The organism is Pseudomonas sp. GW821-FHT07G06, assembly GCF_058986625.1.
The window spans coordinates 1-44957 of record NZ_JBYSVW010000027.1 but is presented as its reverse complement, the minus strand read 5'-3'; the positions used below and the strand labels follow the sequence as shown (position 1 = coordinate 44957).

The 44957-nt window shown below is 61.2% G+C and carries 35 protein-coding genes and 1 pseudogene; 21 read left to right on the top strand and 15 right to left on the bottom strand.

Going from position 1 to position 44957, the window contains the following annotated elements; genetic code table 11:
* The first annotated feature begins 112 nt into the window (after nucleotides 1-112).
* The 3 genes from AC3WJW_RS28735 to AC3WJW_RS28725 all read left to right on the top strand — a co-directional run bounded on the left by AC3WJW_RS28735 (nucleotide 113) and on the right by AC3WJW_RS28725 (nucleotide 5986).
* Nucleotides 113-2626 (top strand): spermidine synthase, encoded by a 2514-nt coding sequence (locus tag AC3WJW_RS28735; RefSeq protein WP_493728365.1) that lies wholly within the window; start codon nucleotides 113-115, stop codon nucleotides 2624-2626.
* Between the two features lie 187 nt (nucleotides 2627-2813).
* Nucleotides 2814-5174 carry a tetratricopeptide repeat protein gene (locus AC3WJW_RS28730; RefSeq protein ID WP_493728364.1) on the top strand — a complete coding sequence of 787 codons (2361 nt, stop codon included), beginning with the start codon at nucleotides 2814-2816 and terminating at the stop codon, nucleotides 5172-5174.
* Nucleotides 5175-5485: 311 nt separating this feature from the next.
* Entirely contained in the window at nucleotides 5486-5986 is a 501-nt protein-coding gene (locus AC3WJW_RS28725; protein ID WP_493728363.1) for a peptidase associated/transthyretin-like domain-containing protein, read from the top strand.
* A gap of 167 nt (nucleotides 5987-6153) precedes the next feature.
* Here AC3WJW_RS28725 and AC3WJW_RS28720 read toward each other — a convergent pair.
* Together AC3WJW_RS28720 and AC3WJW_RS28715 are read right to left on the bottom strand one after the other, a co-directional pair.
* Nucleotides 6154-6630, bottom strand: a pseudogene (locus AC3WJW_RS28720) (DUF934 domain-containing protein); the annotation flags it as partial.
* On the bottom strand, nucleotides 6627-8300 hold the full coding sequence (locus tag AC3WJW_RS28715) for a nitrite/sulfite reductase (RefSeq protein ID WP_493728362.1): 1674 nt from the start codon (nucleotides 8298-8300) through the stop codon (nucleotides 6627-6629). The pseudogene AC3WJW_RS28720 and the gene AC3WJW_RS28715, both read right to left, overlap by 4 nt.
* Nucleotides 8301-8632: 332 nt before the next feature.
* Here AC3WJW_RS28715 and ccoN point away from each other — a divergent pair, with 332 nt between their 5' ends.
* Together ccoN and AC3WJW_RS28705 are read left to right on the top strand one after the other, a co-directional pair.
* Complete coding sequence (gene ccoN, locus AC3WJW_RS28710; protein ID WP_493728361.1) at nucleotides 8633-10060, top strand: cytochrome-c oxidase, cbb3-type subunit I; 1428 nt, start codon at nucleotides 8633-8635, stop codon at nucleotides 10058-10060.
* Nucleotides 10060-10281 carry a cbb3-type cytochrome c oxidase subunit 3 gene (locus AC3WJW_RS28705; protein WP_493728360.1) on the top strand — a complete coding sequence of 74 codons (222 nt, stop codon included), beginning with the start codon at nucleotides 10060-10062 and terminating at the stop codon, nucleotides 10279-10281. The genes ccoN and AC3WJW_RS28705 overlap by 1 nt, the downstream gene beginning before the upstream one ends.
* A gap of 138 nt (nucleotides 10282-10419) precedes the next feature.
* Here the strand turns inward: AC3WJW_RS28705 and AC3WJW_RS28700 are convergent, their stop codons facing one another.
* The 4 genes from AC3WJW_RS28700 to AC3WJW_RS28685 all read right to left on the bottom strand — a co-directional run bounded on the left by AC3WJW_RS28700 (nucleotide 10420) and on the right by AC3WJW_RS28685 (nucleotide 13399).
* On the bottom strand, nucleotides 10420-10914 hold the full coding sequence (locus tag AC3WJW_RS28700; RefSeq protein WP_493728359.1) for a hypothetical protein: 495 nt from the start codon (nucleotides 10912-10914) through the stop codon (nucleotides 10420-10422).
* A 188-nt stretch (nucleotides 10915-11102) separates the two neighbouring features.
* Nucleotides 11103-11624, bottom strand: a complete 522-nt coding sequence (locus tag AC3WJW_RS28695) for a GNAT family N-acetyltransferase (protein ID WP_493728358.1) — start codon at nucleotides 11622-11624, stop codon at nucleotides 11103-11105.
* A gap of 280 nt (nucleotides 11625-11904) precedes the next feature.
* Entirely contained in the window at nucleotides 11905-12885 is a 981-nt protein-coding gene (locus AC3WJW_RS28690) for a LysR substrate-binding domain-containing protein (protein WP_493728357.1), read from the bottom strand.
* A 73-nt stretch (nucleotides 12886-12958) separates the two neighbouring features.
* Nucleotides 12959-13399, bottom strand: a complete 441-nt coding sequence (locus AC3WJW_RS28685; protein WP_493728356.1) for a carboxymuconolactone decarboxylase family protein — start codon at nucleotides 13397-13399, stop codon at nucleotides 12959-12961.
* Nucleotides 13400-13603: 204 nt separating this feature from the next.
* Here AC3WJW_RS28685 and pdxR point away from each other — a divergent pair, with 204 nt between their 5' ends.
* From pdxR to AC3WJW_RS28660, 5 genes are all read left to right on the top strand, one after another.
* Nucleotides 13604-15037 carry a MocR-like pyridoxine biosynthesis transcription factor PdxR gene (pdxR, locus tag AC3WJW_RS28680; RefSeq protein ID WP_493728355.1) on the top strand — a complete coding sequence of 478 codons (1434 nt, stop codon included), beginning with the start codon at nucleotides 13604-13606 and terminating at the stop codon, nucleotides 15035-15037.
* 123 nt (nucleotides 15038-15160) lie between these two features.
* Complete coding sequence (locus tag AC3WJW_RS28675) at nucleotides 15161-15454, top strand: antibiotic biosynthesis monooxygenase family protein (RefSeq protein ID WP_102698827.1); 294 nt, start codon at nucleotides 15161-15163, stop codon at nucleotides 15452-15454.
* Nucleotides 15455-15607: 153 nt separating this feature from the next.
* A complete protein-coding gene (locus tag AC3WJW_RS28670) occupies nucleotides 15608-16018 on the top strand; it encodes a cupin domain-containing protein (protein WP_493728354.1) in 411 nt (136 codons plus the stop codon).
* Nucleotides 16019-16246: 228 nt separating this feature from the next.
* Nucleotides 16247-16957 (top strand): ATPase, encoded by a 711-nt coding sequence (locus tag AC3WJW_RS28665; protein ID WP_493728353.1) that lies wholly within the window; start codon nucleotides 16247-16249, stop codon nucleotides 16955-16957.
* A 240-nt stretch (nucleotides 16958-17197) separates the two neighbouring features.
* Nucleotides 17198-17782, top strand: coding sequence for a hypothetical protein (locus tag AC3WJW_RS28660; RefSeq protein WP_493728352.1), 585 nt, complete (start codon nucleotides 17198-17200; stop codon nucleotides 17780-17782).
* Nucleotides 17783-17866: 84 nt separating this feature from the next.
* Here AC3WJW_RS28660 and AC3WJW_RS28655 read toward each other — a convergent pair whose 3' ends face one another.
* A complete protein-coding gene (locus AC3WJW_RS28655) occupies nucleotides 17867-22762 on the bottom strand; it encodes an NAD-glutamate dehydrogenase (protein WP_493728351.1) in 4896 nt (1631 codons plus the stop codon).
* A 514-nt stretch (nucleotides 22763-23276) separates the two neighbouring features.
* Here AC3WJW_RS28655 and AC3WJW_RS28650 point away from each other — a divergent pair.
* From AC3WJW_RS28650 to AC3WJW_RS28605, 10 genes are all read left to right on the top strand, one after another.
* Complete coding sequence (locus tag AC3WJW_RS28650) at nucleotides 23277-23630, top strand: hypothetical protein (protein WP_493728350.1); 354 nt, start codon at nucleotides 23277-23279, stop codon at nucleotides 23628-23630.
* A gap of 284 nt (nucleotides 23631-23914) precedes the next feature.
* On the top strand, nucleotides 23915-24874 hold the full coding sequence (locus AC3WJW_RS28645; protein WP_007979923.1) for an AAA family ATPase: 960 nt from the start codon (nucleotides 23915-23917) through the stop codon (nucleotides 24872-24874).
* A gap of 5 nt (nucleotides 24875-24879) precedes the next feature.
* The gene (locus tag AC3WJW_RS28640) at nucleotides 24880-25824 is read left to right on the top strand and encodes a DUF58 domain-containing protein (RefSeq protein ID WP_493728349.1); all 945 of its coding nucleotides are present in this window, start codon (nucleotides 24880-24882) and stop codon (nucleotides 25822-25824) included.
* A complete protein-coding gene (locus tag AC3WJW_RS28635) occupies nucleotides 25821-26315 on the top strand; it encodes a DUF4381 domain-containing protein (protein WP_007979927.1) in 495 nt (164 codons plus the stop codon). Before AC3WJW_RS28640 ends, AC3WJW_RS28635 begins: the two co-directional genes overlap by 4 nt.
* Nucleotides 26308-27390 (top strand): vWA domain-containing protein, encoded by a 1083-nt coding sequence (locus tag AC3WJW_RS28630; RefSeq protein WP_104448341.1) that lies wholly within the window; start codon nucleotides 26308-26310, stop codon nucleotides 27388-27390. The genes AC3WJW_RS28635 and AC3WJW_RS28630 overlap by 8 nt, the downstream gene beginning before the upstream one ends.
* The gene (locus tag AC3WJW_RS28625; protein WP_493728348.1) at nucleotides 27387-29126 is read left to right on the top strand and encodes a tetratricopeptide repeat protein; all 1740 of its coding nucleotides are present in this window, start codon (nucleotides 27387-27389) and stop codon (nucleotides 29124-29126) included. Before AC3WJW_RS28630 ends, AC3WJW_RS28625 begins: the two co-directional genes overlap by 4 nt.
* Nucleotides 29123-30775: a BatD family protein gene (locus AC3WJW_RS28620; protein ID WP_493728347.1), complete on the top strand. Its 1653-nt coding sequence runs from the start codon at nucleotides 29123-29125 to the stop codon at nucleotides 30773-30775. The genes AC3WJW_RS28625 and AC3WJW_RS28620 overlap by 4 nt, the downstream gene beginning before the upstream one ends.
* Before the next feature lie 260 nt (nucleotides 30776-31035).
* The gene (locus AC3WJW_RS28615; RefSeq protein ID WP_493728346.1) at nucleotides 31036-32280 is read left to right on the top strand and encodes an exonuclease SbcCD subunit D C-terminal domain-containing protein; all 1245 of its coding nucleotides are present in this window, start codon (nucleotides 31036-31038) and stop codon (nucleotides 32278-32280) included.
* Nucleotides 32277-35918, top strand: a complete 3642-nt coding sequence (locus AC3WJW_RS28610; protein WP_493728345.1) for an AAA family ATPase — start codon at nucleotides 32277-32279, stop codon at nucleotides 35916-35918. The genes AC3WJW_RS28615 and AC3WJW_RS28610 overlap by 4 nt, the downstream gene beginning before the upstream one ends.
* Complete coding sequence (locus AC3WJW_RS28605; protein ID WP_493728344.1) at nucleotides 35915-36511, top strand: glutathione S-transferase; 597 nt, start codon at nucleotides 35915-35917, stop codon at nucleotides 36509-36511. Before AC3WJW_RS28610 ends, AC3WJW_RS28605 begins: the two co-directional genes overlap by 4 nt.
* Nucleotides 36512-36687: 176 nt before the next feature.
* Here the strand turns inward: AC3WJW_RS28605 and AC3WJW_RS28600 are convergent, their stop codons facing one another.
* From AC3WJW_RS28600 to AC3WJW_RS28575, 6 genes are all read right to left on the bottom strand, one after another.
* Nucleotides 36688-36945 (bottom strand): hypothetical protein, encoded by a 258-nt coding sequence (locus tag AC3WJW_RS28600; RefSeq protein ID WP_493728343.1) that lies wholly within the window; start codon nucleotides 36943-36945, stop codon nucleotides 36688-36690.
* On the bottom strand, nucleotides 36942-37154 hold the full coding sequence (locus AC3WJW_RS28595; RefSeq protein ID WP_102700680.1) for a hypothetical protein: 213 nt from the start codon (nucleotides 37152-37154) through the stop codon (nucleotides 36942-36944). The genes AC3WJW_RS28600 and AC3WJW_RS28595 overlap by 4 nt, the downstream gene beginning before the upstream one ends.
* Before the next feature lie 115 nt (nucleotides 37155-37269).
* Nucleotides 37270-37395: a hypothetical protein gene (locus tag AC3WJW_RS28590; RefSeq protein ID WP_493728342.1), complete on the bottom strand. Its 126-nt coding sequence runs from the start codon at nucleotides 37393-37395 to the stop codon at nucleotides 37270-37272.
* Nucleotides 37396-37616: 221 nt separating this feature from the next.
* Nucleotides 37617-37796 carry a hypothetical protein gene (locus tag AC3WJW_RS28585; RefSeq protein WP_007979950.1) on the bottom strand — a complete coding sequence of 60 codons (180 nt, stop codon included), beginning with the start codon at nucleotides 37794-37796 and terminating at the stop codon, nucleotides 37617-37619.
* A gap of 156 nt (nucleotides 37797-37952) precedes the next feature.
* A complete protein-coding gene (locus AC3WJW_RS28580; RefSeq protein WP_493728341.1) occupies nucleotides 37953-39122 on the bottom strand; it encodes a lactonase family protein in 1170 nt (389 codons plus the stop codon).
* A complete protein-coding gene (locus AC3WJW_RS28575; protein WP_493728340.1) occupies nucleotides 39115-39453 on the bottom strand; it encodes a DUF5629 family protein in 339 nt (112 codons plus the stop codon). The genes AC3WJW_RS28580 and AC3WJW_RS28575 overlap by 8 nt, the downstream gene beginning before the upstream one ends.
* A gap of 207 nt (nucleotides 39454-39660) precedes the next feature.
* Here AC3WJW_RS28575 and AC3WJW_RS28570 point away from each other — a divergent pair, with 207 nt between their 5' ends.
* The gene (locus AC3WJW_RS28570; protein WP_493728366.1) at nucleotides 39661-40380 is read left to right on the top strand and encodes a FadR/GntR family transcriptional regulator; all 720 of its coding nucleotides are present in this window, start codon (nucleotides 39661-39663) and stop codon (nucleotides 40378-40380) included.
* A 145-nt stretch (nucleotides 40381-40525) separates the two neighbouring features.
* On the opposite strand, the gene AC3WJW_RS28565 is transcribed toward AC3WJW_RS28570, so the two are convergent.
* Both AC3WJW_RS28565 and AC3WJW_RS28560 read right to left on the bottom strand, forming a co-directional pair.
* A complete protein-coding gene (locus AC3WJW_RS28565) occupies nucleotides 40526-42910 on the bottom strand; it encodes an efflux RND transporter permease subunit (protein ID WP_493728339.1) in 2385 nt (794 codons plus the stop codon).
* Between the two features lie 28 nt (nucleotides 42911-42938).
* Nucleotides 42939-43991, bottom strand: coding sequence for a WD40/YVTN/BNR-like repeat-containing protein (locus AC3WJW_RS28560; protein WP_007979965.1), 1053 nt, complete (start codon nucleotides 43989-43991; stop codon nucleotides 42939-42941).
* Between the last annotated feature and the right edge of the window lie 966 nt (nucleotides 43992-44957).

Here is a 44957-nt window from a genome sequence, read left to right as displayed (position 1 = left end):
GGCTGCGATCTTTTGATCTTGATTTTGAAGAGCAAGATCAAAAGATCGCAGCCTGCGGCAGCTCCTACGCGGTTTGTAATCGATTCAAAAATTCGCACAAGGCAACAGATCCATGACCTCACGTGTCGCCAGCAAGTCGTCGGCCATACCTGCCCCGCAAGTCGCCTCCCCGGCGCTGTTGATCCCTGCCCTACTGCTGTTTGTCTCCGGCGCAGCGGCGCTGGTGTATCAGGTGCTGTGGATCAAGCAGCTGTCGTTGGTCGTAGGCGTCGAGGTCTATGCCATCACCACCGGGATCAGCGCATTTTTTGCCGGGCTGGCCTTGGGCGGCTTGCTGTTCGGCCGTTGGGCGGACCGGATGCAGCAACCGGTTGTGCTCTACGCGGTGCTGGAAGTGCTGGTGGCCGTGCTCGGTGTCGCTGCGACCTTTGCCATGAGCCTGGCGGCCAGCCCGTTTGCCTGGCTGGAAGCGCACGTGGGTTTGCTGGCCTGGGTGCTGCCGTTCGCGCTGGTGGGTATTCCCGCGCTGTTGATGGGCGGCACCCTGCCGGTGCTGGTTCGCTCCCTGGCCACTGACCCGCAACACCTGGGCAAGGCCGGCGGGCAACTGTATGCGGCGAACACCGCCGGTGCCATCGCCGGCACCCTGCTCGCCGCGTTCGTGCTGATTGCCACCCTCGGCGTGCGCGGCAGCGCGCTGGCCGCCGCCATGCTTAACCTGCTGGCCGCCGCAGGGGCCCTGTGGTTCCAGCGCCGGCGCGTGGCCCACGTCGATGCTGCGGCCAGACATCACGTTGAAAAAGCCCCCGATCGCCTGGCCCTGTGGCTGTACTCCATTGCCGGTGGCGTAGCGCTGGGCTACGAAGTGGTGTGGTCGCAATCGATCGTGCAATTCATGAGCACCCGTACCTACGCCTTTGCCGTGGTGCTGGCGACTTATCTCACCGGATTGTTCCTGGGCAGCATGCTGCTGGCCCGTCGGGTCGATCGCCTGCGCGATCCCTGGGGAGTGTTCGGTTTGCTGATTGCCGCAGCCGGGGCGATTGCCTTGCTGGAAGTGGCGTTGCTCGGACGCTGGCTGGTGCTCGCCCAGACCCTGGCCGAATCCTGGGTATTGTCATGGGGCGGCAGTGAACTGGCGGGCATGAGCACGCGGTTTGCGGTGGCTGCCTTGAGCATTGTATTTGTACCGACCCTGTTGCTGGGCGCGGCGTTCCCGTTGGCCCTGCGCTTGAGCGTCGGCGGCGCACAGGTGGGGCGCAACGTCGGCGAAGTCGTCGCGTTCAATACCCTTGGCGGGATCATCGGCGTGATGCTCTGCGGCTTTGTCCTGATCCCGATGCTGGGCCTGGTACGGACCCTGGGGCTGCTGGCAATGATCGCCGCCGGTATCGCGTACCTCGCCGTGCGCAAGGGCCATGGCGTGAAGAAAGGCCGGCGCCAGGCGGTGGTTGCCATTGGCCTGGTGTCCCTGGCACTGGCTGTGTTCACGCCGGTCAACAAGCTTGCCAGCCTGCTGCCGGGCGCACGCAATGGCACGCTGACGTTCTACGAAGAAGGCCGTGGCGGGACCGTCGCCGTGGTCACCCAGGGCAAGGGCGAACGGGCGTTCCAGCGCTTGTACATCCAGGGCGTGTCCAATACCGGCGACGCCATGCCGTCGTTGCGCTACATGCGGATTCAGGCGCTGCTGCCCTTGCTGATCCACAACGCTGAACCGCGTTCGGCGCTGGTGATCGGCTTCGGCACCGGCATCACCGCCGGCGCCCTGACCCGCTACCCCGCCCTGGAACATCGCGTGGTCGCCGAACTGCTGCCCTCGGTGGTCAAGGCGGCCCCCTTGTTCAAGGGCAATTTCAATGCCGCGACCGATCCGGGTGTCGACGTGCGCTTGCGCGACGGTCGCCAGGAACTGTTGCGCAATCCGCAACGCTACGACCTGATCACCCTTGAACCGCCACCGCCCTCCGCTGCCGGCGTGGTCAACCTGTATTCCCGGGACTTCTACCAACTGGCCGCCAGCCGTTTGCAGAAACAGGGCCTGGTCGCCCAATGGCTGCCGCTGCCGACGCAGAACATCGACGACTCGCGCTCACTGGTACGCAGCTTCCTCGACGTATTCCCCTACGCGACCCTGTGGACCAGCGAGTTCCACGAGATGCTGCTGGTGGGTTCCATGGAACCGATTGAGCTGGATGCGGCGAAGATCAACGCACGCTTCCAGCAGGACAGCGTTCGCAGCACTTTGCAGGATGTCGGCATCGGTTCGGCCGCGGCATTGCTCGCCACCTGGGTGACTGACCGTGCGGGGCTGGAACGCTTCGCTGGTCAAGCGCAACCGGTGACGGACGATCAGCCGCGCATCGAATACGCGCCATGGGTGCGCGCCAGGGAGATCACACGCGTACTGCCGGCCCTGCTCGACTTGCACCAGCCGCCCGCACTGCTGAACGCCGATGGCGGGTTCATCGAGCGCATGAACACCCAGCAACAACGCCTGATGCAGTTCTACCGGGCCAGCCTGCATGCCTATGAGGGTGACCGTGAGGGCTGGGCCAGGGATATGCGCGAGGTGATGCGCGGGGATTCCGGGAATCCGTATTACCGGTGGTTTGTCGGGGAGTGATTGGCCGCCTTCGCGAGCAGGCTCGCTCCCACATGGGGATGCGTTCTCCTGTGGGAGCGAGCCTGCTCGCGAAGGGGCCATCAGCTTCACCGCATCCGTTATTTGACAGACGCCGACCATCCGGCAAAGCTGCATCAAGCTTCAACGCGCGCCTGACGGCAATCGCACCTGGACCATGGAAGTCGTAATGCCGACATATAAAAACAAAGCTGCACAGCCAAACCCTGATTCGCAACCGACCCTGATCAACCGTTATCTGTTCCCCGTCACCATCGGCATCCTGTTGCTGACGGTGGCGGGTATTGGCTGGTTTTTGCTGAGCAGCACACCGACGCTGCCCAAGCCGGTCACCGTCAGCCCCCCTGCTGTTCAACCGACCCAACCGCAACCCGTCGCCATCGCGCCCGCAAAAATGGTCGACGAGCAGCAATGCCAGGGCTGCCACGGCGAGCAGGTCAAGGACTGGCAAGGCTCCCACCACCAGTTGGCGATGCAGCAAGCCAACGCCGACACGATGCTCGGCGACTTCAACAACGTCACCTTCAAGGCCGAAAAGGAGACCACGGTGTTCTCGCGCAAAGGCGACGAATTCTGGGTCAACACGCCGGGCATCGATGGCAGGAATACCGATTTCAAGGTGGCCTACGCCTTTGGCATCGCTCCCTTGCAGCAGTACCTGATCGAAGTCGGCGAAGGCCGGTTGCAGGCCCTTGGCATTGCCTGGGATACCGAAAAGCACCGCTGGTTTCACCTCTACCCGGGCCAGGGGGTGAACTTCAAGAACCCGCTGCACTGGAGCAAACCGAGCCAGAACGCCAACTTCATGTGCGTCGAATGCCACACCACCGGTTTCAAGCGCAATTTCGATGCGGCAAAAAACACCTTCGACAGCCACTGGAACAGCCTGGGTGTCGGCTGTCAGGCCTGTCATGGCCCCGCATCCAATCACCTGGAATGGACGGCGAAGAAGACCGACCTGATCCATGCCGGCTTTGCCGTCGACCTCAAGGACAAGAACGCCACCGTCGAACTCGAAACCTGCGCCCGCTGCCACTCGCGTCGCGCGCCTCTGGATGACGGCTACACGGTCGGCAAGCGGCTGATGGACGACTACCTGCCGAGCGTCCTGACCCGCGAGCTGTACGCGCTGGACGGCAAGATCAAGGACGAAGTGTTCGAACACGGCTCCTTTGCCCAGAGCAAAATGTTCGACAAGGGCGTGCGCTGCAGCAACTGCCACAACCCGCACAGCACTCAATTGAAAGCGCCAGGCAACGGTGTCTGCCTGCAATGCCACAACACCGCCGGCAAAACCACCGTGGAAGGTGTCGACGGCAAGGGCCTGCAAGCGAAAAACTACGACTCCGTCGAACACACCCGCCACACCATGGGCCAACCGGGTTCGCAGTGCGTGGATTGCCACATGCCCGGCAAGTTCTACATGGGCAATGATTTCCGGCATGACCACAGCTTCAGCATCCCCAACCCTGAGCGGGCAAAGAAACTCGGTACGCCTGATGCCTGCCTGACCTGCCACCAGGGCAAGGCCGGCGACAAGGTCACCGAGCAGTTCAAGCTGTGGAACACCGCCAACGCCAGCGCGGTACAAGCCCCTCGCTACGACGAAAGCCTGTGGCTGATTCGCAACGGTCAGGCCGGTGCCGCGCAGGCCTTGATCGAGCAACTGCAACGCAGCAACCTGCCGGCGATCCAGCGCGCGACGCTGCTTGGCGAATTGGCGCAGTATCCGAGCGAACAAGCGTTGAAACTGGCCACCAGGGACCTCAACAACCCGGCACCGCAAGTCCGTGAAAGCGCCATCCGCGCACTCAGCGCATTCCTGTCGCCAGCGGAACGCGCGCCACTGCTGACACCCTTGTTGAGTGACCCTGTGAGAGCCGTGCGCATCGCCGCCGCCCGTGATCTGCTCAGTGTCGCGCACACCGGCCTGGGCACGGCTCAGGACAGCTGGAATGCCGCCATCGCCGAATACGAGGCGGTGCAGAAAAACCTGCTCGAACGCGCCGAAGCGAACCTCAACCTGGCGATGCTCTATCAGGCCAGCGGTCGCAACGCAGAAGTCGAAGGATTCCTGCGCACGGCCCTGCAGCGCGATCCGGACTTCTATCCGGCGCTGGTCACCCTGGTGCAATGGCTGGAGGCCAACGGTCGCAGCCAGGAAGGTCATGCCCTGCTGGCGCAAAGCCTCAAGGACCATCCTGACTCGGGCCTGCTGCAATACACCCAGGGCCTGGCGCTGATTCGTGCCGGCCAGGCAGCTCAAGCCATGCCGTACCTGCGCCAGGCGGCGAAACTGGAACCGCAGAGTGGGCAATTCGGCTACGTACTGGCAGTGGCCCTGCATGACAGCGGCAAAATTGACGAAGCCTGCGCCGAACTGGAACGGCTGTTGAAAGAGCAGCCGGCCAACCGCAATGCCCGCTTGTCGCTGATCCAGTACTACCTGGCCAACGGCCAGGAGCCCAAGGCCCAGGTGCTGTTGCAGGGCTGGAAGAAGATGAACATGGGGGACCCGGCGTTGAAATGATCCGGGCTGAACCGGACGCCCGTTTACGGGCAATCCTGCTCCTACGGGGTTAACGTCGTCGACAGAATCCGTGTACGACACTAACCCTGGGGGAGCGACCGTGCGAGTTACGCCCATCCCGGGTATGTCCCTTCCCCGTTTGCCCTGTATCGGTCAGCAAACAACGCGAATCCCTTAGATTTTTGATGATATCACTAGGCCACTAGTGATAAGGTTCGCGGCGCTTGAAAAACCTCTCCCCCATTACATTTCGAGGCGACATGAAGCAAGCCTCGGCCAATGACGGCAATGACCGGTCGCAAGGATCAACCATGGAAGCTCTCCGCAAGCTGTTCACCGTTACAGCCCTGACTACAGCACTCCTGACTTCAGGCTGTGCAAGCATCGTCGGTGACAGCAAATACCCGGTGAACGTATCGAGCACGCCTAGCGGCGCCAACTTCACCATTACCAACAAAGCCGGTGTCGTCGTACATAACGGCTCCACGCCCAACACCGTGACACTGCCTTCCGGTCGTGGCTACTTCAAGGGTGAGGCCTACACCATCACCTTCAAGAAAGACGGCTATGCCGATGCCAGTACCACTCTGGATACCAGCATGAGCGGCTGGTACTGGGGCAACATCCTGATTGGCGGGTTGATCGGCATGCTGGTAGTCGATCCACTGACCGGCGCAATGTACAAACTTCCCGAAGACGCCGCGGGTAACCTCGGCAGTCCGTTGGCCAGCGAAGCAGCAAAAAACCTGACACTGCTGGAAATCGACCAGCTGTCGCCAGGCGAGCGCGCTTCGCTGGTTCGCATCAACTGACATCACCCGGGAGCATTCCGCCGTTCGGGATGCGCCCTTTTGCACGGCAAAGCCGTCGAAACCGTATTTGCAGGAGCGAGCTTGCTCGCGATGGTGTGACAGGCGACGCGTTTATCCAGAATATTCGCGTTTTCGTTGACGTCCATCGCGAGCAAGCTCGCTCCTACACGGCGCCTGAACAACGGCCGCGGCTCAATCACGGAGCGCCCGTACAACACGCTCATCCCCGCCAATCCCTTCAACGCATCTTCCGCGGATTTGTCTTCACGCACGGCAAAGCTGTCAAAACCGCATTGGCGCATGTGGCTGAGTTGATCGCGCAAGACATCGCCGATGGCGCGCAACTCGCCGGCCCAGCCCAATCGCGTGCGCAGCAGATACGCCTGGCTGTACCCGCGGCCATCACGAAAGCTCGGAAAATCCAGGGCGATCAAGGGCAGTTGGGCAAACCATGGCTGCAGGCGTTCCACTTCATCGTCCGGCCCCAGCCACACGCCGTTTTGCGACGGGTTTTCCAGCCACTGGCTCAGCGGCAGAATCGCGGCACCCACGGGCAGCGGTGCTTGCGGGTCGCGCACGAGCGTCCACGGATCATCCGCGGCAATCCGCGCCACACCCTCTTCCAGCCGCAACAGATTATTCATGCCGACACCTCCAGCACTTTCCCGTAGACAGACTCCTTGAACGGCTCCAGCCCGATCCGCTGGAAGGCGTCGACGAACAGTTCTTCGCTCTCGCGATAGCGCACGAAGGTGTCGACAATGCGCTCGATCACCCCGGGCACTTGCGCGGCGCTGAAGGACGGGCCCATGACCTTGCCTAGCGCACTGTTCTTGCCCTGGGCGCCACCCAGGGTGATCTGGTACCACTCGGCGCCGTTCTTATCGACTCCCAGAATGCCGATGTTGCCGATGTGGTGATGACCGCAGGCATTCATGCAGCCGGAGATATTGAGGCTGATGTCGCCCAGGTCGTGCAGGTAGTCGAGGTCTTCGAAGCGGGCGGCAATGGCCTTGGCGATGGGGATCGACTTGGCGTTGGCCAGCGCGCAGAAGTCGCCACCGGGGCAGGCGATGATGTCGGTGAGCAATCCGGCGTTGGCGCTGCCCAGACTGTGTCCGCAGGCCAGGCGCCACAGGGTGAACAGATCGGCCTTGGACACGTCCGGAAGGACGATATTCTGCTCATGGGCAATGCGGATTTCACCGAAGCCGAAGCGTTCGGACCACTCGGCCACCGCCTCCATCTGTTCGGCAGTGACATCGCCCGGTGGCGCAGCGCTCCCGGGCTTGGTCGACAACACCACGCTGGCATAGCCCGATACTTTGTGCGGCTGCACGTTACGCTGCACCCAACGGGCGAACGTCGGGTTTTCGGCCAGGTGCGTGCCGAAATCGAGATGGGTGTCGGACAGTTTACGATAAGGCGGTGCGACGAACGCACTGGCCACACGCTCGAACTCGTCGAGGGTCAGTTGCGCCGGGCCGTCCTTGAGGTACTGCCACTCTTGTTCCACTTCCCGGGCGAAGGCCTCGATGCCCAGGGCCTTGACCAGAATCTTGATTCGCGCCTTGTACTTGTTGTCCCGCCGGCCATGGCGGTTATACACCCGCAGCACCGCCTCTACGTAAGACAGCAGGTGCTGCCACGGCAGGCCTTCGCGGATCTGCAAGCCGAGGATCGGCGTGCGCCCCAGGCCGCCGCCGACCATGACTCGCAGGAGCATGTGCCCGTCGGAGCCTGGGTAAAGATAAAGGCCGATGTCATGCATCATGATCGCCGCGCGGTCCTGCTCGGCCGAGCAGATGGCGATCTTGAACTTGCGCGGCAGGAACAGGAACTCCGGGTTGATGGTCGACCACTGCCGCAGAATTTCCGCCAGCGGTCGCGGGTCGATCATTTCGTCGGCCGCCACCCCGGCAAAGGCTTCGGTGGTGATGTTGCGCACGCAATTGCCGGAGGTCTGGATCGCATGCATTTCCACCTCGGCCAGGCGTTCTAGGATGTCCGGCACCTGGGCCAGTTCGATCCAGTTGAACTGCATGTTCTGCCGGGTGGTGAAATGGCCGTAGCCGCGATCGTAATCCCGGGCGATGCTCGCCAACGTACGCATCTGCCGGGCGCTCAGGGTGCCGTAGGGAATCGCCACCCGCAGCATGTAGGCGTGCTTTTGCAGGTACAGCCCGTTCTGCAGGCGCAATGGCAGGAACTCTTCTTCGCTCAGTTCCCCGGCCATGAAACGCTCGACCTGATCGCGAAACTGCGCAACCCGTTCGAACACCAGCGCCCGGTCGTAATCATCGTACTGATACATGTGGCTACCTCATCAGGATTCACCGCATTCCCCTGTGTAGGAGCTGCCGAAGGCTGCGATCTTTTGATCTTAAAAAATCAAAGTCAAAAGATCGCAGCCTTCGGCAGCTCCTACAGGTCGGTGGGTATGCGGTTGTTGTGTGGGGTTGACTATGGACTTGCGGCTCAGCGCATTACAGATTCACCTGAGTGCATAAAAACCGTATCAGAGCGCGGCAGATGGCCGCAGGCGGCACTCAGATCTGATCCGCACAAATGAAATATTCCTGAGTCTGTTTTGTTTCCATCGGGGTTTCTACAGTGCACGGCATTGCAACCGTGGAAGCATTGAGCATGAGCACAACTACTATCAGTCAGGCCTATAACTACAAGGTCGTGCGCCAGTTCGTGGTGGCAACCGTCTTCTGGGGCGTCGTGGGGATGGCGATGGGCGTGTGGATCGCCTCGCAACTGGTGTGGCCGCAGATGAACCTGGACCTGCCCTGGACCACCTTCGGCCGCTTGCGCCCGTTGCACACCAGCCTGGTGATTTTCGGTTTTGCCGGCAGCGCGCAATTTGCCGCCAGTTACTACGCGGTACAGCGCACCTGTCAGGTGCGGCTATTTTCCGACAAGCTTGCCGCATTTACCTTCTGGGGCTGGCAATCGGTGATCGTGGTGATGCTGATCAGCCTGCCGCTGGGCTACACCACCACCAAGGAATACGCCGAAATCGAATTCACCGGCGCGGTGTGGATGACCGTGGTCTGGATTGCATACGCCGTGGTGTTCTTCACTACCCTGGTGCAACGCAAGACCAGGCACATCTACGTCGGTAACTGGTTCTTCGGTGCGTTCATCGTGGTCATCGCCATGCTGCACGTGGTCAATCACTTGTCGATTCCAGTCGACTGGTTCAAGTCCTACCCGGTGTACTCCGGGGCCACCGACGCCATGGTCCAGTGGTGGTACGGACACAATGCCGTGGGTTTTTTCCTCACCACCGGTTTCCTGGGGATGATGTACTACTTCGTGCCGAAACAGGTAGGCCGGCCGGTGTATTCCTATCGCCTGTCGATCGTGCACTTCTGGGCGCTGATTACCCTGTACATCTGGGCCGGCCCGCACCACTTGCACTACACCGCGCTACCGGACTGGGCGCAGTCGCTGGGCATGGCCATGTCGCTGATCCTGCTGGCGCCGAGCTGGGGCGGGATGATCAACGGCATGATGACCCTGTCGGGCGCCTGGCATAAGCTGCGCACCGATCCGATCCTGCGCTTTCTCGTGCTGTCCCTGGCGTTCTACGGCATGTCGACCTTCGAAGGGCCAATGATGGCGATCAAGACGGTCAACGCCCTCTCCCACTACACCGACTGGACCATCGGCCACGTGCACGCCGGGGCGCTCGGCTGGGTGGCGATGATTACCTTCGGCGCGACCTATCACATGGTGCCGAAGGTATTCGGACGCGATCGGATGCACAGCACGCCGCTGATCAACCTGCACTTCTGGCTGGCGACCATCGGCACCGTGCTGTACATCGCCTCGATGTGGGTCAACGGCATCACCCAGGGCCTGATGTGGCGTGCGATCAACGATGACGGCACGCTGACCTACTCCTTCGTCGAAGCCTTGCAGGCCAGCCATCCGGGATTCGTTGTGCGCTTTGCCGGCGGGGTGTTCTTCCTCAGCGGCATGCTGCTGATGGCCTACAACGTGTGGCGCACGGTGCGGGTTGCGGACGTGGCGATGGCCGAACGCGAGGCGCAGTTGGCCTGATGATTGAAGTCATGTTGAACATGGCGGGGGTGGCATTTTTGTGGTTCGCCATCGAGTATTGTCTGCGCCACCAGACCGCCGAGAGCCTGGACGATGCGAGCCTGATCCCGTTTGCCGACGACCCTGAGGTGGCTCGGCGGGTAGAGGCGGCTACCGGGAAGACCATCAATGCAGTGGCGCCCGAAGAGGCGAAGCCAGGCTGGGGAAACACCGATATCTGATGCGACACCGATCACTGTGGGAGCGGGCTTGCTCGCGAAGGGGGCCTGTCAGTCGACATTGATGTGAATGTCGATCCGCCTTCGCGAGCAAGCCCGCTCCCACATGAGATTTTTCTTGTTCACAAAACCGGAACCCCCTCAGCCACGATCCCGGGGGATCAAAACCTGTAGCTGCTGCGCCAGGAAGTTTGCATCGAACTCAAAGGTGTCCGGGTCTTTCAAGCCATTGGTCTTGCGCCACTGCCAGCCAGTGGATGGCGGCAGACACACCAGTGACACGCTGCCATAACGTGCTGCCGTAAAGCCCATCACCGCCACGGAAATCTGCCCGCCGACGCCCATCACCTCCGGCACGAACTCCACCGGTTTGCCCGCGATCAGGATGCTCAGCTTTTCAGTCTTGAAGGGAGAGGTTTCCACCGGAACACTCGGCCCCGACGCGACATACACGTCGCGGTTCACTTCAAGCAGGTCAGGTGCCTTGACCGGTTCGAGCCACTGCTGGATCTCATCGAACAGCGCACCAATGCGCTTCGCCCACTCGGCCGATTGCGACTCGAACACTTGTTTTTTGTGCGCTTCGCTTTCGGCGTAGTGGCGAAGCATTTCGCCCAGTTGCTGTACATCGTCCATAGCGGTGTTCCCTGAATAGACCGGTGTTGCGGACCTGGAGCATGGCAGATGCCCGCACGCTGCGTACGACTAAACCTGACGACAGTTTGCACCGTCGCGCAAACGCGGGCACTGCAGGTGCGCACTTCACCTGACAAACGGAGCACAGCATGCGCAAGCTGCGGTGGCGTGCGCCCTGGGCGAATGACTCAGCCGGCCCTGGACGGGCGACGCAGGCGCGCCATGCTCAAGGTGTCCACCAGGACGCCGTCGCGAACGGCGTAATCACGAAACAGGCCCTCGGTTTCGAAGCCGAACTTGCGGTACAGGGCAATGGCCGCTTCGTTATCGGCAAACACCGAAAGCTCGACGCGCTGCAGGTTCATCCAGTTGTCGGCGATATCCAGCGCCGTCGCGAGCAGCTTCGAACCCACGCCCTTGCCCTGCCACTCGACCGCAACGCCCATGCCGAAACTGCCGGCATGACTGCGACGAATGCGCGAGAACTGTTCCAGGCCAATGTTGCCAATGACCGTGCCTTGATGCAGGGCCACGACCTTCACCAGGCGTTCGTTATCCGGCGCCAGACGACTGCGCCAGAGCTCGGTGGACTGAAACGGCATTTGCAGGGTCTGCCGGGCGATGGCGGGATCGTTGTACAGCGCCGTAATCCCTTCGATATGGGATTCGTTGAAGCGCTCGAACGTGATAACGGGTTCGGTGGTCGGCATGGGTGAATCATCCTTGAAGCAGACATGGCCGTTCACTCTATAACGCTACCGCCCAGTGTGGCGAGAACCAATGTGGGAGCGGGCTTGCCCGCGATGGCGGATTGTCAGGCGACATTGAAATTGAATGTGCCGGCCTCATCGCGGGCAAGCCCGCTCCCACAGTTTTGTTGGTTGCTCGGGGATTTTGCGGATAGCCACGAACCCTGTGGGAGCAACTGTCTTCCCCCTGCCGCTCGTCACCGCTTTCGCGAGCAAGCCCGCTCCCACATTTTGATCGCACTCAGCTTTCGAACCACTCCCGACGCTCGCTGAAGGTGTTCTCGATCAACTCGACGACCGTCCGCACCTGTGCTTCACCCTGTGACTCGGCGTTGACCGCCATCCACACCTGACGCCGCATCGGCCGCTCGAACAGGCCCGGCAAGGCCACCAGGCCGCGGTCGAAGTGGCTCATGTAGTGCGGCAGCAGGCCGACGCAGGCGCTGCAACGAATCATCTCCAGCATCAGTTCGTAGGATTGCAACTGCACCGCTCCGGCCAGGCGCTGGTCCACCAGTGCATTCCATGGCCGGAAGCTTTCAACCTGGCAGTCCTGCTGCCATTGCACCAGGAGGAAATCAGCCAGTTCCTCCAGACATTCCGGCCTGGAAGCCACCCGTGAGTAACGCTTGGCAATGTGCGGCAGGTACTCCAGTTGTGCCAGAGACCGGGGTTCGGTGGTGGCAAAGCTCGGCCCCGGCAACGGCGATCCGGTTTCGCCCAGCCACACCACCACGTCGGCGCTGACAGCTCGCAGGGACAATTCGCTGTCGAGTGTCTTGATGTCCAGGCGCACGCTGGCATTGCGCCGCAGCAGCGCCACCAGGTCACGCCCGAGAATGTCATGCAGGATCGAATCGGCCACGGCCAGCCGAATCAACGGCTGCTCGATCACCGGCAAATCGCGCTCATGGGCCAGGGCGATCAATTGTGCGTGCAAGCGCAAACCATCGCGGCTAAGGCTCAAACCATTGTCTGACGGGTTGAACAGCGAGCAGCGCAGTTGTGTTTCCAGCAGCGCCAGTTGCCTGCGCAGGCGGGTGGCCTTGATGTTCAGGCTGCGGGCGGCTTGCATGAAACAACCGCAACGGGCACTGACGGTGAAACACAGCGCCAGTTCGGGGTCGATACCCGCGGCCAACTGGCGCCAGGACGCATTTTTATCGATGGCTACACGATACTCGGCAGCACCCCGGTGGGCGCTGGTTTCCATGATTGACATCGAGGACTCCCTGTCGACATGACACTGACAGTTCCATCCTGCGGATCAATGATGAACCTGCTGTGACAATGACTCAGGCGCTGGGAGTCTGGCGAAAGCTCACGGCCAGGCGATTCCAGCTGTTGATGGTGGTGACGGCGATGGTCAGGTCGACCATTTCGCTTTCACTGAACTGCTCCCTGGCCTGCGCGTAAACATCGTCCGGGACGTGGCTTTGCGAGAGCAAGGTGACGGCTTCGGTCCAGGCCAGCGCGGCTCTTTCCCGCGGATTGAAAAAGTTGCTGTCGCGCCAGACCACGATGGAATACAGGCGGCGGTCGCTTTCGCCGAGGCGCCTTGCATCCACCGAGTGCATGTCGGTGCAGAAGGCACAGCCGTTAAGTTGCGAGGCGCGAATCTTGACCAGGTGCAGCAGGTCCTGCTCGATGCTCAGGCTGCTGGTCAGGGCCTCCATGGCGATCATGGCCTTCATCGCTTTGGGGGACGCGCTGTAGTAATCCAGGCGGGGCTTCATGGAGCGTTCTCGTGCGGCCTTGAGTTGATTTCACGGTAATCGCTGGCGCGGGAGCATGACAGATCCAATTTCGCGATTTCCCCATGGACCAAGGCCTGCAGACCAATTGATGGTTTTTCCACTGCGCAACTTCTGCCAACCGAGCGGATAAGGGTAATCTTGCGCGACGCACACGCGCCTCAACAGCCCCGGAGTCTCGCCGGCATGGAACTACATGTTGTCATCAATGGCCGCAAGGACCTGGCCGGCCAGTTGTATAACCAACTGCGTAGCGCCATCGAGTCCGGACGCCTGGCCGCCGGGACGCAACTGCCGCCCAGCCGTTTGCTGGCCGAACAATTGGGTATTTCGCGCAAGACCATTTCCGATACCTACGCCCAGTTGACCTACGAAAACTTCCTCACCGGGGTGGTCGGCAAAGGCACTTACGTCAATGCGCGCTCGTCGAAGGTGCAGCGTAAACAGAACTACACCGAGCTTGGCGGCTTCGAGGTGATCGAGTCCTGGCGCAACCTGCCGGTGTTTCTGCGTCATCCGACCCTGGAAGGCTCGCTGCGCTACGACTTCATTGGTGGCGCCACCAGCAAGGGCCAGTTTCCCCAGGATGACTGGCGACGCTGCACCTCCCACGCCCTGCGCCAGATTGCCGGCTCCAAGGGCTTGTACAGCTTGCCTGAGGGTTTGCCTGCACTGCGCAACGCCATTGCACGGCACATCGCGTTCTCCCGCGGGGTCAATTGCCAGGATGAGGATGTGGTGGTGTGCAACGGCGCGCAGCAGGCGCTGGACCTGATAGCGCGGGTGCTGATCAGTCCGGGCAGCCTGGTCGCCATGGAGGACCCCGGCTACCCGCCGGCGCGGCTGCTGTTCGGCACCCATGGCGCCACGGTGATCGGCGTGCCGGTGGACGCCGAAGGCATTGTTGTGGACCAGATTCCTCGCGGCACGCGCCTGATCTACGTCACCCCGTCGCACCAGTTCCCGCTGGGCATACCGATGAGCCAGGCGCGCCGGGAAGCACTGCTGGCCAAGGCTCATGAGTTGGGCGCGATCATCATCGAGGACGACTACGACAGCGAATTCCGCTACGAAGGTCGCCCCACCGATTCCCTGCAAAGCATGGACGAACGGGGGATCGTCGCTTACGTCGGGACCTTTTCCAAAACCCTGTTGCCGGAATTGCGGCTTGGCTATGCGATCCTGCCGCCAGCGATCCTGGAGGCCGTGGTGCGCGCCAAACAGCTCACCGACCTGCACACGTCGACCCTGCCGCAGTGGGCGCTGGCCAAGTTCATCGCCGAAGGCTGCCTGCTCAAGCACATCCGCCGCTGCCATACCATCTATGCCGGGCGCCGCGAGCGGATCCTGACGCGCATGGCCGGCGACCTCTCACCCTGGCTGGAGGCGGTGCCGTCCACCGCCGGCTTCCACATGGTGGTGATGTGCAAAGTGCCCATGGATATTCCATTGGTGATCGAACTGGCGAAAAAAGTCGAAGTCGGGCTCTATGCCATTGACAGCTTTTTCTATCAGCAAGCGCCCAAGGCCGGGTTTTTCCTCGGTTTTGGCGCCATCGAGACCCTGGACATCGACACCGCCCTGGACCGTGTGCGCGACATTTTGCAGCAGGTGGCCTGACGGATTGGCCTGCGGCTTTATCCGGCGATTGGCTATTGGCGGTCCGCAGGGTCAGGCCTATCCTGCATAGGCGTTAACCCTCAATGAGCAGGATTCGTCCGGCCTGATTCAGGAGTGTGAGCAATGTCCCATGAAGTGATCAATACCGTACAGGTACGTGCCGTCGCCGGCCGCTCGGATGAACTGGGTAAGCAACTGCAAAAGATTGTCGAAACCCTGCGTGAACTACCGGGCTGCGAATCCTATATGGTCGACCGCTGCCCAGAGGACACCAATCGCTGGACCGTCAGTGCCCGCTGGCAATCGGAAGCGGCCATGAAATCGCATTTCAACTGCCCCGAAGTCCAGGGTTTCATCGGCCTGATCGACAGCCAACTGGCCAATGCCGTGGACTTCAACAGTTTTCCGATCGTCTGAATACAAGATCAAGAGATCGCAGCCTGCGGCAGCTCCTACATGGGCTGCGATCTTTGCTTTGGTCCCCTCGCCTTCCGGAATATTGGCTGTTTAACCGCTACCGCTTGCGCACTACTGTGGTTTGCAACAACTAACCACCGCAGGTAAAGAACCATGAACATGTTGCGTTGCTGTGCAGCCTCCCTCGCCGCCCTGGCCCTGACTGTGTCCGCATCTGCCTTTGCCCATGACCCTTCGGAAAAGGTCACCGTTTTGCAGGACCAGATGCTGAAAAATGCCCCGGGCAAAAAGGCTTTGATGATCGAGGTTGACTACCAGCCAGGCCAATCGTCCATCGCCCACAAGCACGACGGCACGGCCATGGCCTACGTGCTTTCGGGGTCGATCACGTCTCAGGTGAAAGGCGAAAAAGCGGTCACCTACAAGGCCGGTGAGTACTGGTACGAACCCGCCGGTTCGGAACACCTGGTCTCGAAAAACGCCAGTACAACCAAACCGGCGAAGCTGTTGGTGTTCATGGTATTGGCCCCGGACGAGAAAGTGTTGATCCCATTGGAAAACTGATGGCTGTACGTTCAACCATAAATAAAAAGGCTCGAATGGCAAATTCGGGCCTTTTTATTTCCCGAGGCAATTAACCGCTGACTGTTAAACCAAACAAAACTATTGGCCACCGGTCAAGTGCGGACATTGGCTATTTAAATAAAACATCCAAGGTTTAGTCTTTAGTCACCGCCGGTACAGCACCGGCAGCTTCAACTTTCGACTGAATTGTTTCACTGGAGAAACACCATGAAACTTGCACTTGTCAGTACGCTGACCATAACGGTTGTCTTAACCGGTTGCTCGATCCCTACCGCGCCCACGGCGGTCTCTTCGCTCAATGGCATTTTCACCGAACCGGTAGGCCGCAGCGGTGCCACCCTGATTACCAACGGCAGCGATGTCTCGTTGGGCATCGTCTACAGCCAGAATACCCAGACGAACCGTGCCTATCTGCGGGACTACCAGGCCAACGCCGGCACCGGTTTCGGCCAGAGCCTGCTGGTGCAGCCGATTCATGACGCCTATGTAGCCACTTCCAGGCCGGACATGGCGGTGGATTGGGTCAAGGCCTCCCTGCAGCGGCAATTCGGCTCGGTGACCGTGTATCCGGACATGCAGAGCCTCAGGGCGGCGAAACCGGACGTGATGGCGGTGGTCGACACCCGTAGCCAACTGATTACATCGCGCAGTTCAGACATCCAGTCGGATGTCAGTGCGGATTTTTACGACAAGAATTTTAACTATCTCGGCACTGCACAAGGGCATGACGCCAAAGCACTCAGTCCCGTGTGGGCGGACTACAAACGTAGCGAAGAGATCGTTGCCGACATTAATGAACAACAGAATGTGCAAGTCCGGGCGCTGCAGAAATTTGACCAGTCGCTCAATAATTTGCTGTCCACACCTACAAGTAACCTCTCGATGATTGACAACACGCCAGAGCAAAACCGCTACTGACAGCCAGGCATCAGCGCGAGCAAACAGGACTTCAAGGATTTGCTCGCGCTGGGTTATCGCCCCCCAGACTTTCTGATGCCTAAAGGCACGGGCCAGCTCGCTCCCATAGTAGATCAGGATATGGGAGCGGGCTGTGTAGCACTGCGAAACAATCAACCAAGGTCAAATACAACAATTAACGTTATTTTAAGTTCGGCACGGAACAGCCACCTTTTTCAACTTTAAATAATGGATTTATATATGGACAAAGACCAGGAAAGATCCTTCATAGCGCGCCTGACTTGTGAAGGGACCGCCATGACTTTTTTCGAAAGTGTATTAAGCAACAGGCATTTTCAGCATGACGATACAAAACGCCCGTACAAACACTTAATTACGACCGCAGAAATCTACCTCGATGATTTACAGGAAATGGTAAGTTTGGCCGTCACCTCTAAAAATAAAGACAGCATAGGGATAGTGGTTCATTTCAGGTGCTATGACGACTATTACAACCTGCAAATTTTAAGCAAATACTACTACAACATGTACTTCAGCAAGAGCATCCAAGGTTACCTCGGAGCGCTTCCCGCAGCGGGAGGTGATACGACTTCTTTTAACTTACTGAATAACAATTTCAAGACTGTCACGCTCGATGATTTCAACAGCGACAACCAAACAGTTTACTTACAGGCACGCAATGCAGGCGTTATCAAAAAAAACCTATGGGGTGGGCAAGTGAATCGTTATTGCTTCCACGACCAAATGGGTGATCAGGTTTTGTTCAAACTGCAAATTCTTGAAAGAAATGTGGCCACCCCTCGAAGCACTACGCCCTACACTTGAAAAAACAGTGTCTGGTGATTTGACCCAATAAAACAAAAAAAGCCCCGCATCTTTCGATGCGGGGCTTTTTCATTCAACGCCTGATCAGGCCGCCGGTTCCAGCTCGGCGGCGACAGCGGCAGGCACTGCCGCTTGACCGCTCAACGCCAGGTCCAGCAGTTCGCGGTTGGCCACCGCGTACATGGCGTAATCGGTGCCGCTGGCGGCACGGATTTCCACCAGCATCGCGCGCCAGCGTTCGATCATGCCTTCGTGCTGCGCCATCCACAGGGAAAGCCGTGTTTCCACGTCCTGGGTGCCGTCGCCCTGTTGCAGGACCGAGATGGTGATCGCCCGTTGCTGCCAGTCGACGTCATCGCGGAACGCTTCACGGGCCAGGGCCTGCCAGTTGTTTTCAACCGGCAGAGCGCTGATCTGTTGCATGTACCAGGTGATGTCCAGCGCGCTGCCCACGGCGAAGTACGCCTTGGCCACCTCAGCCGGATCCTGGCCGGTCACGTCGGAAGCCTCGATGATCGGCAGCAGGGTGTACAGGTGCGAGGTACCCGCCACCATACGCGCCAGCAACTCCGGCACACCGGCTTCGACATAGGCCTGATAACGGCGCTGCCAGGTTTCACGGATCTCGCCACTGAGCAGCTCGTCGAGCTTCAGGCCCAACTCTTTCAAGTGCGGTCCAAAGTGCGCGACGTCACGGGCAGCGTTCTGCTCGTTGCGACGGGCACGCAGGAACCAGCGCGTAGCGCGACGGCCCAGGCGCATCAGCTCGTCCATCAGCTCCAGTTGCACGTCGGCCGAAACCTGGTAGTCCAGGTTTTCGATCTGACGGAACCAGTGCGGGAGATGGAAAATGTCACGCACGATCACGTAGGCGCCGGCCACGTTCGCCGGGCTCATGCCGGTCGACTCTTTGAGTCGTTGAACGAAGGTGATGCCCATGTGGTTGACCAGGTCGTTGGCGATCTGGGTGCTGACGATTTCGCGCTTCAGGCGGTGACGGCGCATGGCCACGGAGAACTTGCTCACCAGGGTTGGCGGGAAAGCGGTTTCCATGTCGCGGGTCAGGTAGTCGTCGTCCGGCACCAGGGAGCCCAGCAGCTGCTCCTTGAGGTCGATCTTGCTGTAGGAGATCAGCACCGACAGCTCGGCACGGGTCAGGCCATGGCCTTGCGCGATACGCTCGTTGATCGCTTCTTCCGACGGCAGGAACTCGATGGCACGATCCAGCTTGCCACGGCCTTCCAGGTCATTCATCAGGCGCTTGTATTCGGCAATCCGCGGCAAGGCGCGACGGGCTGCCAGGGACAGGGCCTGGGTCTGCTTGTAGTTGTTGCCCAGCACCAGACCACCGACTTCGTCGGTCATGCTCGCCAGCAACTGGTTACGTTGCTTGTCGGTCATGTCGCCGGCCTGAACCACTTCGTTCAGCAGGATCTTGATGTTCACTTCGTGGTCGGAGCAGTCCACACCACCGGCGTTGTCGATGAAGTCGGTGTTGGAACCGCCGCCATTGAGACCGAACTCCACACGCCCCAGTTGGGTCATGCCCAGGTTGCCGCCCTCGCCCACGACTTTGCAGCGCAGTTCGTTGCCGTTCACGCGCAGTGCATCGTTGGCCTTGTCGCCGACATCGGCGTGGCTTTCGCTGCTGGCCTTGACGTAGGTACCGATACCGCCGTTCCACAGCAGATCCACCGGTGCCTTGAGCAAGGCGTTCAGCAGTTCGGTCGGGGTCAGCTTGTCGGCCTCGATGTCGAAGCGCTCTTTCATCTGCTCGGAAATCGCGATGCTCTTCGCGCTGCGCGAGAAGATACCGCCGCCTTCGGACATGATGCTGGTGTCGTAGTCCGACCAGGCCGAACGCGGCAGGTCGAACAGGCGTTGACGCTCGGCGAAGCTCGACGCCGGCTCAGGGTTCGGATCGATGAAGATGTGCAGGTGGTTGAAGGCTGCGACCAGTTGCAGCTTGTCGGACATCAACAAGCCGTTACCGAACACGTCACCGGCCATGTCGCCGACGCCCACAACGGTGATGCTGTCTTCCTGGACATTGATGCCGCGCTCGCGGAAGTGGCGTTGTACGCCGACCCACGCGCCCTTGGCGGTGATGCCCATTTTCTTGTGGTCGTAACCGGCCGAACCACCGGACGCAAACGCGTCACCCAGCCAGAAGCCGTAGTCGATGGCGATGCCGTTGGCGATGTCGGAGAAGGTCGCAGTGCCCTTGTCCGCCGCCACGACCAGGTACGGGTCGTCGTTGTCATGACGCACGACATTGGCCGGCGGTACCAGTGCACCGTCTTTCAGGTTGTCGGTGATGTCCAGCAGGCCGGAAATGAAGATGCGGTAGCAAGCGATGCCCTCGGCCGCGATCTCGTCACGGCTGCCGCCCAGTGGCAGGCGACGCGGCAGGAAGCCGCCTTTCGCACCCACCGGCACGATCACCGAGTTCTTCACTTGCTGGGCTTTTACCAGGCCCAGGACTTCGGTACGGAAGTCTTCTTCACGGTCGGACCAGCGCAGACCGCCACGAGCAACGTTGCCGAAGCGCAGGTGCACGCCTTCGACGCGTGGCGAGTAAACGAAGATTTCGAACTTCGGTACAGGCTTGGGCAGCTCGGGAATCAAGTGCGGGTTGAACTTGAAGCTGAAGTACGACTTGTTATGGCCGTTGGCATCGGTCTGGTAGAAGTTGGTGCGCAGGGTGGCCTTGATCAGGTCCAGGTAGCGACGCAGGATGCGGTCTTCGTTCAGTACCTGGACGTCGTCCAGGGCGCTGAGAATCGCGTGTTCCAGACGCTGTTGCTTGTCGTCCAGGTCATCGCCGGTCAGCTTGCGCGCCAGGTAGAATCGGGTCTTGAACAACCGGGTCAACTCGCGAGCGATGTCGGTGTGGTTGTTCAGGGTGCTGGCGATATAGCCCAGGTCGAAGCCCAGACGAATCTGCTTCATGTAGCGGGCGTAGGCGCGCAGCAGCGCCACGTCACGCCATGGCAGGCCGGCGGTCAGTACGAGGCGGTTGAACGCGTCGTTCTCGGCCTCGCCACGCACGATGTGGACGAACGCGTCCTGCAACGTGTCGTTGAGCTGCTGGATGTCGAGTTCCAGGCCTTCGGCGGCGGTGAACGCGAAGTCGTGAATCCAGAATTCGCGGCCATTGCTGTGACGCAGGTGATACGGGAACTCACCCAGCACGCGCAGACCGAGGTTTTCCAGGATCGGCAGGACGTCGGACAGTGCCAGCGGCGTATCGGCGTGGTACAGCTTGCAATGCAACTGGCGCTGACCGGCGACCTGGCCCAGCGGCTGATAGAAGCTCATCACCAGCGGGTTTTTGTCGCTCAGGCTCAACAGATGCTGCATGTCGACCACAGCGGAATGCGCGGCGAAACGCTCGCGGTAACCGGCCGGGAAGCCTTTCGGGAAATCGGCCAGCACGTTGGTGCCCTGGGCTTCACCGAAGCTCTCGACGGTCAGTGCGGCGTAGTCGTCCTGCCAGCTGCGGCAGGCCTGCACCACTTCTTTTTCCAGCAGCAGCGGGTCGATGTCGAGGCGGTTTTTCGGGTCGACGCGCAGGATCAGCTGCACGCGGGCCAGCACGGACTCGGAGAAGAAGGTCCAGAACTCGCAGTCGGTGGCTTTCAGGCGATCCATCAGCACTTGCTGGATCTTCTGGCGCACTTCGGTGGAGTAGATGTCGCGCGGCACGTAGGCCAGGCAGTAGCAGAACCGGCCGTACGGGTCTTTGCGCAGGAACACGCGAATCTTGTTGCGTTCCTGGATCTGCACGATCGACATCACGGTGCTGAACAGCTCGTCCACCGGGGTCTGGAACAGATCGTCGCGCGGCAGCACTTCGAGCACCTGCGCCAGTTCCTTGCCCAGGTGAGCCTTGGCCTGGAAGCCGGAGCGGTGTTCGATTTCCTCGACCTTGCGGCGGATGTACGGGATCACCCGCACGCTCTCGCCATACACCGACGAGGTGTACAGGCCCATGAAACGGCATTCCTTGATGACCTTGCCGTTGGCGTCGATTTCGCGGATCGACACGTAGTCCGGGTAAGCCGGGCGGTGTACGCGGCTTGGGTGCGCGGCCTTGGCGAACGACAGCAGGGTCGGTTCGCGCAGGTAGTTCACGGCGTAGTCTTCGATGCGCAGGTCATCGTAGGTCAGGCCGGCACGCAGCAGCTTGGTCAGGCCGAGGAAGGAGTCCTTGTCGTAGACGATGTGGCCGCCATCGGCTTCGTCGCTGACCACGAACTCTTCATAACCGAGGAAGGTGAAGTGGTTGCCCACCAGCCATTCCAGGAAGCTCTTGATTTCGTTCTTCTCGTCGCCATCGACGGCGAACTGACTGTTGTCCAGCTTGGTCAGGATTTCCTGGACCTTAGCCTTCATCGGCTCGAAATCGCCGACGGCCACGCGGACTTCACCGAGCACCTGCTCCAGCTCTTTGCTCAGCACATTGAGCTCGGCGGTGTTGGCGCAGCGGTCGATTTCCAGGTACATCAGCGATTCTTGCTGAATGTCGTCGCCCTGGGTGCCCTTGGGCAGGATTTCCAGCAACTCGCCCTTGCTGCCACGACGCACGCTGAGCACGGTGGTTTGCAGGGTATGGATGCTGTAGCCGCGGCGGTTCAGCTCGGTACGCACCGAGTCCACCAGGAATGGCAGGTCGTGGTGCAGCACTTCGACCGCGGTGTGGGTCGACTGCCAGCCGTGGCGTTCGTAATCGGGGTTGAAGACGCGCACTTGCGGTTGCGCGTGATCGAAGCGCTCAAGCAGGCGCCATGCAGAAAGGGTGCAGCCAGCAAGGTCGGACAACCGACGCTGGGTCAGCTCGTCAAGGGAAATGATGCCGAAGAATTGTTCAGCGAACAGCGCCACTTGTGGCAGTGCCTGTTCACTGATGTGCTGCGCCAGTGCCGCTTGCAGTTGGTGCTGGAAGTCGGCTTTGCTGGCTGCGGTGAAGAACGCCATCTGTGGTACTCCGCTTGGGCTTGTTATTGATGGAAGCGTCGCGCGAAACCCCTTTCGGGGCTACGTTTCAAAGCTAGCCGTCACCCGGTTCCTGATTCTCGGGCAGAGGAAACAGGGTGACAGGTGGGTGAAGCTGGACGAGACACTCAGGTCACATTCACCTTCCGTGAATGGGCATCTGCAAAAACGACTGGGCCGGGTGCAGCGCAATGTCTTTACGGGTGCTCATCCGTTGCGCAGCTTAACGAGTGCGGCAAGGCCCATGCTTGCGGTGCTGCGACATATTCGGTCATCGGCACGCTGCTCAAGGCATGTGCATCGAACAACACTAGCATTCGCACAGAAAAATGACGGTTATCCATCCGGTTTTACGGGACATCCGTACCAGAAATGACCAGTAACACTCTGCCCGTTCACAACCCGGTCACTGATACGCGAACGAGCAGAAATGTGCGCAGGCTGGCAGAATCGCCCCTTGTTGCGTTTACCGCGCCCGTCGAGCCAGGAATTTCCCATGAAAATGAAAACCGCCCTTTTGATCGTCAACCCTTGCGACGACGAAGAAGACAACATGGCCATGCTCTGCTGCCACAGCGAACAGGGCGAAATGTTCCTGATGAGCCGCTACCCGGACGAGGAGGAACTGGAAATCACCCTCGACGGCGAGCCTTCGACCCTGGAGGGCGTGAAGGTCACCCTGAGCCCTTCCCTGCTGAAGATAGAAATTGCGGCGGCAGATGCCGATGCGCTCAATGGGGATGACGTGCTGGAAATCACCTTTGATGCCGACATGACGGATCTGGCCGAAGTGGAAGAAACCCTGCAGAACATTCTCAAGGGTACTGGCACCTATATCAGCCAGATTTGATGGTGCCTGAGCGGGCGCTTTCGCGAGCAGGCTCGCTCCCACAGTCGACCGCGTTATTCCGGCAAGAATGCGATCAAATGTGGGAGCGAGCCTGCTCGCGAAGAGGCCCGAAAGACCGCCACCCTCTTCAACCTGCACAAATTCTCGACAATCGCCCCAACCATTTCCTGCACTTTGCGCAAAATGCCGTTAGTCGCCGCCCCCCGCGATGGATTAAAGTAACGCCCCCAGCCCTGGCGCATTTTCGAACGTCCTCGGCCACCCTTTTGCAGGAACAGTCATCGATGGAACATCGTGAAGCGCTGCTCGCGCTGCGAACCTTTCTTTCAACGCAGATTCTCGGCCAGGAAAAACTCATCGAGCGCTTGCTCATCGCCCTGCTCGCCGACGGCCACATGCTGGTCGAAGGCGCCCCTGGCCTGGCCAAGACCAAGGCCATCAAAGAACTCGCCGAAGGCATCGAAGCCCAGTTCCACCGCATCCAGTTCACCCCTGACCTGTTGCCGGCCGACATTACCGGCACGGAAATCTACCGCCCGGAAACCGGCAGTTTCGTGTTCCAGCAAGGCCCGATCTTCCACAACCTGGTGCTGGCGGACGAAATCAACCGCGCCCCGGCCAAGGTCCAGTCGGCGCTGCTCGAAGCCATGGCCGAGCGCCAGGTCAGTGTCGGGCGCAGCACCTACGAGCTGTCGCCCCTGTTTCTGGTGATGGCCACGCAGAACCCGATCGAGCAGGAAGGCACTTATCCGCTGCCTGAAGCCCAGCTCGACCGCTTCCTGATGCACGTAAAAATCGGCTTCCCGGACGCAACCGTTGAACGCAAGATCCTGCAACAGGCCCGTGGCGAAGCGCTCAACGGCGAAACCAAGCCCGAACGCCGGGTCAGCCAGCAGGCCATTTTTGCCGCGCGCAAGGAAATCCTCGGTTTGTACATGGCCGACGCCGTGGAGGAATACCTGGTGCAGCTGGTCATGGCCACCCGCATCCCGGCCAAGTTCGACCCGGAGATGGCCGAGTGGATCGCCTATGGCGCCAGCCCGCGCGGTTCGATTGCCCTGGACCGCTGCGCCCGCGCCCACGCCTGGCTGGCCGGCCGCGACTTCGTCAGCCCGGAAGACATCCAGGCCGTGCTGTTCGACGTGTTGCGCCATCGCATCATTCTTTCCTTTGAAGCCGAAGCCGCTGGCATCGATCAGGACCGGGTGGTCCAGCGGATTCTCGACGTCGTAGCCGTCGCTTGACCCCGATGAACGCCAGCCTGCCGCCCGAGCCGGGCATCCGTGTCAGCCTCGCCGACCTGATCGAGATGCGCCATCGCGTACGCGAAGTGCAGCTTTTTTCCACGCCGAGCCAGCGCAGCCCGCTGATCGGCCTGCACCACTCCAAACTGCGCGGGCGTGGCGTCGACTTCGATCAGGTGCGGGTCTATCAGGCCGGCGACGATGTGCGCACCATTGACTGGCGCGTGACTGCCCGTACCCAGGAACCCCACACCAAGCTGTTCCACGAAGAACGTGAGCGACCGATCTTCATCATGGTCGAACAAAGCCGCCGGCTGTTTTTCGGTTCGGGCCTGATGTTCAAGTCGGTGCTCGCCGCCCAGGCCGCGAGCCTGATCGGCTGGGCCGCCCTGGGGCACAACGACCGGGTCGGCGGGCTGGTGTATGGCGACAACGAGCACTACGAAATCAAGCCTCGGCGCAGCAAGCAAAGCCTGCTGCAGTTGCTCAACCGGCTGGTGCGGGTCAATCAGTCGCTCAACAGCGAAAGCGAGCCGGACCGCGACGCCTTTGGCATTGCCCTGCGCCGCGCCCGGGAAGTGTCGCGCCCTGGCAGCCTGGTGATCGTGATCTGCGACGAACGCGCCCTTTCGGACAGCGCCGAGCAACAACTGAGCCTGTTATCGCGCCACTGTGACCTGTTGCTGCTGCCGTTGTCCGATCCGCTGGACCATGCCCTGCCCGCCGCCGGCCTGTTGCGTTTCGCCGAACGCGGCGCGCAACTGGAACTCGACACGCTGAATTTCGAACTGCGCCAGACTTACCGTGCCCAGGCCGAAGCACGTATCGCCCGCTGGGAACTGCTCGCGCAGAAGCTACGGGTGCTGATGATGCCGTTGAGCACTCAGAGCGAGATGGTCGAGCAACTGCGCGAGTACCTGAACCCACAGAAACCGGGGAAAGGCCGATGAGCAGCCTTGATCAACTGCAACCGCTGATATCCCCGCCACCGGTGGAATTCTGGCCTCCGGCACCGGGTTGGTGGCTCCTGCTGCTCGTGGTCCCACTGATCGGCCTGGGCCTGTGGAAGCTGCGTCGCTTCATTCCGCAAAAACGCCCCGTGGTACGTGCCGAACAGCCGCTTGACCCGGTACGCCTTGCGGCCCTGGCTGAACTGGCACTGATGCCCAAGCCTTACGACGGTGCGCCGGCCGGTGCCTGGCTGCAGCAACTCAACGGCCTGCTCAAGCGTCTGTGCCGCAACCACTATCCCTACAGCCAGAGCCACACCCTCAACGGCCGCAAATGGCTGGCGTTCCTCGACAATCGCTGCCCGGCGGCCGGCCTGACCCGCTGGATGGTGCTCGTGGAAGGCGCCTACAAACCAGAATGCAAACTCGACGACAAGGCCATCGCCGGCCTGACCCAAGCCGTCGATACGTGGATTCGCAAACATGTTTGAATTCGCCTGGCCGTGGATTTTTGCCCTTGCGCCGCTGCCGTGGCTGATGCGCATCGTATTGCCGGTGGCCGACAGTGGTGAACCGGCGCTCAAGGTCAGCTTCCTCAGCGACCTGGAAGGCCTCGCCGGGCGACGCGCCCGGGCCAACCTGCCCGCCTGGCGCCAGCAGGCACCGTTCATCCTGCTATGGCTGTTGCTGCTGGTCGCGGCGGCTCGTCCGCAGTGGCTCGGCGAGCCCCTGCCGATTGCCGCCAGCGGCCGTGACCTGCTGGTGGCAGTGGATGTTTCCGGGTCCATGGATTTCCCCGACATGCAATGGCAGGACGAAGACATCAGTCGCCTGTCACTGGTCCAGCATCTGCTCGGAGACTTTCTCGAAAGCCGCGAAGGTGATCGGGTCGGGCTGATCCTGTTCGGCAGCCAGGCCTACCTGCAGGCACCGCTGACCTTCGACCGCCACACCGTGCGCGTCTGGCTCGATGAGGCGCGCATCGGCATCGCCGGGAAAAACACCGCCATCGGCGATGCCATCGGTTTGGCCCTCAAGCGCCTGCGTTTGCGTCCGGCCACCAGCCGCGTGCTGATCCTGGTGACCGATGGCGCCAACAATGGCGGTGAAATCGACCCACTCACCGCGGCACGACTCGCCGCCAAGGAAGGCGTGAAAATCTACCCGATCGGCATCGGCGCCGATCCGGAACAAAGCGGCACGGTCGGCTTTCTCGGCGTCAATCCGAGCCTGGACCTGGACGAACCGTCCCTCAAGGCCATCGCCGAGGCCACGGGTGGCCAGTATTTCCGTGCTCGCGACGGCAAAGAGCTGCAGGCAATCAAGGACACCCTTGACCAACTGGAACCCGTGGCCCAGCAACCCACCCAGGCCCGCCCGACCCAAGCGCTGTACCACTGGCCACTGGCCCTGGCGCTATGGTTGAGCATGCTGCTGGTCGCCCCCGTGCTCTGGCCGGACAACCCCTTGCAACGCCTGTTTACCAAGGATCTGTTCTTGCAAACCCAACTGCTGCCTGACTGGCGCCAGCGTCTCAAACGCCTGCGCCTGCGGAGGCGTCGATGAGTGTGCTGTGGCCGTACTGGTTCCGCCCCTGGTGGCTGCTATTGCTGCCGGTGCTTGGCTGGTTGCTCTGGCAACTCTGGCACCGCAAGAAGCGCGCCGGGCGCTGGCAAATGATTCTGCCACCAGCCTTTCACGCCGCACTGCTCAGTGGTGGCAGTGGCCGTGACAGTAAACTGCCCTGGATCGCCCTCGGTCTCGCGTGGCTGTTGACCGTGCTCGCCCTGCTCGGTCCGGGCTGGCAGCGTGTCGAGCAGACCAGTCAAAAACCCGCCGACCCGCTGGTGGTGGTGCTCGAGCTGACCCCGGAAATGCTCGCCACCGACGTCATGCCCAACCGGCTCGAACAGGCACGACGCAAGCTGTTCGATCTGCTGCAGATTCGCAGCGACGCGCAAACCGCCATCGTCGTCTACGCCGGCAGTGCCCACACGCTGGTACCGCTGTCGGATGATCTGTCCACCAGCCGCAATCTGCTGGACGCACTGAAGCCGTCGTTGATGCCAGAGGCCGGGCATCGCGCCGATCTGGCGGTGATCAAGGCCCTGGCGCTGCTCGAACAAGCGGCGCTGGGCGACGGCCGGATCCTGCTGATCGGTTCGTCCTTGACCGAACAGGAACGGCTGGGCATCCGTCACGCGCTCAGCGGCAAATCGACTCAATTTCTGATGCTTGGCATCGGCACCGCCGAAGGCTCGCCCATCACTCAGGAGGACGGCAGTTTCCTCAAGGATGAACAAGGGGCCATTCTCGTGCCGCGCCTGGACGAGCCAGGCTTGAAAGGTTTTGCCAACGACCTGGATGGACGCTTTCGCCAGGCGCGCCTGGACGACAGTGACCTGCATGCCCTTGGCCTGTTCGACGGCCCACGCCACTTGCGCAACGACGGTCAGACCCTGCGCCTGGACACCTGGGCCGATCAAGGTTACTGGCTGTTGCTACCTCTCCTGTTGCTGGCGGCCTGCGCGGGGCGTCGCGGCTGGTTGCTGTGCCTGCCGCTGCTGTTGGCGTTGCCTCAACCGAGCTACGCCTTCGACCTCGCCGACCTGTGGTTGCGTCCCGACCAACAAGGCGTGCACCTGCTCAAGCAAAAGCGCCCGGCCGAAGCCGCCCGGCGCTTCGAAGACCACCAGTGGCAAGGCGTGGCGCTCTATGAAGCCGGAGACTATACCCGCGCCGCCGAGCGGTTCGCAGAAGGCAACGATGCCCACGCCCACTACAATCGAGGCAATGCCCTGGCCAAAAGCGGTGAGCTGGAGGCGGCCCTGGACGCGTACGAACAGGCTCTGGAACGTCAACCGGATTTGCGCCCGGCGCTGACCAACAAGGCACTGGTGGAAGAGCTGCTCAAGCAGAAAAACAGCCCGCCCGCCCCGGAACCGGCCCCTTCCGCCGGCGATGAACCCCAGGCCATGCAACAACAGACTCCACCCGGTGTTTCATCGCAGTCTTCGGACAACGGCGAGCCGCAGGCGCAAGAACCGCCGGCCGACTCCAACACCAAGCAACCACCGGTGTCGCCACCCAGACCGGGGGCCAATGAAGTGCCTGGCAGCGAGTTGGGTGACGAACAGCACACCACGCCGCCCTTGCGTCCTGCCACCGACAGTATCGAAGGTGAACAGCGTCAGGCACTGGAGCAGTGGTTGCGGCAGATCCCGGATGACCCCGGTGAGCTGCTGCGGCGAAAATTCTGGTACGAACAGCAACAACATCAGGATCAGGAAAAAACTCGATGACCCGCTTCACCGTTTTATTGCTCGCGCTGCTGCACGGCCTGTTGTTCTGCACTGTCCAGGTACAGGCTGCAGAGCTGGCCGCCAGTGTGGACCGCAGTCGCCTGAGCTCAGGCGAGACGGTCGAGCTGACCCTGGAATCCACCGACGTGACCCAGTTCGGCAAACCCGACCTGACACCGCTGGAGCCGTTGTTCGAAGTGCGCGGCACCCGCCAGGTCAACCAGTTGAACACCCTCAGCGGTGAAAACCAGGCCGCCACGCGCTGGATCATCACCCTCCTGCCGCGGCAAAACGGCAGCGTCGTGATTCCGCCCCTGCAACTGGGCGAACTGCAGAGTCAGCCGATCACCCTGCAAGTGGTCGAGAGTGAAACACCGGACACCCCAAACAAACGCGCCCCGGTGTTCATCGATGCCAGCCTCGATCAAACCAGCGTGTACGTTCAGGCCCAGGCAGTCCTGACCCTGCGCATCTACCACTCGGTGTCGCTGTACGACGACAGCAGCCTGCCACCCTTGCAGATACCTGACGCACGCATCGAACAATTGGGCGAATCACGCACCTACGAAAAAGACATCGATGGCCTGCGCCACGGCGTGATCGAAATGCGTTACGCGATCTACCCGCAACACAGTGGCGAACTGATCATTCCGGCACAGATCTTCAACGCTGCGCTGGTCGAGGCACAGCCGGTACAGGACAGCGCCGCCCAGGGGCCGAAATCCGGCAAGCTGATGCGCGTCACCTCGGCCGAACTGCTGTTGACGGTCAAGGCCAAACCCATCACCTGGCCGGCCGATGCCCCCTGGCTGCCTGCGCGCAGCCTGACCCTGAGCGAAAGCTGGAACCCGGAGCCGGACCACGCCCAGGTCGGCGATTCACTGACCCGCAGCCTGACGGTGACGGCCGAGGGCTTGTCCAGCACCCAACTGCCACCGCTGCCCGGCACCGATGTCGGCGGACTGCGCCGCTACCCGGATCAACCGGTACTCGGCAACCAGAACAGCGAACGCGGCCTGGTCGGCAGCCGTGAAGACCGCGAGGCCCTGGTGCCGACACGGACTGGCGCCATCGAACTGCCCACCGTCGACGTAGTCTGGTGGAACACCTTCGAAGACCATCTGGAACACAGCAGCCTGCCTGCCCGCACGCTGCACGTGGCGGCCAACCCGAGCCTGGTGGTCGACACCCCGGCCGGCGCGTCTGCGGTCGAAGCCGGCGCCGACAGCGAAGCCCTGTGGCGCTGGAAGCTCAGCACCCTGTTCCTGGCCTGCACCACCCTGCTCGGCTTCGGCCTCTGGTGGCGTGGCCGCTGGCAACCGGCGGTGGCGCGCGCCGCCCAAACCGGCCCGAGCCCGCGCACCGTACTCGACGACCTCAAGCGCGCCTGCCTGGCCAACGATTCCCACGCCACCCGCCAGGCCCTCGACGCCTGGGCCCGGCAACAACCGGAAACCCTGGCCGACATGGCCGCCCGCTTCGTGCCACTGTCCAACGCCCTCGACGGCTTGAACGGCGCGCTCTACAGCGAAACCGGCCAGTACTGGCAAGGTGACGAGTTGTGGCGGGCGATCAAGGCGATTCCGATGGCCGAACGGGTGCAGGATCCGGTTGGTGACAGTGGGTTGCCGCCGCTTTATCCCAAATAACTCGCCCTTGAGACAAAGAGCACAACCTGTGGGAGCGAGCTTGCTCGCGAATGCGGTGCGTCAGACACATCATTGTTGAATGGGCTAACGCTTTCGCGAGCAAGCTCGCTCCCACAGTTAATCGGGTATTGCCTTAAGATCGGGGCTGCCACAGGTTGAGTGCCTGACCATCTTGGGAGTGTTTACCAGTAAACTCTCCCCCCCTTTCGCCGCCTTCATTTTTCACGCGGCCATCACCTATTTTTGTACCGGAGTCCGCCTTGCGCTTGTTTCACACCTCCGACTGGCACCTGGGGCAAAACCTGCACGGCCAGGATCGCGATTTCGAACACGGCTGTTTTCTTGAGTGGCTGTTGCGCCAGCTGAAACTGGATCAGCCGGATGTGCTGTTGATCGCTGGCGATATCTTCGACACGGTCAATCCACCGGTCAAAGCCCAGGAGCGGCTCTACGACTTCATCGTCAGCGCCCACGAGCAGCAGCCGTCGCTGACCATCGTGATGATTGCCGGCAACCATGATTCCGGCTCGCGGATCGAACTGCCCGCGCCCTTGATGCGCCGCTTGCGCACCCACGCGCTCGGTCGTGTGCTGTGGCTGGACGACGGGCAGCTGGATGCCGAACGCCTGTTGTTGCCGTTGCCTGACGCCAGTGGTGCGATCGCCGGCTGGTGCCTGGCGTTGCCGTTCCTGCGCCCGGCGGAAGTCACCGGCGCGCATTTGGGCGACAACTATCTGCGCGGGATCGGCCAGGTGCACGAATGGCTGATCGAAGCGGCCAACGCCAGGCGCACGCCAGGCCAGGCGCTGATCGCCATCAGCCACGCGCACATGGCGGGCGGCTCGGTGTCGGAAGACTCCGAGCGCAGCCTGATCATCGGCAACGCCGAAGCCCTGCCCGCCAGTCTGTTCGGGCCGAGCATCAGCTACGTTGCCCTGGGCCACCTGCACAAACCGCAGAAGGTCAACGGCGAGGAGCGCATCCGCTACAGCGGCTCGCCGATTCCGCTGTCGTTCTCCGAGATCAGCTATCAGCACCAGATTCTCGACATCAAGCTCGACGGCGAAACCCTGGTCAGCGTCGAGCCGAAAATGATCCCCCGCGCGGTCAACCTGCAACGCATCGGCCCGGCACCCTTGAGCGAGATCCTGCTGCAGCTGGAGGACCTGCCGGACATCGACCTGTTGGCCGACATCCAGCGCCAACCCTGGCTGGAGGTGCGGGTGCGCCTCGATGAGCCGCAGCCCGACCTGCGCAATCAAGTGGAAACCGCCCTGCAAGGCAAGGCCGTGCGCCTGGTGCGCATCGCCGCGGAGTACGCCGGCAATGGCGGCCGTGACGGTGCCGATGAAGGCGGCGCGCTGATCGAACTGGACCAGCTCACGCCCCAGGAGCTGTTCAGCCGCGCCTGGCAGGACAACTACGGTAGCGAGGTGGACGAGCAGACCCTCAAGGACTTTGCCGAGCTGTTGCAGGACGTGCAGCTGGAGAGCGAGCAGCCATGAAAATTCTCGCGATCCGCCTGAAAAACCTCGCCTCCCTGGCCGGGCCGTTTGAAATCGACTTCACCGCCGACCCCCTGGCCAGTGCCGGGTTGTTCGCCATCACCGGCCCCACCGGTGCCGGTAAAAGTACGTTGCTCGATGCTTTGTGCCTGGCGCTGTTTGGCGCCGTACCACGCCTGAACAACACCGGCCGTGACGCCAAGGTGCCGGACGCCGACGGCGAAATCGGCACCGGCGACCCGCGCACCCTGCTGCGTCGCGGCACCGGTGAAGGCTATGCGGAAGTGGATTTCGTCGGAGTCGATGGCCGCCGTTACCGCGCCCGCTGGGAAGCCAATCGCGCCCGGGACAAGGCCGCCGGCAAACTGCAGGCCAGCCGCCAGAGCTTGCGAGACATCGATCAGGACCAGTTGCTGGCCAGCCAGAAAGGCGAATACAAGGCTCAGCTCGAAGCCGCGCTGGGGCTGAACTTCGAACAGTTCACCCGTGCCGTGCTGCTGGCGCAAAGCGAGTTCAGCGCGTTCCTCAAGGCCGACGACAACGACCGCAGCGAACTGCTGGAGAAACTCACCGACACGGCGCTCTACACCCGCCTCGGTCGTCGCGCCTTCGACAAGACCAAGGAGGCTCGCGAGGTTCACAAGCTGCTGCAGGACCAGGCCAGCGGAGTGACGCCGCTGGCGCCGCTGGCCCGTGCGGAACTGGATGAGCGCTTCAATGCCGCGCAGCAACAGCTGAAATTGCAGCAGGCACAACTCAAACAGCTTGAGCAGCAGCACACCTGGCTCAAGGACCTGCGTCAGTTGCAGGACACTCAACTCGCAGCGACCGAGCAACTTCACAGTGCCCAACAGCAGTGGGAAGGTTTGGCCGGCGAACGCCTGAAGCTGACACGACTGGAACAACTCGGCCCGCAACGGCACCAGTTCGCCCGCAAAAACGAACTCGATGCACTGCTGACGCCACTGGCCGCGCAGATGGCTGCCCATACCCGGCAGCAGCACGAGCTGACTGAACGCCAGACGTTGCTGGAGCAGAACCTCTCAGCCACACAAATCGCCCTGAGCGAAGCCCAACAACGACAAACCGACAGTGCTCCACTACTGCGTCAGGCCTTCGAGGAGCAAAGCACCCTCGCCCGCCTGGCCAGGGACACCGCCCTCAGCGCCGACGCGAAGCACACCGCAGAACAAGCCTGCATCCAGGGCCAAAGCGCCATTCAAGCCTTGCTGGAAAAGCAGAACCAGGTTGCCGAACGCTTGCAGCGTATCGCCACCGAGCTTGAGCAAAGCGGCCATCTGGCACCGCTCAGCGACGCGTGGAATGCCTATCGGGATCGCCTGCAACAGTTGATGTTGATCGGCAACCGCTTGAACAAAGGCCAGGCCGAGCTGGCGACCCTCGAACACAACGCCACCCGCTGCGGCGAAGAACTCGCCTTGCAAAAACAGCAACTTGAAGTGCTGTTCAAGGAGGCCGGTGCGGAGCCGGACGCCGTGGCCGAGCAGATCGGCATCCTCGGCAACCTGTTGCAGGACAACCGTAAACAGCTGCGCGCCATCGAAGACCTGACGCGGTTGTGGGCCAGCCAGCAGGAACTGGACAAGCGCAGTGCCGAACTGCAACAGCGTCAGCTCGCCGCGCAACAGGAACGTGAGCGCCTGACTCAGGACGGGGTGAAAACCAAAGCCGAACTGACGGTCGCCGAACAAACCTTCAACGTCACCCGGGAACTGCTGGAACGCCAACGTCTGGCCCGCAGCGCGAGTGTCGAAGAGTTGCGCACACAGTTGCAGGACGACCAGCCGTGCCCGGTCTGCGGCAGTCACGAGCATCCTTACCATCAGCCCGAAGCGCTGCTGCAAAGCCTCGGTCGCCACGATGAAAACGAACAGGCCCGCGCGCAGCAAGCGGTCGACCAGCTCAAGGAAAAGCTCACCGAATTGCGCGCCGAGGTGGTGGGCGTCATCGCCCGGCAAAAGGAGCTGCTGCAACAACAGGAACAACTGGACACCCAACAACAAGCCTTGGCACCGAGCCTCGACGCTCACCCACTGGCCGCACAGCTTCTGGACCAGGACGCCGAAAAGCGCGACGCCTGGCTGACCCGGCAAAACGATCAGTTGAACCAGAGCATCACTCAGGACGAACAACGTCAGCGCGCCCTGCTCACCCTGCAGCAGGACGCCGCGCGCCTGACCCAGCAATTGCGCCATGCCGAAACCGCGCATCAGCAAGCGGCCCAGCACCTGAGCAACCAGCAGCGCGAACTGGGCAGCGACCGTCAACGGCTCGAGGAAGAACTCAACGCGTTCGGCAGTCTGCTGCCGGCCGAAACCCTCGAAGCGCTACGGATGGAGCCTGCTGCGACGTTCATGCAGCTGGATCGGCAGATCGCCGAACGCCTTACACAGCTCGATCAGCAGAAAGAAGAACTGGCCGAGCAGCAACAGCGTCAACAGACGCTAGAGAAAGAACAGGATCGCCAGCAAACCCGCGTGCAACAACTGCAAATCGCCGAGCAGCAATTCAGTGCACTGGCCGAACAGCAAACGGCTTGCCAGCACCAACTTGCACAACTGCTGGGCGAGCACAGCAGCGCCGAGCAGTGGCAGCAAGGGCTGGAAAACGCCGTAGAGCAAGCACGCAGTGCCCAGGCAACAACGGCGCAGGAGCTGCAGCACGTACGTACGCAACGGGTGCAAATCGGCGCCGAACTCAAGGCGCAGCAGGAGCGTTTGCAAGCGCTGGAAAACGAAGATCGCGATCTCACCGACAAGATCGCCGACTGGCGCGGCCGTCATCCCGAGCTGGATGACGGTGGCCTCGAAGATCTGCTGCGGATCGACGACACGCAGGTCAGCGAACTGCGCCAACGCTTGCAGCACAACGAAAAAGCCATCGAACAGGCCAAGGTGCTGCTGCAGGAGCGTGATCAGCGCTTGCTCGACCATCAAGCCCAGCACAACGGCCACCTCGATGCCGAGCAACTCGCCACTGCCCTCACCGACCTGCAACATCAGTTCGCCGTCAGCGAGCAGCACTGCGCCGAACTGCGCGCCGAGCAGGTCGAGGACCAGCGCCGGCAGAACGCCAATCAGGCCCTGGCCCAACAGATTGCCGACGCCTACAACGAGTATCAACGCTGGGCACGGTTGAATGCGTTGATCGGTTCCGCCACCGGCGACACCTTCCGCAAGATCGCCCAGGCCTACAACCTCGACCTGCTGGTGCATCACGCCAACGTGCAATTGCGCCAACTGGTGCGACGCTATCGCCTCAAGCGCGGCGGCAGCATGCTCGGGTTGCTGGTGATGGACACCGAAATGGGTGACGAACTGCGTTCGGTGCATTCGCTGTCCGGTGGTGAGACCTTCCTGGTATCGCTGGCACTGGCCCTCGGCCTGGCGTCGATGGCATCGAGCACGCTGAAAATCGAGTCGCTGTTCATCGACGAAGGCTTCGGCAGCCTCGATCCGGAGTCCCTGCAACTGGCCATGGACGCCCTCGACGGCTTGCAGGCCCAGGGCCGCAAGGTCGCGGTGATTTCCCACGTACAGGAAATGCATGAGCGGATTCCGGTGCAGATCCAGGTCCGTCGCCAGGGCAACGGCCTGAGCACCCTGGAGGTGAAATGAACACGCTGTATTCCTTCCGCCGCTGCCCGTACGCCATGCGCGCACGCATGGCCCTGCGTTATTCGGCAGTGGCCGTGGACATCGTCGAAGTCAGCCTGAAGGCCAAGCCCGCCGAGATGCTCGCGCTGTCGGGCAAAGGCACGGTGCCGGTGCTGAGCGCGGATGGCCGGGTGATCGACGAAAGCCTCGACATCATGCGCTGGGCCCTGGCACAGAACGATCCGCAAGACTGGTTGCTCAAGGATGATCCTGATGCAGCGGCACACATTGCCCCGCTGATCGACCAGAACGATCAGGTGTTCAAGGTGCACTTGAACCGCTACAAGTACGCCGAGCGTTATCCCGAGCAGCCGATGGAGGCGTATCGCGCCGAGGGCGAGAAGTTTTTGCAAAGGCTGGATGAGTTGCTGGAGGGACGCGACTATTTGCTGGCCGACCATCCAAGCCTGGCCGACGTGGCGCTGATGCCCTTCGTGCGGCAGTTCGCCCACGTCGACCGTGAATGGTTTGCGCAGACGCCGTATCGGCGGTTGCAGGACTGGTTGCAGCGGTTTCTGGAGTCGGAGTTGTTTACCGGTGTGATGAAAAAGTAAACACGGCCCCTGTGGCGAGGGGGCTTGCCCCCGTTGGGCTGCGAAGCAGCCCCAAGCTTTTTCTGGTCATCCGGATTTACGGCCGCTTCGCGACCGAACGGGGGCAAGCCCCCTCGCCACAGGCAAGCCCCCTCGCCAAGCTCCCTCGCCACAAAGGATTCAGTGACCAGCAGGGTTCAAGCCAACACCCCACACATCCCGATCGCCGAGCAATCGACCTGGAACGGGCCGAAAACCACCCCTTCGCTCCTGATCGGCGGATTGCCGGCCAGCATGCCCTGCGCGTTGGCGTTTTCGATGTTGCGGGCAATGTTGTGATTGGCTTCGATGGCACGCGCCACCGAGCCCGCCGAGCCCTGTCCGATCCCCAGCAGGGAGGATCCGTTGGTCATGAACGCCAGGATGGCGATCACCCAGAGTCTGTGCCCTTTCATGCGCCGGCGACTCCTGCGAGTTCAGCCTGATCAACGCTGGCGTTTTGCGCACGGTGGTCAAACTGGATGCCGGGATGAGCGACCTGGATCGGTGCTTCGAAGGTGGATTGTGACTGGGCTGACAGGCTGACCAACAGCACCATGGCAAGGTACAGGCCGATCGCTACATAGGCGCCGTGTTTGGCAGAAGTGAGAATTGCGCTGGCCATGATGTTCTCCGCAGGCATGTTTCAATGCCCACAGAATCGATCAAAACAGCCTGGGTAACCACTCAGGGTTATCCATAGTGATCATCAGCTTCGTTGATCATCAAGCCAGACTATCTCAGTCTTCAATAAAACTCATCAAGCGCTCGCGCGCAGCGTCCGGTTCACCGGGAATAGCGTCGGATGCCGACAAAATAGGGGTGGAATAGAGAAAAAGAAGAACCAATGCCAGACGCGTCACCATGCTGCCGATCCTTGCCGTGAGGAGGAGTCAAAAAATCAGCGTCAATTTAAACGTATGGCTATGTGATATCAAGCGCGACATTGATAGCAAACTGATGCTGTCGCAAATGCGTTATGCAGGAGCGACATCACTCTGATCGTTTTCGACACCTGCTTTTCAGCATCAGGCGCTTCGCTTCGATCATCAGTGACTTCGCTCCTGCATAAAGGCAGGGGGGACGTTCAGGCTTGGGTCTTGTGATCCAGTGCGGCGTAGAAGTTGGCGCTCTGTTGCAGGTATTTCTGGGTGTAGCTCTGGGTGTGGGCTTTTTTGTCGCTGATTTCAACGTTGGCACTGGCTGGCAGCGCAACGGTGGCAGAAATGGCGGAAGCGGCGATGACAGAGAAGATGTTGAAGTTCATGGCGGTATTCCTCGGATTCAGTTGGCTTGCTTGCCCGGTGGGGCCGTGAAGCAAACTTAACCCTCGAGGGTTCATGCCTTGAAATGCTTTGTAGCAGTACCAGATATCAGCGTCATTGATAAAAGCAGGCAGGCCCCATCAACCGGGGCCTGCGGCTTATTGACGCAGCAGAAACTTCAGGTCGCTCGGGGCGTCCATCGGCAGTTTTTGCACGGTTTTACCCAACAGACCGCTCTTGGCGTCGCGTTCGACGACGACAATCTGGTTGCTCTTCTGGTTGGCGATCAACAGGAATTTGCCGCTCGGGTCGAGGCTGAACTCCCGCGGATGATCGCCTTCTACCGCCCGGCGCTGCAACTCGGCAAGGCGTCCGGTTAGCGGATCAATGGCAAACACCAGCAGTTGATTGGCCGTACCACGGTTGCTGACGTAGAGGAACTTGCCATCGGCCGAGGCATGCAGCGCCGCGGCCGCCTTGTCCGAGACGGGTTGCCCGGCAGCCAGGTCGACCATCTGCGTCTGCTCGAGCGTGCCGTCGTGGTAATCGAACACCGCCACCTGAGCGCTCATTTCCATGGTCAGCCAGGCATGTTTGCCATCGGCGCTGAACAGTAAATGACGCGGCCCGCTACCGGGCGGCAGTTGCACGAATGCCGGGTTGGCCGGGGTCAATGGCAGCTGCGGATTGGCCTTGGGGTCGAAACGGTAGGCAAACACCTTGTCGGCGCCCAAATCGTTGGAGAACACGTATTTACCGTCCGGCGACGGGACGGTCGAATGCACGTGGGCCGAGATCTGGCGCTCGGGATTGACCCGGCTCGCCGGGTGGCTGCTCATCTGCACCACCGGTTTGAGCGTGCCATCGGCCGCCACCGGCACCACGGCGAGAGTACCGCCGGGGTCTTCGGCCACCGAGTAATTGCTGACAAACAACTGGCTGCCATCGATGCTGAGACTGGAATGGGTCGGCTCGTTGCCCAGGCTTTGCACCTGGCTGATCAGGCTCAGCACGTGGGTCTTGGGATCTATCGCATAACTGCTGACGCGCCCGACCGGGTCAGCCTGACCCGGGCCGTTTTCGTTGACCACGAACAGGTGTCGCTGGTCTTTCGACAGGGTCAACCAGGATGGATTTTCGCTTTTCACCACTTGCAAGGGCCTGGCGTTGATCTGCCCGGTGGTGCTGTCGAACGCCAGGCGGTAGATCCCCTGGCTTTGCCCGGCGGTGTAGGAGCCCACCAGCAGTTGATAGTCCTCGGCGGATGCGGCCTGGACGCCCATCGCGCCGATGCTGCCGGCCATCAACAGTGGCCAGAGGTTACGCATCGTCCTGGTCATCATCTTCGTTGTCACCGCTGACGACATCGCCCAGGCACACCAAACGGTGTTCGCCCGAGTCACCGGTGATCAACCAGCTTTGCAGCGTGGAGTCGAAGGTTGCGGCCTGGACCTGCGCCGGGGTGAACTCCCAGTGTTTGGCCGCACGGCCATCCATGCATTCAATGTGCAGGTTATCGAACTCGTCGAGGGCGAATTCGAAGGCATGCAGTCCGTCGATTTCGACCATCCCGCAGTGTTCGAGGGCATTGAGCAAGGTGTCGGTTGGGGCAGTCATGGCAATCAGTCTTTGAATGAGAAAGACGCAATGATAGCTCATCGCATCCCATTTCCCTCGGTTGGAATGACCAACCTGTGGGAGCGGGCTTGCTCGCGAATGGGGGGGGTATCATTCAACATTGATGTTGACTGACAAATCGCTTTCGCGAGCAAGCCCGCTCCCACATTTGATCTACGCCCACCTCAAGATTGCACCGCGCCTGCTATCATGCGCGACACCAATTCGCACTGGACCGCGCCGTTCCCCATGGATTACCGCACCCCCTCCGACCGCAAAAGCATGCACTCGCGCATCGTCCAGGAACTGGGCATGCAGATCGTCTCGGGACGTTTCCTGCCGGACGACAAACTGCCCGCCGAAGCGCTGTTGTGCGAAGAATATGCGGTCAGCCGGCCGGTGCTGCGCGAAGCCACCCGCGTATTGGTTGCCAAGGGCCTGGTGTATTCCCGCCCGCGCGTCGGGACCGTGGTCAAGCCGCGCAAGAACTGGCACATGCTCGATCCGGACGTGCTGCACTGGCTGATGCAGAGCAGTCCGCAAAACCGGTTTTTCGACCTGCTGACCAGTGTGCGCAGTATCATCGAACCGGGCGCTGCCGCCCTCGCCGCGCAATTCGCCACCGAGGCGGACATCGCGTCCATCGGTGAGGCCTACCAGCGCATGGAAGCCGCGCCGACACCGGAGGCGCTGTTGCAGCCGGACCTGGACTTCCACAACCGCATCGCCGACGCCACGCACAACGACTTGCTGGCCAACCTGTACAACATGCTCTCGGTGGCCATCGCCGAAGCCTTGAAGCATTCGAACCAGCGACCGAACCTGCATGAACTGGCGCTGCCCCGGCACAAGGCGATTCTCACCGCCATCGAGAACCGTGATGCTCTGGGCGCACGGCATGCGACGCTGGTGCAACTCGATGATGCGCGCAGTGCGTTGAATCTGGTGTTGGGTAGCGATCCGTCGTAGAGCAACGTCAAAAGATCGCAGCCTTCGGCAGCTCCTACAGGGAACGCGTTTCTCTGTAGGAGCTGCCGAAGGCTGCGATCTTTTGATCTTCACGCACACAAAAAAGCCGCAACCAAGGTTGCGGCTTTTCTGTTTCAACCAGGGATCAGTGAGCAAACAACGAGTTGCCCTTCTGCCCCGCCAGTTTCTCCGGCTTGATCAGGAACCGCGCCAGTGCCGGCAACAGCCACAGCGCACCGAACATGTTCCACAGCAGCATGAAGGTCAGCATCAGCCCCATGTCGGCCTGGAACTTGATGGCCGAGAAGATCCAGGTGCACACGCCGATCGCCAGGCACAGACCTGTGAACAGCACGGCCTTGCCGGTGGACTTCAGCGTCTGGTAGTACGCCTCTTGCAGCGGCAGGCCGGCACGCAGGAAGCTTTCCAGGCGGCTGTAGATGTAGATGCCGTAGTCCACGCCAATCCCCACCCCGAGCGCCACGACCGGCAGGGTCGCCACTTTCACGCCGATGCCCATGAAGGCCATCAGGGCGTTGCCGAGTACCGAGGTCAGCACCAGCGGCAGCACGATGCACAAGGTCGCCGCCCACGAGCGGAAGGTGATCATGCACATGACCGCCACGCAGATGTACACCAGGATCAGGATGGTCAGCTCGGACTTCTTGATCACCTCGTTGGTGGCCGCCTCGATCCCGGCGTTACCCGCAGCGAGGATGAACTCCAGGCCGTCCTTGTTGTTTTCCTTGGCGAACTCCTGCACCGCATGCACCGCACGATCCAGGGTCTCGGCCTTGTGATCGTTGAGGAACACCAGCACCGGCGCCAGGGAGCAACTGTTGTTGTACAGGCCGTCGGCGCGGGCAATGGAGTTGTTCAGCACGTCAGGGTTACGCGACAGGGTTTCCCATTTCAGGTTGCCTTCGTTCATGCCCTTGATCATTTGCTTGGATACGGTCACCAGGGAAATCGCCGACTGCACGCCCTCGGTGTTCTGCATCTTCCACATCAACTCGTCGATCGGCGCCATGGCTTCGTAGCGCGAGCAACCTTCGGACTTGGTCTTGACCATCACCACCAGCACGTCGGAACTGGTCGAATAGTTGTTGATGATGAAGTTGTTGTCCTTGTTGTAGCGCGAGTCCGGACGCAGCTCCGGGGCACCCTGGTCGAGGTCGCCGATTTTCAGGTTCTGGCTGTACCACAGGCCGCCGCCGAAGGCGATCAGCGCCAGCAGAATGGAAACCGGTGCGACTTTGGCGCTGGCAAAATTCGCCAGCAGGCGCCAGAACGGATGTTCGCGGGTTGCGTCTTTCTTGCTGCGGGCCACCGCACGCTTGCTGATGCCGACATAGGAAATCGCCACCGGCAACAGGATCAGGTTGGTGAACACGATCACCGCCACACCGATGGATGCGCCGATCGCCAGCTCGCGGATCACGCCGATATCGATGATCAACAGCGTGATAAAACCCACGGCATCGGCGAGGATCGCGATCATCCCCGGCAGGAACAACTGGCGGAAGGTGCGGCGCGCCGCCGTCAGGGCGTTGTCCGCCTCGCTCGATTGCAGGGCGATCCCGTTGATCTTCTGCACGCCGTGGGAAATACCGATGGCGAAGATCAGGAACGGCACCAGCATCGAATACGGATCGAGCCCGAAGCCGAAGAAGTGCATCAACCCCAACTGCCAGACCACGGCCACCAGCGTCGTGCTCAACACGGCGACGGTACTGCGCAGGCAGTTGGTGAACCACAGCAGGAGGATCAGGGTGATGACGAAGGCGATGCCGAAGAACATCACGACCATCACCAGGCCATCGATCAGGTCACCGACCTTCTTGGCGAAACCGACGATGTGGATCTTCACATTCGGGTTCTGCGCTTCGAACTTGGTGCGGATCTTGTCTTCAAGCTCGTGGGAGAACTTGCGATAGTCCAGCGCCAGCAGCTTGCCCTGGTCCTGCGGGTCCGGGTAGGACTCCAGCAACGGAATGTCGACGATGCTCGATTTGAAATCGTTGGACACCAGGCGCCCGACCTGACCGGACTTGAGCACGTTGTTGCGCAGCAAATCGAGACTGGCCTGGGAGCCGTTGTAGCTCTGCGGGATCACTTCACCGCCGGCGAAGCCCTCTTCCGTCACTTCGGTCCAGCGAATGCTGGGGCTCCACAGCGACTTCAGACCGGAACGGTCGACACCGGAGATGTAGAACACCTCGTCGTTGATCTGACGCAGGGTCTCCATGTACTCCTTGGAGAAGATGTCGCCATCGGTGGCTTCCACCGAGATCCGCACGGTGTTGCCCAGGTTCGCCAGATCGTTGCGGTGCTCCATCATCTTCTGGATGAAGGGATGCTCCAGGGGGATCATCTTTTCGAAGCTGGTGGACGGACGGATCAACGTCGCCTGCCAGAACAGGAAAATACTGACCAGCAGGCAGATCGTGATCACTGCCGGACGGTTGTTGAATATCAGGCGCTCGAGGAACGTCGCCTTGTCCTGGTGATGTGTACTCAAGGAAGTCATAGCTCCGCCTTCTTATTATTAACCCGGCTCATTTGCCCGACTCGGTGCCGTTTGGCGAGGTGACGCGAACGCCGCCCTGCCCGGCCAGAACCAGATTGCCATTGCCTGCCGCAGCCACTGCCGAGACCGAAATACGGTCCGGACGGTTGACCACCTTGAAGGTTTCGCCATTGTCACTGCTGCGAATCACCGAACCGCCGTTGCCGACGATCACGATCGAACCATCGTCGAGCAGCGTGCCGCCGGACAGCCCGAACTCCAGGTCGCCGCGCTCAGCCTTGAGCTCGACTTGCTCCCAGGTGCTGCCGAAATCCGTGGAGCGATAAAGGTTGCCGCGCAGGCCGTAGGCCAGCAGCGTATTGGCCTGCGCCGTGCCGATCACGCCAAACAGCGAACCTTCGTACGGACCTTCGAGCTTCTCCCAGGTCTGGCCCCAATCAGCGGAGCGGAACATGCTGCCCTGCTCGCCGACGATGAACAGCCCGGCATCCTTGACCGCGGCGATCGCGTTCAGGTGGTACTGGTCTTCGTTGTCCAGGCGGTCGCTGGCGTCTTCCCAATGCTTGCCACCGTCGGTGGTTTCCATCAGCGAGCCATAAGCGCCCACGGCAAAGCCGCTGTCGACGTCCTTGAACCAGACATCGAGCAGCGGCGACTCACGATTCAAGTCTTCGAATTGCTTGGTCCAGGTCGCGCCGCCGTCCTCACTGGCGAGGATCTGCGCGTCATGGCCGACGGCCCAGCCGTGCTTGTCATCGACAAAAAACACCGACGTCAGCAGGGCCCGGGTCGGAACCTTGGCCTGGGTCCAGGTCGCGCCCTGGTCATCGGAATACAGGATGTGCCCACGATCCCCGACCGCCACCAGGCGCTTGCCGGCGTGGACGACATCGAGCATCAGGCTTTTGGCAGCCTTGGCCGATTCAATGGAATAAACAACATCGGATGCTGGCGCCGCCGCGGCCAGCACAGGTGCCGACAGCATGGCAGAGCCCAACAGCGAGAGCGCTGTAGCCAGCAACGCTAATTTGCGCAGTGCCGGCGGGCGGCAGATACCCACACCCATGACAGGCTCACTCATAGACCTTCTCCCATTATTATTGTTAGGTCGTTCAACCTTTCTGGGCGCCGCAAGGATGCGTGTCTGGACCGGCTGTTTCAGAGCATAGTCCTGAAACCCGCCATCCAGAGCCCCTTCGGAAGCTGGCCTATCCTATCGGTGTTTTTTAATGTCTGACAATCGACGCCACGTTATCTTTTGTTAACCGAGGGGGATGGGGCGTGGTCTGAATGGTTGGGTATCAGGTGGGGTGATTGGGGGGTGGTGTTCGGTGTAGATATCCATTTCTTCGGTAACGGCCGCTTATGGTTCCGCCCTTACGGCGGGTCACTTTGAAAAGCGCAAAGTAACCAAACGCTCTTGCCCCTGACATTCGGTGCCTCGCCTAGACTCGGCATTCCCTCGCTCCGGTCCTGCTCCGTGGGCCCGCCGCCATCGGCCATCCATGGCCGGCGGCGGCTAACCCGGCATCCATGCCGGGTTGCCCACTGCGCAGAACCTCCACTCGGCCTCACGAGGGGGCGTACACCGCAACAGCGTCCGAGGCGGCCTACCGGCCGGCCTGGTTGCTGGGTGCGTTCGTCTGTGATGTACCTGTGGCTGTCAGGCCGTCTTCGCGAGCAGGCTCGCTCCCACAGAGGACGTGGTTGTACACGGATTTTGCGCTCGACACCGGTCAAATGTTGGAGAGGGCTTGCTCGCGAAAGCGGAGTGTGAGCCAACAAAGATGTTGAATGATAAACCGCATTCGCGAGCAAGCCCGCTCCCACAGGGATTGGGGACATATGCAAATACCAGGTCAGCTGCCAGGCCGCCTTCGCTGGCAGGCCATTCAATTTCAGTTGATCGGCGTACACCCACGCTTCTCACCACTCATCAGGCCGAGCGTTAGCTCGCCTGCAGCTCTTGGTCTTGATCCACCCGCCCCCTCGGCAGGCTGAGCGGAGGTGTTCATCCGGGGATGGGCGCGCAGCGCCGTTCGACGCA

What these genes read in the sequence shown, in the direction of transcription:
- AC3WJW_RS28595 (WP_102700680.1), bottom strand. Translation starts at nt 37,154, where the DNA reads ATGGCCAGCGCAATTCTCACTTCTGCCAAACACGGCGCCTATGTAGCG.
- AC3WJW_RS28715 (WP_493728362.1), bottom strand. Translation starts at nt 8,300, where the DNA reads ATGTATCAGTACGATGATTACGACCGGGCGCTGGTGTTCGAACGGGTT.
- AC3WJW_RS28665 (WP_493728353.1), top strand. Translation starts at nt 16,247, where the DNA reads ATGAAACTTGCACTTGTCAGTACGCTGACCATAACGGTTGTCTTAACC.
- AC3WJW_RS28570 (WP_493728366.1), top strand. Translation starts at nt 39,661, where the DNA reads ATGGATTACCGCACCCCCTCCGACCGCAAAAGCATGCACTCGCGCATC.
- AC3WJW_RS28620 (WP_493728347.1), top strand. Translation starts at nt 29,123, where the DNA reads ATGACCCGCTTCACCGTTTTATTGCTCGCGCTGCTGCACGGCCTGTTG.
- AC3WJW_RS28605 (WP_493728344.1), top strand. Translation starts at nt 35,915, where the DNA reads ATGAACACGCTGTATTCCTTCCGCCGCTGCCCGTACGCCATGCGCGCA.
- AC3WJW_RS28565 (WP_493728339.1), bottom strand. Translation starts at nt 42,910, where the DNA reads ATGACTTCCTTGAGTACACATCACCAGGACAAGGCGACGTTCCTCGAG.
- AC3WJW_RS28585 (WP_007979950.1), bottom strand. Translation starts at nt 37,796, where the DNA reads ATGAACTTCAACATCTTCTCTGTCATCGCCGCTTCCGCCATTTCTGCC.
- AC3WJW_RS28695 (WP_493728358.1), bottom strand. Translation starts at nt 11,624, where the DNA reads ATGCCGACCACCGAACCCGTTATCACGTTCGAGCGCTTCAACGAATCC.
- AC3WJW_RS28640 (WP_493728349.1), top strand. Translation starts at nt 24,880, where the DNA reads ATGAACGCCAGCCTGCCGCCCGAGCCGGGCATCCGTGTCAGCCTCGCC.
- AC3WJW_RS28685 (WP_493728356.1), bottom strand. Translation starts at nt 13,399, where the DNA reads ATGAAGCCCCGCCTGGATTACTACAGCGCGTCCCCCAAAGCGATGAAG.
- AC3WJW_RS28580 (WP_493728341.1), bottom strand. Translation starts at nt 39,122, where the DNA reads ATGCGTAACCTCTGGCCACTGTTGATGGCCGGCAGCATCGGCGCGATG.
- AC3WJW_RS28675 (WP_102698827.1), top strand. Translation starts at nt 15,161, where the DNA reads ATGTCCCATGAAGTGATCAATACCGTACAGGTACGTGCCGTCGCCGGC.
- AC3WJW_RS28730 (WP_493728364.1), top strand. Translation starts at nt 2,814, where the DNA reads ATGCCGACATATAAAAACAAAGCTGCACAGCCAAACCCTGATTCGCAA.
- AC3WJW_RS28590 (WP_493728342.1), bottom strand. Translation starts at nt 37,395, where the DNA reads ATGGTGACGCGTCTGGCATTGGTTCTTCTTTTTCTCTATTCCACCCCT.
- AC3WJW_RS28635 (WP_007979927.1), top strand. Translation starts at nt 25,821, where the DNA reads ATGAGCAGCCTTGATCAACTGCAACCGCTGATATCCCCGCCACCGGTG.
- AC3WJW_RS28645 (WP_007979923.1), top strand. Translation starts at nt 23,915, where the DNA reads ATGGAACATCGTGAAGCGCTGCTCGCGCTGCGAACCTTTCTTTCAACG.
- AC3WJW_RS28725 (WP_493728363.1), top strand. Translation starts at nt 5,486, where the DNA reads ATGGAAGCTCTCCGCAAGCTGTTCACCGTTACAGCCCTGACTACAGCA.
- AC3WJW_RS28670 (WP_493728354.1), top strand. Translation starts at nt 15,608, where the DNA reads ATGAACATGTTGCGTTGCTGTGCAGCCTCCCTCGCCGCCCTGGCCCTG.
- AC3WJW_RS28630 (WP_104448341.1), top strand. Translation starts at nt 26,308, where the DNA reads ATGTTTGAATTCGCCTGGCCGTGGATTTTTGCCCTTGCGCCGCTGCCG.
- AC3WJW_RS28735 (WP_493728365.1), top strand. Translation starts at nt 113, where the DNA reads ATGACCTCACGTGTCGCCAGCAAGTCGTCGGCCATACCTGCCCCGCAA.
- AC3WJW_RS28600 (WP_493728343.1), bottom strand. Translation starts at nt 36,945, where the DNA reads ATGAAAGGGCACAGACTCTGGGTGATCGCCATCCTGGCGTTCATGACC.
- AC3WJW_RS28625 (WP_493728348.1), top strand. Translation starts at nt 27,387, where the DNA reads ATGAGTGTGCTGTGGCCGTACTGGTTCCGCCCCTGGTGGCTGCTATTG.
- ccoN (WP_493728361.1), top strand. Translation starts at nt 8,633, where the DNA reads ATGAGCACAACTACTATCAGTCAGGCCTATAACTACAAGGTCGTGCGC.
- AC3WJW_RS28660 (WP_493728352.1), top strand. Translation starts at nt 17,198, where the DNA reads ATGGACAAAGACCAGGAAAGATCCTTCATAGCGCGCCTGACTTGTGAA.
- AC3WJW_RS28650 (WP_493728350.1), top strand. Translation starts at nt 23,277, where the DNA reads ATGAAAATGAAAACCGCCCTTTTGATCGTCAACCCTTGCGACGACGAA.
- AC3WJW_RS28690 (WP_493728357.1), bottom strand. Translation starts at nt 12,885, where the DNA reads ATGTCAATCATGGAAACCAGCGCCCACCGGGGTGCTGCCGAGTATCGT.
- AC3WJW_RS28705 (WP_493728360.1), top strand. Translation starts at nt 10,060, where the DNA reads ATGATTGAAGTCATGTTGAACATGGCGGGGGTGGCATTTTTGTGGTTC.
- AC3WJW_RS28560 (WP_007979965.1), bottom strand. Translation starts at nt 43,991, where the DNA reads ATGAGTGAGCCTGTCATGGGTGTGGGTATCTGCCGCCCGCCGGCACTG.
- AC3WJW_RS28610 (WP_493728345.1), top strand. Translation starts at nt 32,277, where the DNA reads ATGAAAATTCTCGCGATCCGCCTGAAAAACCTCGCCTCCCTGGCCGGG.
- AC3WJW_RS28655 (WP_493728351.1), bottom strand. Translation starts at nt 22,762, where the DNA reads ATGGCGTTCTTCACCGCAGCCAGCAAAGCCGACTTCCAGCACCAACTG.
- AC3WJW_RS28575 (WP_493728340.1), bottom strand. Translation starts at nt 39,453, where the DNA reads ATGAGCTATCATTGCGTCTTTCTCATTCAAAGACTGATTGCCATGACT.
- AC3WJW_RS28700 (WP_493728359.1), bottom strand. Translation starts at nt 10,914, where the DNA reads ATGGACGATGTACAGCAACTGGGCGAAATGCTTCGCCACTACGCCGAA.
- pdxR (WP_493728355.1), top strand. Translation starts at nt 13,604, where the DNA reads ATGGAACTACATGTTGTCATCAATGGCCGCAAGGACCTGGCCGGCCAG.